The 57,671-nt window shown below is 40.1% G+C and carries 43 protein-coding genes, 6 tRNA genes, 3 rRNA genes and 1 other annotated feature (2 of these 53 only partly in view); of the genes, 41 read left to right on the forward strand and 11 right to left on the reverse strand.

The features are described from left to right. The 3 genes from BN1356_RS01520 to BN1356_RS01530 all read right to left on the reverse strand — a co-directional run. Positions 1 to 1,070: the 5' portion of a metallophosphoesterase gene (locus BN1356_RS01520; RefSeq protein ID WP_093649672.1), read on the reverse strand. 91 nt of this gene lie to the left of the window's left edge; the window shows 1,070 of its 1,161 coding nt (coding positions 1-1,070); its start codon is at positions 1,068 to 1,070; the stop codon falls past the left edge of the window. A gap of 182 nt (positions 1,071 to 1,252) precedes the next feature. Continuing rightward, positions 1,253 to 2,275 (reverse strand): tryptophan--tRNA ligase, encoded by a 1,023-nt coding sequence (gene trpS / locus BN1356_RS01525; protein WP_093649673.1) that lies wholly within the window; start codon positions 2,273 to 2,275, stop codon positions 1,253 to 1,255. Further along, positions 2,272 to 2,853, reverse strand: coding sequence for a GNAT family N-acetyltransferase (locus BN1356_RS01530; RefSeq protein ID WP_093649674.1), 582 nt, complete (start codon positions 2,851 to 2,853; stop codon positions 2,272 to 2,274). Before BN1356_RS01530 ends, trpS begins: the two co-directional genes overlap by 4 nt. A gap of 44 nt (positions 2,854 to 2,897) precedes the next feature. Then, positions 2,898 to 3,145: a binding site (T-box leader), on the reverse strand. A gap of 100 nt (positions 3,146 to 3,245) precedes the next feature. Here BN1356_RS01530 and BN1356_RS01535 point away from each other — a divergent pair. Together BN1356_RS01535 and BN1356_RS01540 are read left to right on the forward strand one after the other, a co-directional pair. Then, entirely contained in the window at positions 3,246 to 4,115 is an 870-nt protein-coding gene (locus BN1356_RS01535; protein ID WP_093649675.1) for a YitT family protein, read from the forward strand. 102 nt (positions 4,116 to 4,217) lie between these two features. Then, positions 4,218 to 5,837 (forward strand): ABC-F family ATP-binding cassette domain-containing protein, encoded by a 1,620-nt coding sequence (locus tag BN1356_RS01540; RefSeq protein ID WP_093649676.1) that lies wholly within the window; start codon positions 4,218 to 4,220, stop codon positions 5,835 to 5,837. Positions 5,838 to 6,603: 766 nt separating this feature from the next. On the opposite strand, the gene BN1356_RS01545 is transcribed toward BN1356_RS01540, so the two are convergent. After that, positions 6,604 to 6,676 (reverse strand) — tRNA-Asn (locus BN1356_RS01545). Positions 6,677 to 6,687: 11 nt separating this feature from the next. Further along, positions 6,688 to 6,759: transfer RNA gene (locus BN1356_RS01550), tRNA-Glu, on the reverse strand. A gap of 108 nt (positions 6,760 to 6,867) precedes the next feature. Between BN1356_RS01550 and BN1356_RS01555 the strand changes: the two genes are divergently transcribed. Beyond that, positions 6,868 to 6,941: transfer RNA gene (locus BN1356_RS01555), tRNA-Arg, on the forward strand. A gap of 23 nt (positions 6,942 to 6,964) precedes the next feature. Here the strand turns inward: BN1356_RS01555 and BN1356_RS01560 are convergent. Both BN1356_RS01560 and rlmH read right to left on the reverse strand, forming a co-directional pair. Next, the gene (locus tag BN1356_RS01560; protein WP_093649677.1) at positions 6,965 to 7,633 is read right to left on the reverse strand and encodes a YoaK family protein; all 669 of its coding nucleotides are present in this window, start codon (positions 7,631 to 7,633) and stop codon (positions 6,965 to 6,967) included. A 27-nt stretch (positions 7,634 to 7,660) separates the two neighbouring features. Beyond that, on the reverse strand, positions 7,661 to 8,140 hold the full coding sequence (rlmH, locus tag BN1356_RS01565) for a 23S rRNA (pseudouridine(1915)-N(3))-methyltransferase RlmH (protein WP_093649678.1): 480 nt from the start codon (positions 8,138 to 8,140) through the stop codon (positions 7,661 to 7,663). A 192-nt stretch (positions 8,141 to 8,332) separates the two neighbouring features. Between rlmH and BN1356_RS01570 the strand changes: the two genes are divergently transcribed. The 23 genes from BN1356_RS01570 to BN1356_RS01680 all read left to right on the forward strand — a co-directional run bounded on the left by BN1356_RS01570 (position 8,333) and on the right by BN1356_RS01680 (position 32,888). Beyond that, complete coding sequence (locus BN1356_RS01570; RefSeq protein WP_093649679.1) at positions 8,333 to 9,523, forward strand: S1C family serine protease; 1,191 nt, start codon at positions 8,333 to 8,335, stop codon at positions 9,521 to 9,523. 65 nt (positions 9,524 to 9,588) lie between these two features. After that, entirely contained in the window at positions 9,589 to 10,359 is a 771-nt protein-coding gene (locus BN1356_RS01575; protein WP_093649680.1) for a ParB/RepB/Spo0J family partition protein, read from the forward strand. Between the two features lie 188 nt (positions 10,360 to 10,547). Next, the gene (dnaA, locus tag BN1356_RS01580; protein ID WP_093649681.1) at positions 10,548 to 11,921 is read left to right on the forward strand and encodes a chromosomal replication initiator protein DnaA; all 1,374 of its coding nucleotides are present in this window, start codon (positions 10,548 to 10,550) and stop codon (positions 11,919 to 11,921) included. 150 nt (positions 11,922 to 12,071) lie between these two features. Then, positions 12,072 to 13,208, forward strand: a complete 1,137-nt coding sequence (gene dnaN, locus BN1356_RS01585) for a DNA polymerase III subunit beta (RefSeq protein ID WP_093649682.1) — start codon at positions 12,072 to 12,074, stop codon at positions 13,206 to 13,208. Positions 13,209 to 13,274: 66 nt separating this feature from the next. After that, a complete protein-coding gene (locus tag BN1356_RS01590; protein ID WP_093649683.1) occupies positions 13,275 to 13,466 on the forward strand; it encodes a DUF951 domain-containing protein in 192 nt (63 codons plus the stop codon). 237 nt (positions 13,467 to 13,703) lie between these two features. Continuing rightward, complete coding sequence (gene ychF / locus BN1356_RS01595; protein WP_093649684.1) at positions 13,704 to 14,819, forward strand: redox-regulated ATPase YchF; 1,116 nt, start codon at positions 13,704 to 13,706, stop codon at positions 14,817 to 14,819. A 245-nt stretch (positions 14,820 to 15,064) separates the two neighbouring features. After that, positions 15,065 to 15,637 carry an aminoacyl-tRNA hydrolase gene (gene pth / locus BN1356_RS01600; protein WP_093649685.1) on the forward strand — a complete coding sequence of 191 codons (573 nt, stop codon included), beginning with the start codon at positions 15,065 to 15,067 and terminating at the stop codon, positions 15,635 to 15,637. Beyond that, positions 15,634 to 19,134 carry a transcription-repair coupling factor gene (mfd, locus tag BN1356_RS01605; protein ID WP_093649686.1) on the forward strand — a complete coding sequence of 1,167 codons (3,501 nt, stop codon included), beginning with the start codon at positions 15,634 to 15,636 and terminating at the stop codon, positions 19,132 to 19,134. Before pth ends, mfd begins: the two co-directional genes overlap by 4 nt. An 87-nt stretch (positions 19,135 to 19,221) precedes the next feature. Next, a complete protein-coding gene (locus BN1356_RS01610) occupies positions 19,222 to 19,779 on the forward strand; it encodes a helix-turn-helix domain-containing protein (RefSeq protein ID WP_093649687.1) in 558 nt (185 codons plus the stop codon). Between the two features lie 123 nt (positions 19,780 to 19,902). After that, positions 19,903 to 20,175, forward strand: coding sequence for an RNA-binding S4 domain-containing protein (locus tag BN1356_RS01615; protein WP_093649688.1), 273 nt, complete (start codon positions 19,903 to 19,905; stop codon positions 20,173 to 20,175). Next, positions 20,162 to 20,533 carry an FtsB family cell division protein gene (locus BN1356_RS01620; RefSeq protein ID WP_093649689.1) on the forward strand — a complete coding sequence of 124 codons (372 nt, stop codon included), beginning with the start codon at positions 20,162 to 20,164 and terminating at the stop codon, positions 20,531 to 20,533. The genes BN1356_RS01615 and BN1356_RS01620 overlap by 14 nt, the downstream gene beginning before the upstream one ends. Then, positions 20,530 to 20,649: an SP_0009 family protein gene (locus BN1356_RS12950; protein ID WP_093649690.1), complete on the forward strand. Its 120-nt coding sequence runs from the start codon at positions 20,530 to 20,532 to the stop codon at positions 20,647 to 20,649. Before BN1356_RS01620 ends, BN1356_RS12950 begins: the two co-directional genes overlap by 4 nt. A 12-nt stretch (positions 20,650 to 20,661) precedes the next feature. Next, entirely contained in the window at positions 20,662 to 21,942 is a 1,281-nt protein-coding gene (locus BN1356_RS01630; protein WP_093649691.1) for a serine hydrolase, read from the forward strand. A gap of 5 nt (positions 21,943 to 21,947) precedes the next feature. After that, complete coding sequence (gene tilS, locus BN1356_RS01635; protein ID WP_093649692.1) at positions 21,948 to 23,219, forward strand: tRNA lysidine(34) synthetase TilS; 1,272 nt, start codon at positions 21,948 to 21,950, stop codon at positions 23,217 to 23,219. A gap of 6 nt (positions 23,220 to 23,225) precedes the next feature. After that, positions 23,226 to 23,768 carry a hypoxanthine phosphoribosyltransferase gene (gene hpt / locus BN1356_RS01640; RefSeq protein WP_093650035.1) on the forward strand — a complete coding sequence of 181 codons (543 nt, stop codon included), beginning with the start codon at positions 23,226 to 23,228 and terminating at the stop codon, positions 23,766 to 23,768. Between the two features lie 21 nt (positions 23,769 to 23,789). Further along, positions 23,790 to 25,751 carry an ATP-dependent zinc metalloprotease FtsH gene (gene ftsH, locus BN1356_RS01645; protein ID WP_093649693.1) on the forward strand — a complete coding sequence of 654 codons (1,962 nt, stop codon included), beginning with the start codon at positions 23,790 to 23,792 and terminating at the stop codon, positions 25,749 to 25,751. A gap of 386 nt (positions 25,752 to 26,137) precedes the next feature. After that, on the forward strand, positions 26,138 to 26,920 hold the full coding sequence (locus BN1356_RS01650; protein WP_245620276.1) for a transposase: 783 nt from the start codon (positions 26,138 to 26,140) through the stop codon (positions 26,918 to 26,920). A 454-nt stretch (positions 26,921 to 27,374) separates the two neighbouring features. After that, positions 27,375 to 28,933: ribosomal RNA gene (locus BN1356_RS01655) — 16S ribosomal RNA — on the forward strand. Between the two features lie 85 nt (positions 28,934 to 29,018). Continuing rightward, positions 29,019 to 29,091 (forward strand) — tRNA-Ala (locus BN1356_RS01660). A gap of 403 nt (positions 29,092 to 29,494) precedes the next feature. Further along, positions 29,495 to 32,401, forward strand: a 23S ribosomal RNA gene (locus BN1356_RS01665). A gap of 197 nt (positions 32,402 to 32,598) precedes the next feature. Further along, positions 32,599 to 32,714, forward strand: a 5S ribosomal RNA gene (rrf, locus tag BN1356_RS01670). The 16S, 23S and 5S rRNA genes sit together here with 3 tRNA genes alongside, the layout of an rRNA operon. 5 nt (positions 32,715 to 32,719) lie before the next feature. Beyond that, positions 32,720 to 32,792 (forward strand) — tRNA-Asn (locus BN1356_RS01675). Between the two features lie 24 nt (positions 32,793 to 32,816). Next, positions 32,817 to 32,888, forward strand: a tRNA-Glu gene (locus BN1356_RS01680). A gap of 161 nt (positions 32,889 to 33,049) precedes the next feature. On the opposite strand, the gene BN1356_RS01685 is transcribed toward BN1356_RS01680, so the two are convergent. Beyond that, positions 33,050 to 34,351: a hypothetical protein gene (locus tag BN1356_RS01685; RefSeq protein WP_093649694.1), complete on the reverse strand. Its 1,302-nt coding sequence runs from the start codon at positions 34,349 to 34,351 to the stop codon at positions 33,050 to 33,052. A 127-nt stretch (positions 34,352 to 34,478) separates the two neighbouring features. Between BN1356_RS01685 and BN1356_RS01690 the strand changes: the two genes are divergently transcribed. From BN1356_RS01690 to BN1356_RS01725, 8 genes are all read left to right on the forward strand, one after another. Beyond that, a complete protein-coding gene (locus BN1356_RS01690) occupies positions 34,479 to 35,114 on the forward strand; it encodes an SDR family oxidoreductase (RefSeq protein WP_093649695.1) in 636 nt (211 codons plus the stop codon). A 179-nt stretch (positions 35,115 to 35,293) separates the two neighbouring features. Beyond that, the gene (locus BN1356_RS01695) at positions 35,294 to 36,364 is read left to right on the forward strand and encodes a glycerate kinase family protein (RefSeq protein ID WP_093649696.1); all 1,071 of its coding nucleotides are present in this window, start codon (positions 35,294 to 35,296) and stop codon (positions 36,362 to 36,364) included. 304 nt (positions 36,365 to 36,668) lie between these two features. Continuing rightward, the gene (locus tag BN1356_RS01700) at positions 36,669 to 37,112 is read left to right on the forward strand and encodes a zinc-dependent MarR family transcriptional regulator (protein WP_093649697.1); all 444 of its coding nucleotides are present in this window, start codon (positions 36,669 to 36,671) and stop codon (positions 37,110 to 37,112) included. Between the two features lies 1 nt (position 37,113). Further along, complete coding sequence (locus BN1356_RS01705) at positions 37,114 to 37,827, forward strand: metal ABC transporter ATP-binding protein (RefSeq protein WP_093649698.1); 714 nt, start codon at positions 37,114 to 37,116, stop codon at positions 37,825 to 37,827. Further along, complete coding sequence (locus BN1356_RS01710; protein WP_093649699.1) at positions 37,814 to 38,632, forward strand: metal ABC transporter permease; 819 nt, start codon at positions 37,814 to 37,816, stop codon at positions 38,630 to 38,632. Before BN1356_RS01705 ends, BN1356_RS01710 begins: the two co-directional genes overlap by 14 nt. A 9-nt stretch (positions 38,633 to 38,641) precedes the next feature. Further along, positions 38,642 to 40,162 carry a zinc ABC transporter substrate-binding protein AdcA gene (locus tag BN1356_RS01715; protein WP_093649700.1) on the forward strand — a complete coding sequence of 507 codons (1,521 nt, stop codon included), beginning with the start codon at positions 38,642 to 38,644 and terminating at the stop codon, positions 40,160 to 40,162. A gap of 372 nt (positions 40,163 to 40,534) precedes the next feature. Further along, on the forward strand, positions 40,535 to 40,966 hold the full coding sequence (locus BN1356_RS01720; RefSeq protein ID WP_093650036.1) for a BlaI/MecI/CopY family transcriptional regulator: 432 nt from the start codon (positions 40,535 to 40,537) through the stop codon (positions 40,964 to 40,966). Between the two features lie 9 nt (positions 40,967 to 40,975). Beyond that, entirely contained in the window at positions 40,976 to 41,188 is a 213-nt protein-coding gene (locus BN1356_RS01725; protein ID WP_093649701.1) for a heavy-metal-associated domain-containing protein, read from the forward strand. Between the two features lie 22 nt (positions 41,189 to 41,210). On the opposite strand, the gene BN1356_RS01730 is transcribed toward BN1356_RS01725, so the two are convergent. Further along, entirely contained in the window at positions 41,211 to 41,543 is a 333-nt protein-coding gene (locus tag BN1356_RS01730; RefSeq protein ID WP_093649702.1) for an HIT family protein, read from the reverse strand. 106 nt (positions 41,544 to 41,649) lie between these two features. Here BN1356_RS01730 and BN1356_RS01735 point away from each other — a divergent pair, with 106 nt between their 5' ends. Further along, positions 41,650 to 42,099 carry a DUF6287 domain-containing protein gene (locus BN1356_RS01735; RefSeq protein ID WP_093649703.1) on the forward strand — a complete coding sequence of 150 codons (450 nt, stop codon included), beginning with the start codon at positions 41,650 to 41,652 and terminating at the stop codon, positions 42,097 to 42,099. A gap of 382 nt (positions 42,100 to 42,481) precedes the next feature. Here the strand turns inward: BN1356_RS01735 and tyrS are convergent, their stop codons facing one another. Further along, positions 42,482 to 43,738, reverse strand: a complete 1,257-nt coding sequence (gene tyrS, locus BN1356_RS01740) for a tyrosine--tRNA ligase (RefSeq protein WP_093649704.1) — start codon at positions 43,736 to 43,738, stop codon at positions 42,482 to 42,484. 102 nt (positions 43,739 to 43,840) lie between these two features. Here tyrS and pbp1b point away from each other — a divergent pair, with 102 nt between their 5' ends. The 4 genes from pbp1b to BN1356_RS01760 all read left to right on the forward strand — a co-directional run bounded on the left by pbp1b (position 43,841) and on the right by BN1356_RS01760 (position 54,726). Next, entirely contained in the window at positions 43,841 to 46,210 is a 2,370-nt protein-coding gene (gene pbp1b / locus BN1356_RS01745) for a penicillin-binding protein PBP1B (RefSeq protein WP_093649705.1), read from the forward strand. A 295-nt stretch (positions 46,211 to 46,505) separates the two neighbouring features. Continuing rightward, positions 46,506 to 50,066 carry a DNA-directed RNA polymerase subunit beta gene (gene rpoB / locus BN1356_RS01750; protein ID WP_093649706.1) on the forward strand — a complete coding sequence of 1,187 codons (3,561 nt, stop codon included), beginning with the start codon at positions 46,506 to 46,508 and terminating at the stop codon, positions 50,064 to 50,066. Between the two features lie 502 nt (positions 50,067 to 50,568). After that, positions 50,569 to 54,204 carry a DNA-directed RNA polymerase subunit beta' gene (rpoC, locus tag BN1356_RS01755; protein WP_093649707.1) on the forward strand — a complete coding sequence of 1,212 codons (3,636 nt, stop codon included), beginning with the start codon at positions 50,569 to 50,571 and terminating at the stop codon, positions 54,202 to 54,204. Between the two features lie 174 nt (positions 54,205 to 54,378). Further along, positions 54,379 to 54,726 carry a DUF1033 family protein gene (locus tag BN1356_RS01760; protein WP_093649708.1) on the forward strand — a complete coding sequence of 116 codons (348 nt, stop codon included), beginning with the start codon at positions 54,379 to 54,381 and terminating at the stop codon, positions 54,724 to 54,726. A 21-nt stretch (positions 54,727 to 54,747) separates the two neighbouring features. Here the strand turns inward: BN1356_RS01760 and BN1356_RS01765 are convergent, their stop codons facing one another. After that, positions 54,748 to 55,704: a S66 family peptidase gene (locus BN1356_RS01765; RefSeq protein WP_093649709.1), complete on the reverse strand. Its 957-nt coding sequence runs from the start codon at positions 55,702 to 55,704 to the stop codon at positions 54,748 to 54,750. 86 nt (positions 55,705 to 55,790) lie between these two features. Between BN1356_RS01765 and comGA the strand changes: the two genes are divergently transcribed. Further along, positions 55,791 to 56,741, forward strand: a complete 951-nt coding sequence (comGA, locus tag BN1356_RS01770; RefSeq protein WP_093649710.1) for a competence type IV pilus ATPase ComGA — start codon at positions 55,791 to 55,793, stop codon at positions 56,739 to 56,741. Next, positions 56,653 to 57,671: the 5' portion of a competence type IV pilus assembly protein ComGB gene (gene comGB, locus BN1356_RS01775; protein ID WP_093649711.1), read on the forward strand. The gene runs 19 nt beyond the window's last position; only the first 1,019 of its 1,038 coding nucleotides appear in the window; its start codon is at positions 56,653 to 56,655; the stop codon falls past the right edge of the window. Before comGA ends, comGB begins: the two co-directional genes overlap by 89 nt.

Here is a 57,671-nt window from a genome sequence, read left to right on the forward strand (position 1 = left end):
TTTTTTCGCCAAAGTTCTAATCCAGCTTCATAATCTGCCTCGTTAACAGATTTTCCAGCAAAATAATCGGCATTTAATTTAGTAAAAGTTTCTAGTAATAAGGTTTTTTCGCTATCTGTCAACTTCGTGTCAAGTAATTCTGACTCTGCTTTTCTCCAAGCTACAACCTCCATAAATTGTCGAGAAGATTTTTGAAACTGCAATAAGTTGGTATCCATAGACTGATGACGACGAGCCCAATCATCAATAGTCAAAATGCTAGCTTGATAGTTGAAGTTTTTTCCATCAAAATCAATCACTCCATAGTGATGAGGTGAAACAGCTAAGGATGAAGTCAGAATCTCCGGTAAAGTCTCCGTTACCATATGCTGAATATGAATATGGCCACTTACATTTGCCAGAACCCCATACTTTCTATACAGAACTTCAAGTTCACTAGCCTTGTCTATGACAAATCCCTCTCTAAAGTGAGGATTGTGAGATAGAATATTCTGATGACTAACCGCTAGAACTTGAACATTTTTTTCCCTAGCTTCTTGGAGAGTTCTTTCTACCCAAGCCAGCGTTTTGTCAGAAATCTGATTGGCCTTATCACTATTTGAGTCCAACATCAAGAGCCAAAAATCACTTCTAAACTTGTAAATATACGACAAGGATGTGTCATCTTTCTGTAAATTGTTTTGTAAACCATGTTTCTTGTAAATTTCAAGAAATTCTTCCTTTGTAATCGAATCAACTAGTTCATAGTGATCTCCATAAAATCCCGCTGCACTAGATCGATCTATGTCGTGGTTACCGGGGATAACTAAGACTTGAGTCCCATTATTCTGGATTCGATGTAACTTTCTTTCCAATTCTAGATGGCTATCTTTTTCACCATTAAATGTTAAATCACCACTAATCACCAAGATTTCTGGTTTTTCTGCTATAACATTTTCTACGAAAGCCTCTGTTATTTCTTCAATATACTGCATGTTTTTACCATCTGCATTATTAAACAGGTCTGTAAAGAAATTTCCTTTATCTGTCAATTTACTTGACAGATAGTGTAAATCAGTTGCCACTATCATTTTAACGGGTTTCTCTCTACTGGAATACCTGACAAAAGATGATTCTAAATTTCCCTTAGATGAGCTAACACTCCAATATTCCCAAGATAATAACAAGCATCCAAGTAATAAAAAGATAAATCCTAAACCTATTTTTTTCTTCACACCCTCACAAAAAGGATAGTTGCCTATCCTTCCCCTCTTTAAAAATAATTAATTCCCATAGCAGCCTTGACTTCTGATAAGGTTTGACTTGCTACTTGGCGGGCCGCATCGCTACCTTTTTTCAACATATCAAAGACTTGTCCCATATCCTTTGCATATTCCAGACGACGCTCACGAATCGGTGCTAATTCACGCTCCAAAATCTCCAATAAGTAGCGTTTGGTTTTGACATCTCCCAAGCCACCAGCCTGATAGTGTTCTTTCATAGCTTCAATCTCAGCACGATCTGCTTCTGTCCCGAAAATATCTAAATAATGGAAAACCATATTTCCTTCAATTTGTCCCGGATCTTCGACACGGATATGATTTGGATCAGTATACATGCTCATAACTTTCTTGCGAACAGTATCTGCATCATCTGACAGATAAATACCATTGCCAAGAGATTTGGACATCTTAGCATTTCCATCTAAACCAGGCAAACGACCAGCTTTTTCATTTTCTGGATACAAGCCTTCTGGTTCAACCAAAACATCACAATGGTACGTGTGATTAAAGCTGCGAACAATTTCTCGTGTCTGCTCAATCATTGGTTTTTGATCATTCCCAACTGGTACTAGATTAGCCTTAAAGGCTGTAATATCAGCTGCCTGAGATACTGGATAAACCAAGAATCCAGATGGAATTGACTCTCCAAATCCTTTTTGAGCAATCTCCGTTTTAACGGTCGGATTGCGTTCCAAACGAGCTAAAGAAACTAAGTTCATATAGTACATGGTTAATTCTGATAATTCTGGAATATGACTTTGAATAAAAATGGTTGACTTAGTAGGATCAAGTCCAACTGAAAGATAGTCTAGGGCTACATTTGCAATCGAATCCTTGACCAATTCTGACTCTTTAGCATGATCTGTTAAAGCCTGTTGGTCTGCTAAAAATACAAAGAGTTCATACTTGTCTGTATTTTGTAAAACAACTCGGTTTTTGAGACTACCAACATAGTGTCCCAAGTGCAATTTTCCTGTTGGACGGTCTCCCGTCAAGATGATTGGTTTTGTCATGTTTTCTCCTTTATTTTTTGGTGATATTCTTCTTTTGTTAATAGGTAATGGACAAATGTCACCACTCGACCTGGCTCTTTTTTATCTATTTTGGCGTATGGCTCCTCGTGGCTAAAATTCATTCCAATTTTTTCCATCACTCGACCAGATGCTGGATTTTCCTTATCGTGCTTAGCAACTAAACAATTCATTTGCAAGTCTTCAAAAAATAGTTTGATGAAAGCATAGCCAGCTTCCGTCATATAACCCTGATTCCAGTATTTTTTATCCAAAGTGTAACCAAATTCCGAGCGTCCTAAATCATCAAGGATATGGTGCATATCTAGGCTACCAATGAAACGACCTGATTCTTTAACTTCGATCCCCCAACGCCCCAAGGGACTAGCTAAATAGATAGAGGCAATGATATTCTTGGTTTCCTCTAAAGATTGGTTAGCAGCAAAGGTCCAACGAACAGTTTCTTCATCAGAAGCATAAGAGAACATTTGTTCGGCATCATCTAAGGTTACAGGTCGCAATAACAATCGGTCTGTTTCAATCATCCTGAACTCATCTAGTTTCTGATAAATATTCTTCATCTGATTTCCTTTCTATAACATAAAAAATACCCCACGCTAACATGCGTGAGGGCGTTATTACTAACACGGTACCACCTCAGTTGACAGTTTATTTACATAACTTTACAACACTGTCATCTTTTTTGTCTCGACACAATCGAGGCCTGCACGGTAAGGGGTGCTAGTCCTGAAACCTATTGTTTAGTTTCACGTGAAACATCAGCCCATTCATCTACCTATGCTACTTGTTTTCAGCACCCACAAGCTCTCTCAAAACAACAGATAAACTACTTTTCTGATAGTTTTATTATATACCGGTCAATTCTGAAAGTCAAGTTGTTCAAATACTTGACGACTAGCCTTCTTTGGGTCATAATAGACAATAGCATTTTAATTAATTTAAGAGGAAGCAAATGAAGAAAAAAATACAAGAATTGGCCCTGGTGACACTTGGGGCTTTAATTAGTGCTATCGGCTTTAACACTATGTTTATTGAAAACAACATCGCATCTGGTGGAGTTGGTGGTCTGGCCATCAGTTTAAATTCTCTTTTTGGATGGGATCCTGCAAGTTTTGTTCTCATTGCCAATATCCCCCTTATGGTACTCTGTTTTTTTTTATTGGGGAAGTCAATCTTTTTAAAAACAGTTTATGGCGCTTGGATTTACCCTCTGTTTATCAACTTGACAGCACCTTTACCCAATTTGACACATAATCCACTCTTAGCGGCCATCTTCGGAGGAATTATTTTAGGATTTGGTTTGGGGTTGGTATTTTTAGGGAATTCCTCAACTGGTGGAACAGGGATTCTGGTCCAAATTCTCAATAAGTACACTCCTATTCCATTGGGAATTTTGATGGCTCTTATTGATGGGTTTGTAGTTGGAATTGGTGTGCTAGCCTTTGACTTTGATACTGTCATGTATTCGATTATTGCTCTCATCTGCATTACCTATGTTATCAACCTCATGATGGCTGGATCCGATTCATCACGAAATCTGATGATTATTTCCCAGGAACATCAAGCCATTAAAGAGTATATCACCAAGGTTGCTGATCGCGGTGTGACAGAACTTCCTATACTTGGCGGATATACTGGGATTGAAAAACGGATGTTGATGACAACTGTCTCACGTCCTGAATACACACTTATTGAAACTGAAATTTTAAAAATTGATGAAACAGCCTTTATGGTCGTCATGCCAGCCAGTCAAGTCAAAGGTCGTGGATTTAGTTTAAATAAACACCATCAATTTGAAGATGATATCTTGATTCCAATGTAGTTTACATTGAAAATTTACAATTTTTCTAGTAGAATAGACTTATCGATTTGTAGATTACTATTTTACAAGATTTACACTAACAAAAGAAATTTAGGAGAAAATATGCTTACAGTATCTGACGTGTCGCTTCGTTTTAGCGATAGAAAGTTATTTGACGAGGTTAACATCAAGTTTACAGCAGGTAACACTTATGGTCTAATCGGTGCTAACGGTGCTGGTAAATCAACCTTCCTCAAGATTTTGGCTGGTGACATTGAGCCGTCAACTGGTCACATTTCACTAGGACCAGATGAACGTTTGTCTGTTCTTCGTCAAAATCACTTTGACTATGAAGATGAGCGCGTGATTGATGTTGTAATTATGGGGAATGAACACCTTTATAGTATCATGAAAGAAAAAGATGCCATCTATATGAAGGAAGACTTTTCTGATGAAGATGGCGTTCGTGCTGCTGAATTAGAAGGTGAATTTGCTGAATTAGGTGGTTGGGAAGCAGAATCTGAAGCGTCGCAATTGCTACAAAACCTTAATATTGCTGAAGATTTGCACTACCAAACTATGAGTGAATTGACCAATAGTGAAAAAGTCAAAGTTCTCTTGGCTAAAGCTCTCTTTGGTAAACCAGATGTTCTTCTTTTAGACGAACCGACTAACGGTCTGGACATTCAGTCTATTTCTTGGTTGGAAGACTTCCTCATTGATTTTGACAACACAGTCATCGTCGTATCCCATGACCGCCACTTCCTTAATAAGGTTTGTACCCACATGGCTGACTTAGACTTTGGTAAAATCAAACTCTATGTTGGTAACTATGACTTCTGGAAACAATCTTCTGAATTAGCTGCACGTTTGCAGTCTGATCGGAATTCCAAGGCTGAAGAAAAAATCAAAGAACTGCAAGAATTTATCGCTCGATTCTCTGCCAACGCTTCTAAATCCAAACAAGCAACTTCTCGTAAGAAAATGTTGGATAAGATTGAGTTAGAAGAAATCGTACCTTCTAGCCGCAAATACCCATTTATCAACTTTAAGGCTGAACGCGAGATGGGAAATGATCTTCTTCGTGTTGAAAATCTTAAAGTCACTATCGAAGGCGAAACAATTCTTGACAATATTAGTTTTATTCTTCGTCCAGGAGACAAAACAGCTCTGATTGGTCAAAATGATATTCAAACAACGACCCTTATTCGTGCCCTTATGGGAGAAATCGAATATGAAGGGGAAGTTAAATGGGGTGTAACCACTAGCCAATCTTACCTACCAAAAGATAATTCGAGTGACTTCGCTGGTAGTGAATCCATTCTTGACTGGCTTCGTCAATTCGCTTCTAAAGGGGAAGATGACAATACCTTTCTCCGAGGTTTCTTGGGTCGTATGCTCTTCTCAGGAGATGAAGTTAACAAACCTGTCAATGTCCTGTCAGGTGGTGAAAAAGTACGTGTCATGTTGTCTAAACTCATGCTTCTGAAGTCCAATGTCCTTATTTTAGATGATCCAACCAACCACTTGGACTTGGAATCTATCTCAAGTCTCAATGATGGACTAAAAACCTTCAAAGAATCCATTATCTTTGCCAGCCATGACCATGAATTTATTCAAACCCTAGCCAACCATATTGTCGTTATTTCTAAAAATGGGGTTATTGACCGTATTGACGAAACCTATGACGAATTCTTGGAAAACAGTGACGTTCAATCCAAAGTTCAAGAACTCTGGAAATAATATTAAAAGGCGAGTCCCGAACCTCGCCTTTTTTAATGGATTAGATAAAGAGAATACGATTACTTCATTCGTTTCTTTACAAGCCTTGACAATAATAGCATCTGACTAGAAATAAGAAAATTTGACAGACTACTTATCTAGCGCATTGAACAAATATAACTGTTATCTAGACTAATCTTTACACAATACTTTACACAGTGACAATTGGTTTTTCTATATAGTCTTATTAACTTATTTTACAATCTATTCTAGATATCCTATAAACCTAACTGTTATAAACCTATCTTTACTTAACTGTCAATAAACAGTCTATTGTTTAGCTATTCCCACATTTTCTCCTTTATTCTTTTTTAAAAAACAAAAGAACAATAGTTGACACATATGTAAAGTTTTAAAAAATAAGCTTGACAGATAACTTAGATTGATAAATTCATAGCAAATATGTTTGTAATATCTTATGAAATCTGATCATTTCTCTCATCTAGAGTCTTTTATTAAATCTCACACATAAGATTAAGTGTTAACTAAGCTTATTTTCTATCATACAAGAATGATAGGAGTAAATCCTCTTGAAATTAAAAATTGACAATCCTGTAAACTTCTCATTTCTTCCCAACTTTTCTTTATCATAGTCGTTCTACTGACAAATAAACTATAAAATCTTACACTTAGTTAATCTCAATCATCAGTTATGAAATGACCAGAAAATTTTGATTCTTCTTCTATCTTTTAAAAAGAAAAAACACCCTCTTGGGTGTTTAAAAGACTCCGCCAACAGGGCTCGAACCTGTGACATCATGATTAACAGTCATGCGCTCTACCAACTGAGCTATGGCGGAATACTATTATATAGTCCGTACGGGATTCGAACCCGTGTTACCGCCGTGAAAAGGCGGTGTCTTAACCCCTTGACCAACGGACCATGCTTATAAGACAGTATTTAGTATAATATAGTTCTTATCCTTTGTCAACCCTTTTTGTTTCTTGACATTCTATCAGCTTTAGGTTAGAATTAAATGGCTTAGTTTTTGGTTCCATAGCTCAGCTGGATAGAGCATTCGCCTTCTAAGCGAACGGTCGCAGGTTCGAATCCTGCTGGAATCATCATAAAATCCTAGAAAAATTTTCTAGGATTTTTTTTCATACCATAATTCAATATTGATATAAAGTAGAGGGAGTAAAAGAACTGCTAAGGCAAACTCACCCATATACAAAGATAAGCGAGTAGAAACGATGACTCCAAACATAAAGCTAAGAATAATGAAGAAAATATTCTTCCCTTTATTTTGTAAATCCTTATCTTTCTCAAGAAAACCCATGAACCAAAGATAGGCTGCATTTTTAACATTACCAGTCATCATCACATTAGCATAGGTAGCCCCATACAATTTTCGATAGGTTTCTACCTGAATCGACGCAACAAAAGCTAGAATAGCCATGGTAAAATTACTGGATAATAGTGGAGTGAAGACAACAGCCAGTAAAACCAAAAATGTCATGACTAGACTACTACTGAAATGCCAATAAAGATGATGACTCAAAAACCATCTGCGAGCTGAGTAGGTAAAAAATTGACCTAGAACAAAGAAAATAATTGGCAGGAGAAAATTGAAAACCTGCTTCCAATCTCCTAGTGCTAAAAAGTAGGCCGTTAAAATGACATTTCCAGATTGAACACCTGCAAAGCGCCCTCCTTGGGTAATAAAAGTAAAGGCATTTAAATAACCACTAATAAAAGTAAACATAGTGGCCACTCGTAAAGCTTCAAAAATACGGTAATGTTTGTGTTTTGACATAGAGTAAACCTCATGTTTCATGTGAAACTATTTGTGGTAGGGACTCCCCTGTTGAATCATAAAAGATCGGTAAATTTGTTCTACCAGAACCAAGCGCATAAGTTGATGAGGAAGGGTTAATTTTCCAAAACTTATCAGCAAGTTGGCCCTATCTTTAACAATCGGCGCTAAACCTAGACTACCACCTATAATAAAAGTGATATCTGAATAACCTTTCATCGTTGTCTCTTCTATCATCTCAGAAAATTTTTCTGACGGAAACTGTTGACCTTCAATGGCCAGAGCAATAACAAACTCTCTATCTGCAATTTTAGACAGAATACGCTGCGCTTCCTTTTCTAAAATTTTTTGGTTTTCAGCAGCAGAAGCCTTGTCCGGTGTTTTTTCGTCTAGTAATTCTATACTTTCAAACTTGGTGAAACGGGCCAATCGCTTGCTATATTCAGCAATTCCATCTTTTAAATATTTTTCTTTCAATTTTCCTACGCTAATGACTTTAATTTTCATAAAAGTATTGTATCATATCCACAAGTGATTCTAAATAAATTATTTTTAAAAAAACTCTACTGACTTGAAAATAGTAGATTTGTACACACCTTATAGAAAGTTATCCACAGATTGTGGATGATTTTTTGAAAAATTTAAGTTATAATTAAGAAAAGAATTCTAGGATAGGAGAAAATAGGAGGTCTATCTTTCATGAAAAAATATCTAAAATTCACCATATTATTTCTTGTAGGATTTTTAGGTGGAGTGACTGGAAGTTTGGTTATACCCTTCGTTCAACAGATGACCACCCCAGTTACTCAAACAAATACTAAATCGGAAAAAACAAGTGTCAGCAATGTAACTTATAAGAATGAAACTTCTGTAACAAATGCTGTAAAAACGGTTGAGGATGCTGTTGTTTCCGTTATAAACTATCAACCAGAAGCTGGAGGGCAGGGATCCATTTTTGGTAACGAAAATCCTTCTGATGGACTAGTAGTAGCTAGCGAAGGATCAGGAGTTATTTACAAAAAAGAAGAAAATGTTGCCTATATTGTTACGAATAATCATGTTATCACTGGTGCAAAACAAATTGACATTCAATTAGCATCTGGAGAAAAAGTAGAAGGGGAATTAGTTGGTTCGGATACTTATTCTGATATCGCGGTTATCAAGATTGCAGCAGACAAGGTAAAAACAGTTGCTGAATTTGCTGATTCGGATACCATCAATGTCGGAGAAGTTGCCATTGCTATTGGTAGTCCATTGGGTACAGTTTATGCCAATACGGTAACACAAGGCATTGTTTCCAGTTTGAGTCGAACTGTCACCTCTAAGAATGAAGAAGGACAGACCGTTTCTACAAATGCTATCCAAACAGATACAGCCATCAATCCAGGTAATTCAGGTGGTCCACTGATCAATATTCAAGGACAAGTTATTGGTATCACTTCTAGCAAGATTACTTCAACCAGCAACTTATCAAATGTATCTGTAGAAGGAATGGGCTTTGCAATTCCCTCAAATGATGCCATTGCCATCATCCAAAAATTAGAAAAAGATGGTCGGGTCAACCGTCCTGCTCTAGGGATTCAGATGATGGACCTTGCTCAATTATCTAGTAGCCAATTAAAAACAGCTGGTTTAGAACATTCTGAGATCACTGCTGGTGTCCTGGTTATCTCCACTCAGACTGGTCTTCCTGCCCATGATAAATTCCAAAAATATGATCTTATCACAGCTATTGATGGAGATAAAATTGAAAACAGTAGTGATTTACAAAGTGCTCTCTACAAACACGATATTGGAGATAGTATTGAGGTAACTTTCTATCGGAATGGCAAGAAAGAAACGGTTACCATCAACTTGACCCATTCAACTGAAGACCTTTCATCCAACTAATGTTTGGACTGTAAATATAACTTTACAAGATTGTAAAGTTATATTTTTTTTGCTAGAATAAGCCTATGGAAGAACTGAAATATATAGAAATAGGGAATATTACTCCTAATCCCTACCAACCTCGCATTCATTTTGAAGAAGAAAAGTTAGAAGAATTAGCTCAATCTATCCGTGTCAATGGCCTCATTCAGCCATTGATTGTACGTAAATCTGCGATTATTGGCTATGAATTACTGGCTGGAGAGAGACGATTACGGGCTAGTCAATTGGCTGGTCTAACAAAAGTCCCTGTAGTTATCAAAAATCTAACCGATCAGGATATGCTCTACCAATCTATCATTGAGAATCTACAACGAGCAGATTTGAATCCCATTGAAGAAGCTAGATCTTACAAGAAATTACTAGATAAAGGCTTGACTCATCAAGAAATGGCCAATATTATGGGGAAATCTCGTCCTTATATTTCCAACAGTCTCCGCCTCCTTAATTTATCAGATGCTGTCCGTCAGGCTCTTGAAAGCGGAAGTATCTCACAGGGGCATGCCCGTCTTCTAGTCCCCTTATCAAAAGAAAAGCAAGAATATTGGCTTGATAAAATCAGAAATCAGGATATGAGTGTCCGATCATTAGAAGCAGCCCTTACCATTAAGAAGACTGTAAAAATAGAAAAACAGAATAGTTTTGCGCGTGAAGAAGAAGAAAATCTTCACCGCCTTTTAGGGCTAGACGTTCAAATCAAACAAAAAAAAGACTCTTCCGGACAAATCAAAATTTCTTTTGCCAATACAGAAGAATACCAAAGACTTATCAACAGCTTAAAAAAATCTTGTGAATAGAAAAAATCTGTAGACAGTTTTTACACAGGAATATTCTCTAAAAAGTTTTGATTTAGTGATGCTTCTTTGAATTTTCCACATTCTGTGGAAAACTTTTATAAACAGTGTGGAAAATTCTTAAACTTGTGGAAAACTTTTTCTAAATATGATACACTATAAGGACAAAATTCCATGAAGGAGGTCCCTCTTTGAACCAAGAACAAGTCTTTTGGGAGCGGGTCTTACAATTAGCTAAAGATAATCTCAAACAATCTGCCTTTGATTTCTTTGTTTCAGATGCCCGTTTACTTGAGGTAAGTGGAGATACTGCAAGAATTTTTTTAGATAGTCCTTTTAAGAAACTTTTTTGGGAAGAAAACCTCAAAGGTGTGATTATTACGGCTGGATTTGAAATTTACAATGAACAAATTACAGTGATATACGAATTTTCACCTGCAAGCTCTAGCCCAAGTCAAAGTAGAGCTAATTCTGAAAGAAGGCATCACGCGCAAGAGCTTAACTCAAGTCCAGTAAGCCCTCCGATTACTCCCTTTATCCATCCAGATATCAAACCCCAATATACCTTTACTAATTTTGTCCAAGGTGATAACAATCAGTGGGCTAAAGCCGCTGCCTTAGCGGTATCAGATAATCTAGGTGGACTTTACAACCCCCTCTTTATCTTCGGTGGTCCTGGACTGGGTAAAACTCATTTGCTCAATGCGATTGGTAACAAAGTTCTGGAAGACAATCCAAATGCCCGAATCAAGTATCTATCATCTGAGACTTTCATCAATGACTTTCTGGAACACCTTCGCCTCAATGACATGGATAATTTCAAGAAAACGTATCGCAATCTGGATTTACTCCTTATTGATGATATCCAATCCTTACGAAATAAGGCTTCTACTCAAGAAGAATTCTTCCATACCTTTAATGCCCTGCATGAAAACAGCAAGCAGATTGTCCTAACCTCTGATCGCAATCCTGATTATTTGGATAATTTGGAGGAACGCTTGGTAACCCGATTCAAATGGGGACTGACCAGCGAAATCACACCGCCTGATTTTGAAACAAGGATTGCTATTTTACGCAATAAATGTCAAGAATATCCCTATGAATTTACCGATGATACCCTGACTTATTTGGCAGGTCAATTTAACTCTAATGTCCGTGATTTAGAAGGTGCCCTTAAAGATATTCATCTCTTGGCTACCATGCGGAAATTAACAGAGATTACCGTTGATGTAGCTGCAGAAGCTATTCGTTCCCGCAAGCAAACCAATCCACAAAACATGCTTGTTTCCATTGAAAAAATTCAGAATGAAGTTGGAAATTTCTATGGGGTCAGTCAAAAAGAAATCAAAGGGGCAAAGCGCGTACAAAATATTGTTCATGCTAGACAGGTTGCCATGTATTTAGCGCGTGAATTAACAGATAATTCCTTACCAAAAATTGGAAAAGAGTTTGGAGGTCGCGATCATACCACTGTCATGCACGCTTACAACAAGATAAAAAGTCTCTTGGCAGAGGATGATAGTCTAGAAATTGAATTAACCACCATTCGCAATAAAATTCGCTAATGTGGAAAACTTCTTAAAAAAGACATTTTTTTCCACAAGTTGTGAACAAGTCTTTTCTCTTGCTAAGACATGCCTTAAGCCACTTTTCCACAGAATTAACAGACACTACTATTACTATTAACCTTATAATCTATAAATAAAGGAGAATCCATGATTCATTTTTCTATCAACAAAGCTGTCTTTCTCCAAGCTTTGAATACTACAAAACGAGCTATTAGTCATAAAAATGCTATTCCTGTTTTATCCACTGTTAAAATCGAAGTCAGTAATGAAGGAATCACCTTGACAGGTTCGAATGGACAAATCTCTATTGAGAACTTTATCTCTATTCAGGATGAAAATGCCGGTCTCTTAATCTCTTCAACAGGCTCTATCCTTCTAGAAGCTGGATTCTTTATCAATGTTGTTTCCAGTCTTCCAGATATTGTCTTTGACCTAAAAGAAATTGAACAAAAACAAATCCTCCTCACTAGTGGTAAATCAGAAATTACCCTAAAAGGAAAAGAAACTGAACTTTATCCACGTCTACAAGAAGTTTCTACTAGCAATCCTTTGATTTTAGAAACAAAGATCCTCAAAGATATCATCAATGAAACCGCCTTTGCAGCCTCAACCCAAGAAAGTCGTCCTATTTTAACAGGTGTTCACCTTGTTTTGACAGAAAATCAAACCCTCAAAACAGTAGCGACAGATTCTCACCGTATGAGTCAACGCAAGATGCAATTGGAAAAAGCTGGAGACAATTTTGATGTGGTGATACCAAGTCGTTCTCTGCGTGAATTTACAGCTGTTTTTTCTGACGAAATAGAAACAGTCGAAGTATTTTTCTCTAACAATCAGTTGCTTTTTAGAAGTCAAAATATTAGCTTCTATACACGTTTGTTGGAAGGAACTTATCCTGACACTGATCGCTTAATTCCAAAAGAATTCAATACTAAAGTAACGTTTGATACTGCTCACCTGCGTCAAGCTATGGAACGGGCTCGTCTTCTCTCGAATGCAACGCAAAATGGAACCGTCAAACTAGAAATCCAAAACGGTCTTGTATCAGCTCATGTTAACTCACCAGAAGTTGGTCGTGTAAATGAAGAATTAGATACCTTATCCGTATCGGGTCAAGATTTAATGATTTCTTTTAATCCAAGTTATCTCATTGATGCCCTAAAGGCTGTTGGAAGCGAGCAAGTAGAAATTAGTTTCATCTCCCCAATTCGCCCATTTACTCTAGTGCCCAATACCAATCAAGAAGATTTCATCCAACTGATTACCCCAGTTCGTACAAACTAAGATCAACTCCCGCAAGGGAGTTTTTTCTATGGTATAATGAGAAAAAGAATATTTTTGGAGGTTCTTATGTACGAGCTTGGTTCCTTAGTAGAAATGAAAAAGCCTCATGCCTGTACCATCAAATCAACTGGAAAAAAAGCCAATGAATGGGAAGTTGTACGTCTGGGAGCTGATATTAAAATCCGCTGTACGAATTGTGATCATGTAGTCATGATGAGTCGTCATAATTTTGAAGGCAAGATGAAAAAAATTTTATAATGTTCAGACACACTCTACAAAAGAGAAATTAATCAGTATTTTGCAAAGAAAAAGTAAGCCTAGGTTGCGCAACTTGAACAGATTTTTGCTAGTTATTATTCCCTTAGATTGAATGTTATTGTATTTTTTAAGAGGTATGATAGAGATTTTTAAATGAGCTTGCTAATTGGCAAGCTTTTTCGAGTCTTTTCTGCTATAATGATAAGTACTGAAAAAATCTAATGGAGATTCTAAATTATGGCTTTAACAGCAGGTATTGTGGGTTTACCAAATGTTGGTAAATCAACCCTCTTCAATGCAATTACAAAAGCGGGAGCGGAAGCTGCCAACTATCCTTTCGCAACCATTGATCCAAATGTCGGAATGGTAGAGGTTCCAGATGAACGTTTACAGAAGTTGACAGAACTAATTACCCCTAAAAAAACGATTCCAACAACTTTCGAATTTACAGACATCGCTGGTATTGTCAAAGGTGCTTCCAAAGGAGAAGGTCTTGGAAATAAATTTTTATCCAATATTCGCCAAGTAGATGCCATTGTGCACGTAGTCCGTGCCTTTGATGATGAAAATGTCATGCGGGAACAAGGCCGTGAAGATGCCTTTGTAGATCCAATTGCGGATATTGATACGATAAATCTTGAATTGATTTTGGCGGACCTAGAGTCTATTAACAAGCGTTATGCGCGTGTTGAAAAGATGGCTCGTACCCAAAAAGATAAGGATTCACTGGCTGAATTTGCAGTCTTGGAAAAAATCAAGCCAGTTTTAGAAGACGGCTTATCTGCTCGTACCATCGATTTCTCAACTGAAGAAGAAAAAATCGTCAAGCAATTGTTCTTATTGACAACAAAACCAGTCCTTTATGTCGCCAATGTAGATGAAGATAAGGTTGCTGAGCCAGATGATATTGACTATGTCAAACAAATCCGAGACTTCGCAGCTACGGAAAATGCAGAAGTAGTTGTGATTTCAGCTCGTGCTGAAGAAGAAATTGCAGAGTTAGAAGACGAAGATAAACAAGAATTCTTGGAAGCCATTGGTTTAACAGAATCAGGTGTGGATAAATTAACCCGTGCTGCCTACCATTTGCTTGGACTTGGAACCTACTTCACAGCTGGTGAAAAAGAAGTCCGTGCTTGGACCTTTAAACGTGGTATCAAAGCACCACAAGCTGCTGGTATCATCCATACAGACTTCGAAAGAGGTTTTATCCGTGCTGTAACCATGTCCTATGATGATTTGATTCAATATGGTTCAGAAAAAGCAGTAAAAGAAGCAGGACGCCTTCGTGAAGAAGGAAAAGAGTATGTCGTTCAGGATGGGGACATCATGGAGTTCCGATTCAACGTCTAACGTTTTCCTTGCTTTTATTCTTCGTGAAGTCGGCTCGATAAACTCCAGTTTCATCTTGGCCTTCCTTGCCTTGACTAAAACCAAGCAAAATCGTTAGGATACTATTTGATAATTAAAATGTGCTTTAGTGCCTAGACTAAGAGCATTTTAAGCAATCAAAATCTAACAAGAAAATTAAAATAAAAGTTGCAAAACCAGAGGCTGAAATGTTTTTTCAGTCCTTTTGGTGTTTTGAAAGGATGAAAATGGTAAAAATGATTGTTGGCCTAGGAAATCCTGGCTCTAAGTATCACGAAACCCGTCACAATATTGGTTTTATGCTGATTGATCAGATAGCAAAAAGAGAAAATGTGACTTTTTCACAGGATAAAATATTTCAAGCGGATGTGGCCTCGACGTTTATCAATGGAGAAAAAGTTTATTTGGTTAAACCAACAACTTTCATGAACGAATCCGGTAAGGCTGTTCATGCTCTTTTGTCCTACTATGGCTTAGATGAGCGTGATTTACTGGTAGCTTACGATGATTTAGATATGGTAGCAGGTAAGATTCGTTTCCGTCAAAAGGGTTCAGCAGGTGGTCATAATGGCATTAAGTCCCTCATCGCTCATTTGAAGACGCAGGAATTTGATCGCATTAAAATTGGTATTGGTCGTCCCAAAGAAGGTCGGACTGTTATCAACCATGTCTTGTCACCATTTGATACAGCAGATCGTATCGAAATTGATCAAGCACTGGATAAACTTGACAGTGCTGTAAATTATTATTTACATGAAAGCGACTTGGAAAAAGTTATGAGAAAGTTTAACGGTATATGAATCTTTTAGAACTCATTCAGCAAAATCAGCAAGTTCAAAAATGGCAACAAGGTCTCAACAAATCAAGCCGTCAACTCATGTTAGGTCTTTCTGGGACTAGTAAAGCTCTTGCTATAGCTTCTGCCTTTGATAGTTTAAGCGAAAAGATAGTTATCTTTACAGCAAGTCAAAATGAAGCAGAAGTATTAGTTGCTGATTTGACGGATTTATTGGGTAGTGAGTATGTTTACAACTTCTTTACAGATGATAGCCCGATTGCCGAGTTTGTTTTTTCATCTAAGGATAGAAGACAGACGCGTGTTGACAGTTTAAATTTTTTGATCAATAAAAAACAACCGGGTATCTTGGTTGCTAATTTTGCTGCCTCAAAAATATTTTTACCCAATCCAAAAATCTATCAAGAAGCAAGTCTCAACCTCCAAGTCCAAGAAGAAGTTCAACTTGACAACCTTGTCAAGAAACTCCTTTCAACAGGCTATAAAAAAGTATCTCGTGTGTTATCTCAAGGTGAGTTTAGCCTACGCGGCGATATTCTAGACGTTTTTGAAATCAACAATGAATTACCCTTTCGATTAGAATTTTTTGGTGATGAGATTGATGGTATTAGAACCTTTGATATTGAAAAACAAACGTCATTAGAAAATTTAGAAAGTATTACGATTTGCCCTGCTTCTGAAATCATACTGACAAGTGAAGATTATTTGCGTTCTCAAGTTTCTTTGGAGAAGTGGATCGACAAGATAGAAATAGGTGAGCAAAAATCGTATCTGCAAGAAGTTTTAGCAGATGTTAAAACAGGTTATCGCCATCCTGATATTCAAAAATTTCTTTCTATTTTTTATGAAAATCAGTGTACTATCCTTGATTATCTTCCTAAAACTTCACCAATCTTTTTTGATAATTTTCATAAAATCATGGATACACATGCCTTATTTGAAAAAGAATCCGCTCTTCTCTTGACAGAGGATTTACAAAAGTGTAAATCACATTCTAGTCTTAAATACTTTGCTGATTCCTATCAAAATTTACGAAAATATCAACCTTCTACCTTCTTTTCTACATTCCAAAAGGGTCTAGGAAATCTTAAATTTGATGCTATTTTTTCTTTCAATCAGCATCCTATGCAGGAATTTTTTAACCAAATTCCGCTTTTACAAGAAGAATTGCAACGCTATAAAAAATCAAATTATACGGTCATTATTCAGTCGAATTCTTCATCAAGTTTACACGCTTTACAAAAAACATTACAAGAATATAATATTGACATTCCTTATCGTGATGCTAATGAATTAGTTCTAGGTCAACAGCAAATAACGATTGGTCAACTAGTAACTGGTTTTCATTTTCTAGATGAAAAAATTGCATTGATTACAGAGCGTGAAATTTTCCATAAGAAAGTCAAGCGGAAAATTCGTCGTCAACATACTTCAAATGCAGAGCGCCTGCGAGATTACAATGAGTTAGAAAAAGGGGATTATGTTGTTCACCATGTTCATGGAATCGGACAGTTTATGGGGATTGAAACCATCGAACGATCAGGCGTTCACAGAGATTATATCACCATTCAATATCAAAATTCAGACAGAATTTCCCTACCGGTTGAGCAGATTGATGGATTATCAAAATATATCGCATCGGATGGCAAACAACCTAAACTGAATAAACTCAACGATGGCCGCTTCCAAAAGACCAAACAAAAAGTTCAAAAACAGGTTGAAGATATTGCAGATGATCTTATCAAATTGTATGCAGAACGTAGCCAATTAAAAGGTTTCGCTTTCTCAAGTGATGATGAGAATCAATTGGAGTTTGACAATCACTTTGCCTATGTGGAAACGGATGATCAACTTCGATCGATTGATGAAGTCAAGAAAGATATGGAAAAACCATCCCCTATGGATCGTCTTTTAGTGGGAGATGTTGGGTTTGGTAAAACAGAGGTAGCTATGCGGGCAGCCTTTAAAGCTGTCAATGATGGCAAGCAAGTGGCTATTCTAGTACCTACAACTGTTCTTGCACAGCAACATTATGAAAATTTTATAGATCGTTTTTCAGAGTTTCCTATCAATATTGGCGTCCTTAGTCGTTTTCGAACAAAAACAGAACAAAATGCCACCCTTGAAAAATTGAAAAAAGGGCAGCTGGATATTATTATCGGCACGCATCGTCTCTTATCAAAAGATGTCATCTTTGCTGATTTAGGTCTTTTAGTGATTGATGAAGAACAGCGTTTTGGAGTGAAACACAAAGAAAGTCTAAAAGAACTCAAGAAAAAAATTGACGTTCTAACCTTAACTGCCACTCCTATTCCACGAACTCTTCACATGTCCATGCTAGGAATTCGTGATTTATCCGTTATTGAAACCCCACCGACCAATCGTTACCCAGTTCAAACCTATGTTTTAGAAAGAAATCCAACAGTGATTCGCGATGCTATTTTACGAGAAATCGATCGTGGAGGGCAAATTTACTATCTTTACAATAAAGTTGACACCATTGAAAAGAAGGTTTCTGAACTTAAGGAGCTAGTACCAGAAGCCTCTATTGGTTTTGTCCACGGACAAATGTCAGAAATACAATTAGAAAACACTCTCTATGCCTTTATCGAGGGGGAATATGATGTATTAGTAACGACCACCATTATCGAAACGGGAGTGGATATTCCAAACGCCAATACTCTTTTTATTGAAAATGCGGATCATATGGGGCTGTCAACCCTCTATCAACTTCGAGGGCGTGTTGGTCGTTCCAATCGGATTGCCTATGCTTATCTGATGTATCGACCGGATAAATCTCTAACGGAAGTATCAGAAAAACGGTTGGAGGCCATTAAAGGATTTACAGAGTTGGGATCTGGTTTTAAAATTGCCATGCAGGATTTGTCCATTCGTGGGGCTGGTAATCTTCTAGGAGCTGCCCAAAGTGGCTTTATTGATTCCATCGGTTATGAACTCTATTCTCAACTTTTAGAAAGTGCTATTTTAGAAAAACAAGGGAAGGTTCAAAAACGCCAAAAATCAAATACGGAAATTAATTTATCTATTGATGCTTACCTACCAAGTGATTATATTGATGATCAGCGGCAAAAAATTGAAATTTACAAGCGTATCAAGGAGATTGACAACCGTGTCAATTACGAAGAACTACAAACAGAACTGATAGACCGCTTTGGCGAATACCCAGATGCAGTAGCTTATCTTTTGGAGATTGGTCTACTGAAATCCTACCTCGATCAATCATTTGCAAAATTAGTTGAGTTAAAAAATAATCAGGTTATTATTACCTTTGAACCAATGGCTGGTCAGTACTTCTTGACACAAGATTACTTTAAGGCACTTTCTGCAACAAAGTTTAAAGCTCGTATTTCTGAATTAAATGGACAAATGCAAGTTATTTTTGATGTTCGAAATCAGAAAGACTTCACTATTTTAGAAGAATTGATGACCTTTAGCGAAAACTTACTTTCATTAAAACTTGAAAAAGTAGATGCAAAATAGTTTTGACAAGGGATATTGAAACAGTCAAAGAGTTTATATGGTAAAATTTTAGAAAAAGGATAGACTGAGATTACCAAGGAGGTCAAAATGGAACTTGAACGCAGATTAGTTGAATTAAGAAAAGAGAAGAACCTCTCTCAAGAGGAACTGGCAGAAAAACTTTACGTGTCACGCCAAACTATCTCCAACTGGGAAAGAGGAAAAACCTACCCAGACATTCACTCACTTTTGCTAATAGCCACCTATTTTGACGTCTCCTTAAATAATTTAATTAAAGGAGATGTTGATATTATGAAACATCAGGTTGATCAGTCGCAGTTAAAGAAATGGACTATTATTGCAGGGGTTTCTTTATTTGTTTTTTCAGTTGTTGTACCGACCCGCTATTTATTTGATGCTAAAAAAGTGTCTATAGTACTATCGATACTAGTAATACCACTAGTCTATTCACTTTTTCAAATCTTATATATCGTCAAAAATAGGAACTTGCAGACCTATGACGATATTCTCAATTTTCTCAATCCAGAGAAAAAGATTAAGGCAGGTTTCTTTAGCGAGTTAGGTTTTGTCTTTAAATTATTTGTCATTACCTGGTTAATTTTCTTCGCTGGAACGGTTACATCTGCCCTAATTTTTTGGAAATAATAGTAGGTTTCGTAATCAGAAGCCATTTTAAGGAGCTTTGGCTCCTTTTTTGCTAGAAACATTCTCTATCTCTGTTATTTTTTTGAAAAAATGATAAAATAAGAGAGATTGTGAGGTATTTAAATGAGACTTGATAAATATTTAAAAGTATCCCGTATTATTAAGCGACGTACTATTGCCAAGGAAGTAGCGGACAAGGGAAGAATTAAAGTAAATGGCATCTTAGCAAAATCATCAACAGATTTAAAAATCGATGATCAGGTAGAAATTCGTTTTGGTAACAAATTGTTAACCATCAAAGTTTTAGAAATGAAAGATTCCACTAAAAAAGAAGATGCATTAAAAATGTATGACATAATCAGTGAAATCAGGGTAGAAGCAGATGAAGCAATCTAAGGTTCTTCAAATCAATAATCAATACATTCAAACAGAACTGCAAAAACGCAGGAGAAATGCGGATGAAAATCGGCAAAAAACGCGATTCATGGGGATCATCCTAGTTCTGGCAATCTTTCTTTTTGTCCTACCAACCTATAATTTGGTAGAAAGTTATGATACATTAAAAGAAAGAGAAGAACAATTAGTTCAATTAGAGGATCGTTACAAAGAATTGTCTCGTCAAGAAAAAATAGAATCTTCCTTGGTGACAAAATTAAAAGACGAAGAGTATGCTGCCAAGTACATTCGAGCTAAGTTACAATATTCCAAAGAAGGTGAATTCATTTACAATATACCAGGACTCTTGCCGAAATGACAGAAGATATTTTAAAAACAGTTGAAAAATTTTTAAGTTATTCTGATGAAAAATTAGAAGAATTATCTCAAAAAAATCAGGGATTAAAATTTCAAAATAAAAAAGAAGAAAGATAGGAAGGAGGGAATATGAAGAAGTATCTATTGCTTGTATTGATACCAATTTTATTGGGATCAACCATAGTGGATAGTACAGAGATTGACTTTATCTTAACCAATCAAGAAAATTATCTATTGAATTTTAGAGTAACAGATAGTCGTTTTCAATCCATTCCCTCCAATCCTAACCTTTACTCTCAAATTGACACTTATCTTGACAGAGATTTGACACAAAAAATATCAACACTCAAAGTAAATCAACAATTTAAAATCAAATCGATTGAAATCAATAAAACCAATCAGCAAGTCTTTCTTTTGGAAAATGGTCAATATATTTTTGCAGATTCTAGTCTGATATATGATGATATTATTTTAGAGTCTATTTCCACTCAAAAAGATCTCTGGATAAAAAAAGATTTTAAAGTCTATTCTAGTCCAATCGGTAACCAACAAAAAGAACTTGCTACGTCTTTAAAAGCCTACCAATTAGTTCATATTTCTGAGTTTGTTACGACTCATACGACTGTTTACGCAAAAATTGAAGGACAGGGTTGGATTGATTCGAAAAATCTATCACAAGAAGATAACCGCATGGAGGCAGTTCAAGAACTACTCAATCAAAAGTATTCTTCAGATAATTTTGGTATCTATGTCAAACAAATATCAAATCAAAAAACAGCTGGTATTAATGAAGATAAAATCATGTATGCTGCTAGTATCACCAAACTACCCCTTCTTTATTATGTTCAGGAAAAAATTGACAACAATGAATATTCCTTGACACAAGGTTTACAGTACATTGACAAAACAAGTGGTTTTAAAGGAAGTTATTCTCCTGAAGGAAGCGGTTCATTAGAAAAAGAAGCAACTAATCGTCATTATCGAATTGATGAACTCATTGATAAAACCGCTAAAGAATCGGACAATGTAACCAGCAATATTTTAGCCTATTATATAACCAAAAAATTCGATAGCAATTTTTATGAAGATATCACAGCAATTGTTGGAGAAAAGTGGGATATGTCTTCTCGATTAGCCTCAGCACATATGGCAGGTCTAATGATGGAAGCTGTCTATGATCAAGGTGGTTATGTTTTAGAAAGTTTGAAATCAACCAATTTTGATGACCAACGAATCCCACGAGATATACCAGTTCCGGTAGCTCATAAGATTGGAGACGCTTATGAATTTAGACATGATGTTGGGATTGTTTATACAGATAGTCCTTTCGTCCTCTCTATTTTCACTGAGAACTCTGATTATGATAGCATTTCTACTATTGCAGATGATATCTATAGAATTTTAAGATAAAAACAATGAAGAAAACATTTTTAAAAGTGGCACAAGATGGTCACTTTTTTGATAAACATCAAAATATTTTAGTAGCAGTTTCTGGAGGCAATGATTCTATGGCTCTACTAGAATATTTACTGGCCACAAAGGATAGTTTAGGTCTCACCCTCGGTATCGCACACGTTAATCATAAACAACGATTAGAATCTGATGATGAGGAAAAATATCTAAAAGAATTTGCCAATCAACATGGTATCCCTATTTATATTGATTATTATCCAGATGCTGTTTTTTCCGAAAAAAAAGCCCGTGATTTCCGCTATCGTTTTTTTGAAAATATTATGCAAGAAGAGGCCTACACAGGTCTAGTAACTGCCCACCATGCTGATGATCAAGCAGAAACCATTTTAATGCGTTTCCTTCGAGGTAGTCGGATGCGCTATCTTTCTGGTATTAAAGCCGTTCAAGATTTTGGACCTGGACAACTAATTCGTCCTCTTTTATCCTTTAAAAAATCAGAACTGAAAGCCTCTTTTTATTTTGAAGATGCAAGTAATCAAGAGGATAGTTATTTCCGTAATCGAATTCGAAACAACTATCTTCCACAATTAAGAGAGGAAAATCCTCAATTTTCAGATTACCTACTGGATTTTGGTCAAGAAATGACTCAACTTTTTCAGGCTTTACAAGATTTAACCCAGAACTTGGATGTAAACGATTTATCTTTATTTAGACAGCAAAGTTCAGCAGTCCAGAATTTTTTATTACAAAATTATCTAGCGAACTTTCCTGATTTACAATTATCCAAATCTCAGTTTGCAGAAGTATTGACTGTTCTTCAAACCAAAGCGAATTATGAGCAAAAATTGAAAGATGATTATTTTTTAAGAAAGGACTACCAAAAGTTTACTATTTCTAAAATCCAACCCAAGACGGATGATATGAAAGAGGAATTTGTGATAGACTCAGAAGGTATTTTTGAATTTGGAAATTGTATATTTTCATTTGATAAAAAGCTAGCAGGGGCAAATCAGATTCTTCTTGTCCAAAAAAACAGCCCAATTTTGCTGAGATATCGCAAGAATGGAGATCGGTTGACGTTGAATGGTATTGATAAAAAACTTAGTCGCTATTTTATTGATAATAAAATACCAGCAGAGATACGGCGAAAAACGATTATTATTGAACAGAAGGAAAAGATTTTTGGATTGGCTAATCTTGCTACCAGTGATTTGAGTAAATCCCTAAAAGATGATATAATGAAAACCAAACTATATATAAAAATGAAAGAGTAAATGACTATGTTGGAAAATGATATCAAAAAAATTCTTATTTCTGAAGCTGAAATCATTGAAAAAAGCCGCGAACTAGGTAAAAAATTGACTGAGGATTATCAAGGAAAAAATCCTATTTTGGTTGGTATCTTGAAAGGTTCTATTCCATTTATGGCTGAGCTGATTAAACATATTGATACTCATCTAGAAACGGAATTTATGGTTGTTTCTAGTTATCACGGTGGAACAGAAAGTAGTGGTTCGGTAAAAATTATCAAAGATATTGATTCAGATGTTTCCGGTCGTGACATTATTTTTATCGAAGATATCATTGATACAGGACGTACTTTGAAAGAGCTGAAAGATTTATTTGCATTTAGAAAAGCTAATTCAATCAAAATTGTAACCATGTTAGACAAACCAGAAGGTCGCGTTGTAGAAATTGATGCAGATTATACTTGTTTTACTATTCCGAATGAATTTGTTGTCGGATTCGGCCTGGATTATAATGAAAATTATCGAAATCTGCCATATGTTGGCGTTTTAAAAGAAGAAGTTTATACCAACTAGAAAAAAGGTTATTAATAAAAGATGAACAATCAAAAAAATAAAGGATTTATTCGAAATCCTTTTCTCATTATTTTGCTGTTAGCGACCATCATCACTGGCTATCAATTTTTTAATGCGGGCGCACAGGTCGCAACTCAGGAAATCACTTATTCTGAATTGGTGACAGTTTTAAAGGATGGGAATGTTAAAAAAGTTACTTACCAGCCAAATAGTAGTATTATTGAGATCAAAGGTGAATATAAAAAACCTGTAGAAGCAAAAAATGAAATTGCATCATCTATTAAGCTTTTTCAAGTTTCAGATACAACAAAATATGAACAATTTTCTACTATTATACTAGCAGCAGATTCGACACTCTCAAAACTGCAAGATTTAGCAGAAGAAAAAAATGTTACTGTAAAAATTATTCCTGAAAGTTCAAATGGAATTTGGTTGAGTATCCTTCTCAATATTGTTCCGTTTGGAATTGTCATTATAATTTTCATGATGATGATGAACCAAGGTGGCGGTGGTGCCCGTGGTGCCATGAATTTTGGTAAAAACAAAGCCAAAGCATTGGAACAAAACCACATTAAAATTCGTTTTTCTGACGTAGCAGGAGCTGAAGAAGAGAAGCAAGAGTTGGTTGAAGTCGTTGAATTTCTAAAAGATCCAAAACGTTTTACGAAACTCGGAGCTCGTATTCCAGCCGGTGTTCTCCTCGAGGGCCCTCCAGGAACTGGTAAAACATTGCTTGCAAAAGCAGTAGCTGGTGAAGCAGCTGTGCCATTCTTCTCTATCTCAGGTTCTGACTTTGTTGAAATGTTTGTCGGTGTTGGTGCTAGCCGAGTGCGATCTCTTTTTGAAGATGCAAAAAAAGCAGCTCCAGCTATTATTTTTATCGATGAAATTGATGCCGTTGGTCGCCAGCGTGGTGTCGGAATGGGTGGCGGTAATGATGAACGTGAGCAGACACTCAACCAACTCCTAATCGAGATGGATGGATTTGAAGGAAATGAAGGGATCATCGTCATTGCAGCAACAAACCGCAGCGATGTATTAGATCCAGCTCTCCTGCGTCCAGGTCGCTTTGATAGAAAAGTTTTAGTTGGACGACCTGATGTTAAAGGTCGTGAAGCCATCCTTAAAGTACATGCTCGCAACAAGCCACTCGCAGAGGACGTTGACTTGAAGTTAGTTGCTCAACAGACACCAGGTTTCGTTGGTGCAGATTTAGAAAATGTCTTAAACGAAGCAGCCCTTGTAGCAGCTCGACGCAATAAGAAAAAAATCGATGCTTCTGATATTGATGAAGCAGAAGACCGTGTAATTGCTGGTCCATCTAAGAAAGACCGGACTATCTCTCAAAAAGAACGTGAAATGGTGGCCTATCATGAAGCAGGACATACTATTGTTGGCTTAGTCCTATCCAATGCTCGTGTTGTCCACAAGGTAACGATTGTCCCTCGTGGTCGTGCTGGCGGATATATGATTGCTTTACCAAAAGAAGATCAGATGTTGCTTTCTAAAGAGGACATGAAAGAACAATTGGCAGGACTCATGGGTGGGCGTGTCGCAGAAGAAATTATCTTTAATGCTCAGACAACAGGTGCCTCTAATGACTTTGAACAAGCAACTCAGATGGCTCGTGCAATGGTTGCCGAGTATGGTATGAGTGAAAAAATGGGACCAATGCAGTATGAAGGGAACCATTCTATGTTTGGTGGTTACACGACTCCAAAACATATTTCTGAACAAACAGCTTATGAATTAGATAATGAGGTACGCCAGTTATTGAACGATGCTCGTGACAAAGCTGGAGAAATCATTCAAGCCAATCGTGAAGCCCATAAACTTATAGCGGAAGCTCTTCTCAAATATGAAACTCTGGATAGTGTTCAGATTAAGTCTATCTATGAAACGGGTAAAATGCCTGAAATAAGTGATGATGAAGATGTCCATGCCTTAAGCTACGAAGAAGTCAAAGAAAAAATTCCGGATTAAATAAAATATACAGAATTTATATATCTAGATTGAAGAAAAATCCATTTTGGATAATTTTCTTCAATCTTTTTTCGTTGTCCCAAAAAGATATGTTGAAAATAGTGCCATAGCAGTATTTGTAAAGGCATGGTAATCTTTCATTATAAAAATAACTTTTCATTTTGAGTGGAATTAGAAGATTTGTATAGGAGTATTGGACCATTGGTTAAGTTTTTTATTTTTTAAGAATCATTCCCCTTTTTCTTGAACTTAGATTTATCAAGGTTTAAGGATCACCTAAAAAGAAAAATCGCCACGGTCTGTAGCGATTTTTCCCTTTATGAGCCATCATTCAACGTCAAAGCGTTATAATAGTAGTGCAACTATAGCTATTAGCGAGGTCTCACATGAAAATTATAACACAACTCAACCTCTTTGAGGACCATGAAATGGGCGATCTAGAAAAAATTTTGACTGTTCTGGATGGTTTGCCAGAAACCAACCTCTTCCAGTGTCTGGAAGAAAGACGTCGTCATGGACGTCGAGATTACAGTGTTCAATCTTACTTCATCGCCTACGTGTCTAAATTTATTTTACAGCTGGAAACCGACCAACAATTGATACGGCATCTGAATATGAATAGTCAGCTTCGACAAATATGTGGATTTGAAACGCACGGTGTCAAATTAAAGAACGGAACAAGGAAACTGGTTCACGCTCCCTCCAAATCGGCCTTTTCACGTTTTATTCAAGATTTGGTAGAACTCTGTCCCGATATTGAGTACTGGGTTCAGTCAGGAGTTTCAGGCCTCTATGAGCTCCTTCCTGATTTCGGTAAGGAACTGGCTTTAGATGGGAAACTAATTGAAAGTTATGCGACTCCTTATGGTCAGAAAAAGAAAAAAGATAAGCGATCTGATCTGGATGCCGATTTCACTTGTAAAGAAAGACATGGTAAAAATGGGTACGTGAAAAAAGAAAATTACTATGGATTTCGCTGTCATCTCATCGTGGATGCCCATTACGAACTCCCGATTACCTGGGAAGTGACACCTGCTTCAAAGGGGGAACAGACTGTCGCTAAGAAGATGATTAGTCACCTAAGTGAGAAAGTTTTAGACAGAGCTCAGTATCTGATGGCAAAGTTGAAGACTGGAAACCAAGCGCATCTGGCGAGTTGGGTTGTTTAAAAAATCCCTCCACTTACAAGGGCCAAGTGCGCCCTTTTTTCAAGATTAGCTTTGAAATGACTAGTCAAGGTTAGAAAAATACCATTCTGCGGACAAGTTCACTCTCCATTCTTTTTAAAAATATACGAAATTATGAGAAAAAGGCAACAAGGGGAATGGTTCTTTAATATATCCTCTTGACAATTATCCAATATATTTGGTATAGTTAATAAGTTATCAAGTAATACTTTCCTCTGAGGAAAACTTCACTTTTTTTAAAAAAAGGAGAAAAAGTTCTTGACAGGGAAGGAAAGAGCTGATATACTAATATAGTTGTCGCAAGAGAGTGGCAGACAAGACCTTTGAAAATTAAAGAAGACGAACCAAACGTGCAGGGTGATTCATAGAAATATGAATCGTCATGAACAAAAAAAGAATAAATCTGTCAGTGACAGAAATGAGTGAAGACTCAAACTTAAATGAGAGTTTGATCCTGGCTCAGGACGAACGCTGGCGGCGTGCCTAATACATGCAAGTGGAACGCAACTTTTCTCCCGTTTCTTCGGAAACACCTGAGAAGTTGAGTCGCGAACGGGTGAGTAACGCGTAGGTAACCTACCTCTTAGCGGGGGATAACTATTGGAAACGATAGCTAATACCGCATAACAGTGTTTAACACATGTTAAACATTTGAAAGAAGCAAATGCTTCACTAGGAGATGGACCTGCGTTGTATTAGCTAGTTGGTAGGGTAACGGCCTACCAAGGCTCCGATACATAGCCGACCTGAGAGGGTGATCGGCCACACTGGGACTGAGACACGGCCCAGACTCCTACGGGAGGCAGCAGTAGGGAATCTTCGGCAATGGGGGCAACCCTGACCGAGCAACGCCGCGTGAGTGAAGAAGGTTTTCGGATCGTAAAGCTCTGTTGTAAGAGAAGAACGGGTATGAGAGTGGAAAATTCATACTGTGACGGTATCTTACCAGAAAGGGACGGCTAACTACGTGCCAGCAGCCGCGGTAATACGTAGGTCCCGAGCGTTGTCCGGATTTATTGGGCGTAAAGCGAGCGCAGGTGGTTACATAAGTCTGAAGTAAAAGGCAGTGGCTCAACCATTGTATGCTTTGGAAACTGTGTAACTTGAGTGCAGAAGGGGAGAGTGGAATTCCATGTGTAGCGGTGAAATGCGTAGATATATGGAGGAACACCGGTGGCGAAAGCGGCTCTCTGGTCTGTAACTGACACTGAGGCTCGAAAGCGTGGGGAGCAAACAGGATTAGATACCCTGGTAGTCCACGCCGTAAACGATGAGTGCTAGGTGTTGGGTCCTTTCCGGGACTCAGTGCCGCAGCTAACGCATTAAGCACTCCGCCTGGGGAGTACGGCCGCAAGGCTGAAACTCAAAGGAATTGACGGGGGCCCGCACAAGCGGTGGAGCATGTGGTTTAATTCGAAGCAACGCGAAGAACCTTACCAGGTCTTGACATCCCTCTGACCGTCCTAGAGATAGGATTTCCCTTCGGGGCAGAGGAGACAGGTGGTGCATGGTTGTCGTCAGCTCGTGTCGTGAGATGTTGGGTTAAGTCCCGCAACGAGCGCAACCCCTATTGTTAGTTGCCATCATTTAGTTGGGCACTCTAGCGAGACTGCCGGTAATAAACCGGAGGAAGGTGGGGATGACGTCAAATCATCATGCCCCTTATGACCTGGGCTACACACGTGCTACAATGGTTGGTACAACGAGTCGCAAGCCGGTGACGGCAAGCTAATCTCTTAAAGCCAATCTCAGTTCGGATTGTAGGCTGCAACTCGCCTACATGAAGTCGGAATCGCTAGTAATCGCGGATCAGCACGCCGCGGTGAATACGTTCCCGGGCCTTGTACACACCGCCCGTCACACCACGAGAGTTTGTAACACCCGAAGTCGGTGAGGTAACCTTTTAGGAGCCAGCCGCCTAAGGTGGGATAGATGATTGGGGTGAAGTCGTAACAAGGTAGCCGTATCGGAAGGTGCGGCTGGATCACCTCCTTTCTAAGGATAAGGAACCTGTACGTTTAGTCTTCTTTAATTTTGAGGGGTCTTGTTTAGACAAAAGAGACCACAAACGTCAATTTGTGGGGCCTTAGCTCAGCTGGGAGAGCGCCTGCTTTGCACGCAGGAGGTCAGCGGTTCGATCCCGCTAGGCTCCATTATCTAGGATAGAAAGAGATGTTCGGCTTGCCGAAATTTCTGTAGAAAAACAGGAAACAGACGCTGTGTGCTTGCACACAAGGAAGTTTATCATTTTTCCTAAGAAATTAATCTCGTGTTCAACTAGATAAGATGATATTTGAATATGAACCTAAACTTTCTAGGAATAAGTCGTAACCACCTAGTGTCTGTCGACACGTTGCTGGTTTCAACCTTATTCTACGCAAGTTTTGCGACAGGTCGCACCGGTTCTTTATATCATGAACTTGTCCATTGAAAATTGAATATCTATCAAATTCCATATAACTTTGTAAAGAAGTTATATGAATAGTAACAAGAAAATAAACCGAAAACGCTGTAAATATTTTAATGAGTTTACTAGTTTAGAAAAACTAGAAATAAGGTTAAGTTAATAAGGGCGCACGGTGGATGCCTTGGCACTAGGAGCCGATGAAGGACGTGACTAACGACGAAATGCTTTGGGGAGCTGTAAGTAAGCAATGATCCAGAGATGTCCGAATGGGGGAACCCGGCATGTAATGCATGTCATCCATGACTGTTAAGGTCATAGGAAGGAAGACGCAGTGAACTGAAACATCTAAGTAGCTGCAGGAAGAGAAAGCAAAAGCGATAGCCTTAGTAGCGGCGAGCGAAACGGCTGGAGGGCAAACCGAGGAGTTTACTCCTCGGGGTTGTAGGACTGCAATGTGGACTTAAAGAGTATAGAAGAATGACATGGGAAGGTCAGCCGTAGAGAGTGAGAGCCTCGTATTCGAAATAGTCTTTATACCTAGCAGTATCCTGAGTACGGCGAGACACGCGAAATCTCGTCGGAATCTGGGAGGACCATCTCCCAACCCTAAATACTCCCTAGTGACCGATAGTGAACCAGTACCGTGAGGGAAAGGTGAAAAGCACCCCGGAAGGGGAGTGAAATAGAACCTGAAACCGTGTGCCTACAACAAGTTCGAGCCCGTTAATGGGTGAGAGCGTGCCTTTTGTAGAATGAACCGGCGAGTTACGTTATGATGCGAGGTTAAGTTGAAGAGACGGAGCCGTAGGGAAACCGAGTCTGAATAGGGCGACATAGTATCATGATGTAGACCCGAAACCATGTGACCTACCCATGAGCAGGTTGAAGGTGCGGTAAGACGCACTGGAGGACCGAACCAGGGCACGTTGAAAAGTGCTTGGATGACTTGTGGGTAGCGGAGAAATTCCAAACGAACTTGGAGATAGCTGGTTCTCTCCGAAATAGCTTTAGGGCTAGCGTCGACATAGAAGAATCTTGGAGGTAGAGCACTGTTTGGATGAGGGGGCCATCTCGGTTTACTGATTTCAGATAAACTCCGAATGCCAAAGATTTATGGTCGGCAGTCAGACTGCGAGTGCTAAGATCCGTAGTCGAAAGGGAAACAGCCCAGACCACCAGCTAAGGTCCCAAAATAATTGTTAAGTGGAAAAGGATGTGGGATTGCACAGACAACTAGGATGTTAGCTTAGAAGCAGCTATTCATTCAAAGAGTGCGTAATAGCTCACTAGTCGAGTGATCCTGCGCCGAAAATGTACCGGGGCTAAAACAATTTACCGAAGCTGTGGATAACACATTAAGTGTTATGGTAGGAGAGCGTTCTATGTGTGGAGAAGGTATACCGTGAGGAGTGCTGGAACGCATAGAAGTGAGAATGCCGGTATGAGTAGCGAAAGATGGGTGAGAATCCCATCCACCGTAAGACTAAGGTTTCCAGGGGAAGGCTCGTCCGCCCTGGGTTAGTCGGGACCTAAGGAGAGACCGAAAGGTGTATCCGATGGACAACAGGTTGATATTCCTGTACTAGTGTATATAGTGATGGAGGGACGCAGTAGGCTAACTAAACCCAGCGATTGGAAGAGCTGGGCTAAGCAGTGAGGTGTGGAATGAGTCAAATGCTTATTCCTCTAACATTGAGCTGTGATGGGGAGCGAAGTTTAGTAGCGAAGTTAGTGACGTCACACTGCCAAGAAAAGCTTCTAGCGTTTAAATATACACTACCCGTACCGCAAACCGACACAGGTAGTCGAGGCGAGTAGCCTCAGGTGATCGAGAGAACTCTCGTTAAGGAACTCGGCAAAATGACCCCGTAACTTCGGGAGAAGGGGTGCTGGCATTTATGTCAGCCGCAGTGAATAGGCCCAAGCAACTGTTTATCAAAAACACAGCTCTCTGCTAAATCGTAAGATGATGTATAGGGGGTGACGCCTGCCCGGTGCTGGAAGGTTAAGAGGAGTGCTTAGCGCAAGCGAAGGTATGAATTGAAGCCCCAGTAAACGGCGGCCGTAACTATAACGGTCCTAAGGTAGCGAAATTCCTTGTCGGGTAAGTTCCGACCCGCACGAAAGGCGTAATGATTTGGGCACTGTCTCAACGAGAGACTCGGTGAAATTTTAGTACCTGTGAAGATGCAGGTTACCCGCGACAGGACGGAAAGACCCCATGGAGCTTTACTGCAGTTTGATATTGAGTATCTGTACCACATGTACAGGATAGGTAGGAGCCATTGAAGTTGGGACGCTAGTTTCAACAGAGGCGCTGTTGGGATACTACCCTTGTGTTATGGCTACTCTAACCCAGATAGGTTTATCCCTATCGGAGACAGTGTCTGACGGGCAGTTTGACTGGGGCGGTCGCCTCCTAAAGAGTAACGGAGGCGCCCAAAGGTTCCCTCAGATTGGTTGGAAATCAATCGCAGAGTGTAAAGGTATAAGGGAGCTTGACTGCGAGAGCTACAACTCGAGCAGGGACGAAAGTCGGGCTTAGTGATCCGGTGGTACCGTATGGAAGGGCCATCGCTCAACGGATAAAAGCTACCCTGGGGATAACAGGCTTATCTCCCCCAAGAGTTCACATCGACGGGGAGGTTTGGCACCTCGATGTCGGCTCGTCGCATCCTGGGGCTGTAGTCGGTCCCAAGGGTTGGGCTGTTCGCCCATTAAAGCGGCACGCGAGCTGGGTTCAGAACGTCGTGAGACAGTTCGGTCCCTATCCGTCGCGGGCGTAGGAAATTTGAGAGGATCTGCTCCTAGTACGAGAGGACCAGAGTGGACTTACCGCTGGTGTACCAGTTGTCTCGCCAGAGGCATCGCTGGGTAGCTATGTAGGGAAGGGATAAGCGCTGAAAGCATCTAAGTGCGAAACCCCCCTCAAGATGAGATTTCCCATGATTTTATATCAGTAAGAGCCCTGAAAGAAGATCAGGTAGATAGGTTGGAAGTGGAAGTAGTGCGAGCTATGGAGCGGACCAATACTAATCGCTCGAGGACTTATCCTAAGAATAAGTAATAGAGGGCGTTAAGAATTCTGTATGAAAATAGGAATCTGACGACGAGTCACTAAGACTCTAGAAAGATTATCTTTTTCACTAAGAATTTAGCCCGAGTATAATTCATAAACCGAAGTCAATATTGACAGCGCGGTAAAAACTTGTTAGAATATAGATATTCAATTTTGAGTTGACAAGACTCAACGTTAAGTGACGATAGCCTAGGAGATACACCTGTACCCATGCCGAACACAGTAGTTAAGCCCTAGAACGCCTGAAGTAGTTGGGGGTTGCCCCCTGTGAGATACGGTAGTCGCTTAGCACTTATCCGCCATAGCTCAGTTGGTAGAGCGCATGACTGTTAATCATGATGTCACAGGTTCGAGCCCTGTTGGCGGAGTAAAGAGAATTCTTTATTGTGTATGGTCCGTTGGTCAAGGGGTTAAGACACCGCCTTTTCACGGCGGTAACACGGGTTCGAATCCCGTACGGACTATATCTTAGGAGCTTAGCTCCTTTTTTGTTTGAACGAAGAGACAGTTAGTGTGAGATTGTGTGATGCCATTGTTTTTTTGTATTTTTTTAGATGGAAATATGCTTAAAAAACAAAACAAAGGAGCTAATTATCTGTAAATAAGACTAGCTCCTTTGTTTGTTTTATTTTTCTAACCGTTCTCTTATGTCTTCAGGGAGAGTTGCTTCGAGGAGTATCTTGGCTTTTGAGTTTCCTTTTTGCCTTATTTGGCCATCTATTTGGAGACTTTCTATGTTGGATCCTTCTTTTATTTCTAAACTATGGACATCTTGGCCATTTGTTTCGATATTGCCTCCAATATGGAGTTTTTTGATTTTACCGCCAGTTTGTAGTGAGAAAGCAATGGCTTTGAGTGATTTAATTTCTCCTTTGACGAGTGATTCACCTATGTTTCCGTATGTCGTGATTGAGTCTTCGATTAGAATTTCCCCAACTGGTTTTGAAATTTGCATACCAATTGATCCATCTCCATGTGTGGTGATAGATTTGAAGGATGCATAGTCAATGGTTCCATCATATTGATTGAAACCACGAGCACCTGAACCATATGTTACAATTTCCTCTTTCGCGTGGAAATGCTCTACCTTACCAAAGTTTACAAATCCTATTCCTGAAGTTCCATAACTTTTGATAGGTTTCTCTGTAATCCAATGACCGACGTTTCCCCAGACATCTAAAACCATATCATTGACACCATAGGTTGTGACGCTACCTTTTGAGTGAATACTCTTAGCAGCTGCTCCTGTTAGGATAAAGATTCCTCCGGTAATCAGATTTGGTTGACCAAAAGGGATCATGCCGTTTGAGTAGATATCATCGGTGATTAGCTCTTCGAGTTGGACCGAGCCACCAGTTTCGTTGAATCCTGCAATGAAAACTCCGGATCCTAATACGGGTGCATGTTGACGACCGATGGAAACCTGTCTAATAGTAGCGTGTATGCTAGAAGTCGGATCTTGGTTATAATTATAGACTGTTAGGGCTCCTTGTTGAACAGCTGCTCCATATTTTAGTGGTTTTTCTGTTCGATTTCGCGAGTCGCTAAATGGGATATCTAGATGGTCAACAAGCAGATTCATTGTTTTGTTTGGAGTTCTCGTCAATAATTGTACTTGCCCAGTTACTGTTAGATTACTTAGGGTCATTGTTCCTAAATCTTCCTCAGTAGATGAGATATAGATTGCCCGGTCTTGGGCTGAGGTTTGGATAATTAAATCTGCAAGGGTGTTATTTTTGTTTAGGGCAATTCCATCACTGGTTGAAAAGGAGAGTATGCTGGTTTGATTTTCCTGGCCTCTTAGACGGACACCTTTGGCTAGGGTAATAGAATGAGGAATCAGGATGGAAGAAGTGATAAGGATATCATTGTTTTCTTCCGAGATAGCTGATAGTAATTCTGATAATTGTTTGACTTGATTTGCCATATTTTTTCTCCTCTTTAAAAGATGACTATAGTATACTCCTAAATTTTAATTTTGTTAAACAATCGGTTTTCTTTTACTACTGGGGATGCTATAATGAATATAGAGAAATAGATAAAGGAGGAATAGTATGAAACAGATCCTATTATTTGGTGGAAGTGGTTTTTTGGGACAGAGTCTTCTGGAGCAACTAGCTAGCCAAGACGTAAAGGTTTACGCAGTTACTCGAAAATTGACAGATGACTTGCTTCAAAAAAAGACAAAATCGATTGAGTGGATTGAAGCTGATCTATACCAGCCATCTGAATGGAGTTATCTTCTAGAAGATATTGATGTGGTGATTGATTTAGTTGGGATTGTTCGAGAAGATCTTGAAAAAGGCCTTACCTATCAGCATGTTATTTTTGACGCTGCCAAGACCATTGCGGATGCTATGGAGGATTCAAAGGGTAAGACTTTTATCTACGTTTCAACCAACCTTAACACAGATCATACACCTGAGAAATACCGTCAGACTAAAAAAGAGACTGAAGATTATCTCTTAAATAAAGCTTTTTCTACAGTCATTTTGAGACCTGGCTTTATGTATGGGTCCTCACGTCCAGAAAAAGTGGCATTAGCCGAAAAAATATTGGCCAATTTGGAGCAGGATAGTCCAGCCTGGGCAGGTCGTCCGATTCTAGTTGATGATGTTGCAAAAACAATAGGGACGATCATTTTAGATGGACCAGAACGTCAAATCTATGAATTAGAGCATATGCACTAAAATAGGCGGTAGGTTAAGTCTTTATCAGTTTTTTGCCTGCTGGCAAGTGATAAGACAAGGCAATCACATTCTTGTCTTATTTTTTCATTTATTTAGGCTCAAACTTTTCTTTAATATTTTTACAGTTAGAAGCCTATTTTGCTATACTAGCTCAATGAATGTTTTGTTTGGAGGTTTCTATGAAGATTGTTGTTGCCATCGATTCCTTTAAGGGGTCAGCCAGTTCAGTTGAAGTCAATAGGAGTGTCGAAAAGGCTATAAAGCTTGTTTTACCGGACGCCAATATAAAAATGTTTCCTATTGCTGATGGTGGTGAGGGAACTTTAGAGGCTTTGAAGCTTGTTCTTGGCGGTGAATACTGTTCGGTTTCTACTATTGATTTGATGGGGCAACCGATTCAAGCTAGTTTTTTGAAAGTTGGAAATACTGCTTTTATCGAATCCACTTCTGTAGTAGGTATGGATAAAATTATCCCTTCTCCTGAAACTTTTGAGCAAGCAAACTCCTTTGGTTTAGGAGTTCTTCTTAAGGAAGCAGTTCATCAAGGTTGCCAAGAAATCTACTTGACTTTGGGAGGAACAGGTTCATCTGACGGTGGTCTTAGTTTGTTAGAAAGCTTTGGCTTTGATGAAAAAACGTTCAAACTTCAGTTTCCGGCTAGTTGGGAGGATGTGAGGCTTACTGGTTTGACGGATGTGCAAAATATCTATGCGGGGAAATCTGGTTTTGCACACGTTTTTGGGAAACAAAAAGGTGGGAGCGATCTACAGGTGGAAGCTAGGGACCAGGTTGCCTCTGATTTCGCCTTATTAGTAAAGGAACAAACTGGCATCGATCTCCAAGCTGTTGCAGGGTCTGGAGCAGCTGGTGGTTTGGGAGCTGCTATCTTACTTTTGGGTGGTCGATTGGAATCAGGTTTTGATCGAATTGCCTCTGTCCTTTGTTTGGAAGAAGATATAAAAGATGCTGACTTAGTCATTACAGGAGAGGGGCGGTTGGATAGTCAGAGTAAGGAAGGAAAGGTTCCCTATGGCCTAGCTAGTTTGGCTAAAAAACATGGGGTTCCTATCATAGCAATTTGCGGTATGATCGCAGACGATACGGACTGGATTGGAGATGATTTTTTGGGAATCTTTTCTATTCAAAAACAGATTCTTTCACTGCAGCAAGCTATGGATAAGGAAGAGACTTTAAGAAATTTGGAGTTTGTCACACGTAATATTTTACAAGTATTCGTAAAGAATTATTAAGTCAGCTTTCTTAAGGAAATTGTTTTAGGTAGAACAAAGACAGAGAGAAATTTATCTTTTCTGATAGTCTATTTTCATGGAAAAGAAGGTTCCAATTATAAAATATGTCATATAATGAAGCTGAAATCAAGGATTTGATGGCATCAATATGTAAAGTCACTGGAAATATATATAAAAATGGATGTAGCGTGAGAATGTTTTCATACATTTTTTCCTATGTAGGAGATGTTTTTGGGTAAAAATACTTGCCCAGTTAATCTTTTTGTGTTACTATTAACTAGTTAACTAAAAAAGGGGTGAATCTATGAATCAGGTAGCTTATCAAATCGATCAAGCCTTGCATGAAATTGTTCTGTCTTCGGAAAATCAATTGGAAATCTTGGTGGGTTCTTGCCAAAGTAATGTAAGGCTGACCAATACTCAGGAGCACATTTTGATGCTGATTGAGAATAGTTCCTATACGAGCTCAGAAATCGCCAAGCAACTTAAGGTTAGCCAAGCCGCAATTACTAAGGCTATCAAGTCTCTGATTGCTCAAGATATGTTGGTTGCAGTACGTGATAGCAAGGATGCACGCGTGGTCCGTTATAGTCTAACGGAGATTGCGAAACCCATAGCAGCTGAGCATACTCATCATCATGTTCATACTATTGCGGCCTACGAGGAAGTCTTGTCAGCTTATTCGAAAGAGGAGCAGGCTATGATCGGACGTTTTATGAAGGATTTAGTAGGAAAAATTAAAGAATAAGATGAGATACATTACAGTAGAAGGATTGGAGTTTCATTATGACAATGAGCCAGTTCTAGAGAACATCCATTATCATTTGGATAGTGGTGAATTTGTGACTCTGACAGGGGAAAATGGAGCAGCTAAGACAACTTTAATTAAAGCTACTCTTGGTATTTTAAAACCTAAACAGGGAAAAATTGTCATTTCCGAAAAGAGTATTCGAGGTCAGAAATTGCGGATGGCCTATCTTCCTCAGCAAATTGCTTCTTTTAACGCTGGTTTTCCCAGTACAGTATATGAGTTTGTTAAATCGGGTCGCTATCCGCGTCAAGGATGGTTTCGTCGATTGAATAAACATGACGAGGAACATGTAAAGGCTAGTTTAGAGTCCGTTGGTATGTGGGAGCACAGAGGTAAGCGCCTAGGGTCATTAAGTGGCGGTCAAAAGCAACGAGCTGTTATCGCTCGGATGTTTGCTTCTGACCCGGATATCTTCATTTTGGATGAGCCGACGACTGGCATGGATAGTGGGACCAAGGACGATTTTTATCGTCTTATGCATCATTCAGCCAAGAAGCATGGCAAGTCCGTTTTGATGATTACTCATGATCCAGATGAACTCAAAGATTATGCAGATCGTAATATTTATCTGGTCCGCAATCAACATTCTCCTTGGAGATGCTTTAATGTCCATGGACAAAATCAGGAGGTGACTGAATATGAATCTCTTTGATTTGAGTATTTTGAACTATGAATTTATGCAACGGGCCTTTCTGGCGGTCATTGCGATGAGTATCTTTGCACCGATTTTGGGGATTTTCTTGATTCTACGTCGCCAAAGTCTCATGTCGGATACTCTTAGTCATGTTTCCTTGGCGGGCGTCGCTTTTGGTGTGGTGCTTGGAATCTCACCAACTATTTCAACAGTGGTAGTAGTTCTTGTAGCAGCTATTTTCTTGGAATATTTGCGAACGATTTACAAAAATTTCATGGAAATTGGGACAGCTATCCTCATGTCAACTGGTTTGGCCCTTTCTTTGATTATCATGAGTCGGGCTGGTGGTCGTAGTAGTATCAGCTTAGACCAATATTTATTTGGCTCTATTGTGACCATCAGTCAAAAACAGGTTATCGGTCTCTTTGTCATTGCAGCGGTAGTCGTTTTTTTGACCTTACTTTTCTTGCGACCTATGTATATTTTGACTTTTGATGAGGACACAGCTTTTGTTGACGGTTTGCCTGTACGGGTCATGTCTATCGCTTTTAATATGTTGACGGGTGTTGCTATTGCTCTCATGATTCCAGCAGCTGGGGCGCTTTTGGTATCAACAATCATGGTATTACCAGCCTCTATCGCTCTTCGAATTGGGAAGAGTTTTCGAACGGTAATCTTTGTCGGGATGGTAATTGGTTTTGTCGGGATGGTAGCGGGTCTTTTTTCTTCTTACTATGCAGAAACGCCAGCCAGTGCTAGCATTACCTTAATTTTTATCAGTATTTTCTTACTGGTCAATGCAGTTTATAAATTTAAAAAATAGGAGGAACTTATGAAGAAGTTATTAAAGTTAGGTTTAGGCCTTTCTGTTTTTGCCTTGGCGGCTTGTGCTAATGGTGGAGGAGCTAAGAAGGATGGAGAGATTGATATTGTTACAACCTTCTACCCTGTTTATGAATTTACCAAACAAGTTGTTGGCGATGATGCCAATGTGGAACTTTTAATTCCAGCAGGAACTGAGGTTCACGACTTTGAACCATCGGCTAAAAATATTGCCACAATTCAAGAGGCAGATGCCTTTGTCTACGAGAATGAAAATATGGAAACTTGGGTTCCACATCTCTTAGAATCAGTGGATGCTGAGAAAGTGAATGTAAATAAGGCAACTGAAGGGATGTTGCTCTTGCCAGGTGGCCATGAGGATCATGATCATGAAGAAGACCATGACCATGAAGAAGAAGGGCATCATCATGCCTTTGATCCGCACGTTTGGCTATCTCCTTCTCGTTCTATCCAGTTAGTGGAGACTATTCGTGATGGATTGTCAGAAAAATATCCTGAGAAAAAAGAAGACTTCGGGAAAAATGCTGCGGCTTACATTGAGAAGTTACAGGATTTGGATAAGGAATACACAGATACCTTGTCAGCTGCTAAACAAAAATATTTTGTTACCCAACATACAGCCTTTGCTTACTTGGCTTTGGATTATGGATTGAAACAAGTCTCTATTACAGGACTTTCTGCTGATGAAGATCCAACACCAGCTCGTTTGGCTCAATTGACCAACTACATCAAAGAAAACGATATCAAGTACATTTACTTTGAAGAAAATGCTTCTAAATCGATTGCTGAAACTTTAGCTAAAGAAGCAGGGGTCAGCTTAGATGTGCTCAATCCCTTGGAGAGTTTAACAGATGAGGCCATGAAAGATGGTGCAGATTACATTTCTGTTATGCAGGATAATTTGAAAGCATTGGAGAAAACAACTAGCCAACCTGGTAAAGATATCGTTCCAGAAGAAGGTGAAGCAGCTAAGACAGTTTACCAAGGGTACTTTGAAGATAGTGCTGTTAAAGACAGAAGCTTATCAGACTATGCTGGTGATTGGCAATCTGTCTACCCTTACTTATTGGATGGTACCTTGGATCAAGTCTGGGATTACAAAGCCAAACTATCTGGTACGATGACAGCTGCAGAGTATAAAGAATACTATGATACCGGCTATAAAACAGATATCAATCAAATCAAAATTGATGATAAGACTATGGAATTTATCATCAATGGTGAGTCTCATAAATATAACTACAAGTACGTGGGCTATAAAATTTTGACTTACAAAAAGGGAAATCGCGGTGTTCGTTTCTTATTTGAAGCGACAGATACAGATGCTGGTGACTATAAGTTTGTTCAGTTCAGTGACCACAAAATCGCTCCGGGAGAAACAGATCACTTCCATATCTTCTACGGTGGTGAAAGCCAAGAAAAACTCTTCGAGGAAATGGAAAAATGGCCGACTTACTATCCAAGTGATATGAATGCAATGGAAATTGCTCAAGAAATGCTGGCTCATTAAGAAATAGAAGGTGCTGATTTATCGGCATCTTTTTCTTGACAACTTTCGATTACAAATGTAAACTTATACTCAAAGAAAATCAAACATATAGTCGAATGAATGAACGAACGTTAAGACTGGAAAGGCAAGATGCGGATAGCTCAAATAGTCTGGGGATAGTTTGTTTGAGCTTGGAAACTTGAAAATAAAAGGACCCAAGTTTCTCTTAACTGGAGTAGGGCCAGCCGATAGTGACAAGTTATCAACGTTCCTTCAAATGACTGTAAATGAGACAAAGTGATACAAATATAGTCAATGGTGGGCAAAGAGCTTTATCAATATATCATGTTGGTTTTCAAAGATTATTCGATAAGAAAGAAGGTGAAAAAAGACATGGAACAGGCAATTTCAGCGGCTGAATGGCAGGTTATGCGGGTCTTGTGGGCCCATCCTGGTTCTACCTCTCTCTTTATTATTCAAGCCTTGGAAGATGGGTTTGACTGGCAACCTGCAACCATCAAGACTCTCTTGGGACGGTTACGCAAAAAAAATTATCTGAGCATGGAGAAAGTTGATACTAGGTACCATTACTGGCCCTTGGTTGGAGAGGGAGAGCATCTTAATCTGCAAGTTCAAACGATTCTAGAGAACTCCTGCTCTACTAAAAATGTAGATTTGGTGCGTCATCTTTTACAGGTGGGTTCTTATTCGAAAGCAGATTTAGAGGATATTCAAAAAGAAATTCGAGTTCAGATAGCGACAGCAGCCGATCGTTTAGTTTGTCATTGTCTACCGGGTCAGTGCACTTGTGGTCACCATCATTAGGAGGTTATTATGAAACAAATTGTAGTAGTTGAGAATATGTCTTGTCAAAATTGTATCAAGCATGTCACCAGTCACTTTCTAACATTAGAAGGCGTCTCAACTGTAGAAGTCCATTTGGATACTAAAGAAGTAATTCTTAGCACGGAAAAAGAACATGAGTTATCGGAGTTTCAAACGAGTTTGCAAGACACGGTTTATGAAGTTCTTGCGATTAAAGAATAAGAAAAGGATGGGCTCATCGTGCTCATCCTTTTAATTTTTCTAAAAGACTCTGTATCGGCAATTGAATTTGCTCAATATCGACCATGTTCCAGAAGCCATCATTTTTGGTACGGGGAATCAGATGGACATGAAAATGGGTGCCCTCATCCATCAGTTCGACTAAATAAGCCTCGGTTTCAATCAATTCATGTAAAACTGGAAGGGGAAGTTGCGTCAAACTCTCGTAATGATTTTCACTAATGAGGAGCAGATGGCCGGTTTGAATCGGGTCGATATCAAAGACTAGTTTAAAATGCTGGGTACGATAGAGTACGGCTGAATCACTGATATGGTGGCAAAAAATACATTCTTTCATAAGGACTCCTTTCTTTTATTATAAACTAAAAAATTATTTTTACAAATTTCTCTTTGTTTAGAATAAAATGCGAACAAAAGAGATGAGAAGGAAAAAGGAGAATAAAATGAGAAAACGGAGACGATCAGTTGAATTAGTATTCGGTCTAGGGCTAACACTCCTAATCGCGCTTACTATGATAGTTTGGACAATGGAGAGAGCTGACGAAAATAGTCCTCGGCAGGCTCCTAGCCCTGAATCTAAAAGTCAAACTGTAGCCAATGAGACACATGAGGTAGAGTCAACAGAGGTAGTGAATCAAGTTCAGATTTCATCTTCAGTTACGACTCCTCCTATTTCTGAGGAAGCACCTGTGCTAGCTAGTTCGAATCTTGCTGGTATGCAGTTAGATCAAGTGATGGCTGGAGATTTTTCAAGTATGGAAGGCCTATGGGTGAATGGTGATGGGAATACTCTGAGATTTGATTCAAGAGGTCTCATTGATGGAGCTGGGCAGATTCAAGGCCTGAAAGCTAGTAGTAATGGAACGGCTAGAGGCTATTTAGCAGCTGCGTAATTCGGAGGTGTCAGCTTAGAGCTGTTGCCGGCTGGCTCAATTTTTTCTGACTATACATACTATATAGAAGACCAGGAAACGGTTGCTTTCGATACTTCAGATAAGGAACAAGACCGGATCTGGTTAGGACAGGACTTCTCTCAAATAGCAGAAGCATCTACATATTACTATCGTAGTAATTAATGAAAAATAGTCTGGGATAAATAGTTTAATATTAAACATAAAAAGCGAACAAAATCCGTATTCTGAGAGCCAGAAAACGGATTTTGTTCGCTTTTAAATTAAATAGAGCAGTTCATAGAACTTGATAATAAAACTTTTCTTAAGATAGAATTTTTTTATTTTAAATACCTATATTACAGTATTGATTTTATAAGCTTATTTAATAAGTCAATACAAAGTATTTTTTCTTGCCACGACGGATAACCGTTAATTCATCACCAATTTTGTCTGTATCTGACAGGTTGTAATTCAAATCTTGGATACGATCTCCATTGATGTAGATGGCGCCGTTTTGGACATCTTCACGCGCTTGGCGTTTTGAGTTTACAACGCCTGAAGCTACCAGAATTTCAACGATGTTGAGATCATCATCTGCCTGGACTGCATAGTTAGGAACATTGCTGAGACCTTGTTTGAGCTCTTTTGCAGAGAGATTCTTGATGTTTCCAGCAAAGAGTTGCTCGGTGATATTGAGGGCTTGGTTATAGGCTTCTTGACCATGGACTAAGGTCACAACTTCCTTAGCCAAAACTTTTTGAGCCAAGCGTTGGTGACGAGCTTCATCGAATTCTTTTTCGATGCTAGCAATTTCATCTAGGGTCAAGAAAGTGAAAATCTTGAGGAAGCGGATGGCATCATCATCCATCACATTGAGCCAGAATTGGTACATTTCATAGGGAGAAGTTTTATCAGCATCCAACCATACGGCATTTCCTTCTGATTTACCGAATTTTTTACCGGTTGAATCTGAAATGAGGGGAACGGTCATCACATGACCGGTTTTATCAGCCTTCCGACGAAGTAATTCAGTGCCAGCTGTCATATTGCCCCATTGGTCAGAACCGCCTACTTGCAGAGTAACATTGTGTTTTCTATTCAACTCGTAGAAGTCGTAGCCTTGCATGATTTGGTAAGCAAATTCGGTATAGGAGATGCCTGTTTCAATCCGTTTTTTGACAGACTCCTTACTCATCATGTAGTTGATGGTGAAGTATTTACCTACATCACGGAGAAAATCAATGAAACTGACATCACTAAACCAATCATAGTTATTGACCATGGTAGCCTTGTTCTCACCTGTCTCAAAATCAAGGAAACGGGATAATTGCCCTTGAATCTTGCCAACCCAGCTATCAACGGTTTCTTTTGTTTGGAGGCTTCGCTCTGCATCTTTAAAGGAAGGATCACCAATGAGGCCAGTTGCTCCTCCAACCAAGGCATAAGGCTGATGGCCAGCCAACTGGAGATGGCGGTTGACAATGATGGGGACTAGGTGTCCGAGATGGAGGCTGTCCGCTGTAGGATCGTAGCCGGTATAATAAGAAACTTGGCCCTCTGTTAGAGCTTTAGATAGGGCCTCTTCGTCAGTGGTCTGAAAAACCAGACCTCTGGCTTTTAGTTCTTCAAAAATGTTCATAATTACTACCTTCTTACTTTCTTATCTTCTTATTATATCAGATAGGAAAATTTCGTCAAATACTTAAAAGTATGGTAAAATAGGAAAGATAAGGAGTTATTTATGACGACTAAAACGGATATAAAAAAGAAATTTAAAAAATGGTCTAACAATTTCGACCTGACTCTTGGGGATGTGTTTGGTATCATTTTGCGCACCTTAAAATTATTAACAAACTTTTTTGCGATCCTTGTTTTCCTCGGTGGTCTTTTTGGGGCAGGAGTTGGTTTTGGCTACATAGCCAGTCTTTTTGATAGTGTCAAAGTTCCAGAATCTGCTGCCCTGGTCAGTCAAGTTTCAGAGTTGACTCGCATTTCTAAGGTGGTTTATTCAGATAATAGCTTGATTTCAGAAGTTAATTCTGACCTTTTGCGGATTCCCGTTGGCGGTGATGCTATTTCTGATAATCTCAAACACGCAGTGATTGCGACCGAGGATGAAACTTTTGAAACGCACAACGGGGTCGTACCCAAGGCGGTTATCCGTGCAGCTCTAGGATCGGCCGGTATTGGTTCTTCTAGTGGTGGTTCGACTCTGACTCAACAGTTAATCAAACAGCAGGTTGTTGGAGATGCCCCTACTTTCACTCGTAAGGCTAATGAGATTGTTTCTGCCTTGGCCTTAGAACGTAGCATGAATAAGGAAGAAATCCTGACAGCCTATCTCAATGTTTCTCCCTTTGGCCGTAACTTCCAAGGGAAAAATATTGCTGGTGCAGAAGAAGCTGCTCGCGGTCTTTTTGGCAAAGCGGCGGCTGAATTAAGCGTACCACAAGCGGCCTTTATTGCTGGTTTGCCGCAGAGTCCGATTGTCTACTCGCCCTATTCTTCAAATGGGACCTTTAAATCTGACGAAAACATGGCTTTTGGTATTGAACGTCAAAAAGCTGTTCTTTATAACATGTATCGTTCGGGTTACCTCAAGAAAGAAGAATATGATGCTTACCTAACCTATGATATTAAGCAAGATTTCTTGCAACCACAACCAGTTACTGCTGATACAAAAGACTATCTTTATTACGCGGTTATGGAAGAAGCCGAAGCAGCCATGTACAACTATTTGGTGAAACGTGATCAGGTTTCTGCGAATGACTTGAAAAATGATAAGACCATTAGTGCCTATAAGGATCTGGCCAAACAAGAATTAAGTCAGGGTGGCTATACTATTACCAGTACTGTTGATAAGGGACTATACTCGGCAATGCAGTCGGTCGTGGCAGATTATGGAAACGTTCTGGATTATGGTGGTGGCCTAGTTGAAACGGGTTCTGTTGTGTTGGACAACCAAACTGGAGCTATTCTTGGTTTCATTGGTGGTCGTAATTACAGGGAGAATCAAAATAATCACGCTCTAGATACTGTACGTTCGCCCGGTTCGACTGTCAAGCCTTTCTTGGTGTATGGTGTGGCCATTGACCAAGGACTCATGGGATCTGCCTCCATTCTTTCCAATTATCCAACTACTTTCTACGATGGCACACCAATCATGCACGGTGCTAGTCGTGGTACAGGTATGATGGACCTTCAAAAAGCTCTTAATACTTCTGCTAATATCCCTGCTTTTTGGACCTATAAACTCTTGCAGGAAAAGGGTGTCAATGTTAAGTCTTATATGGATAAGATGAACTATAAAATCCCTTTGTATGATATTGAGAGCTTGCCACTAGGTGGTGGAGCGGAAACCACTGTCGCAGGAAATACAAATGCTTACCAAACCTTAGCCAATAATGGTATCTATAATGAAAAATACATTGTTGAAAAAATTACAGCTCACGATGGTACGGTTGTTTACCAACATGAGGCCAAACCAATCCAAGTTTATTCTGTAGAGGCAGCTAGCATTATGACTCATCTCATGCGAGGAGTTCTTGCTTCGGGAGAGACCTCTACATTTGCAAGTCGTTTGGCAGGTATCAATCCGGCAGCAGCTAGCAAGGATTTAGTGGGTAAGACTGGTACAAGTAATGATACAGCAGATGTTTGGCTCATGGTCTCTAGTCCCCGTATTACAATCGGTACTTGGGCTGGTCATGACGACAATACGGGTATGGATTTCTATACAGGATACAATAACAATGCAGCCTATGTTTCTTACCTAATTAGTACCTTGTACAATACGAATCCAAGTCTATTTGATGGTCAGTTCACTCTGTCTGATGGGGTGATTGCATCGAGCGTTATGTCCTCGACTGGTATGACGCCAGGTACAACGACTTATAACGGTCGCTCCTTTACCGTTTCTGGAGGGATGACAACCAGTTATTGGGCTAAGAATGGAGCTCCAGTGACCAACTATAACTTTATGATTGGAGGAACGCCTAGTGACCGGACGAGAGCTTGGAATACTCTCTTCCCACCTAAGGATCCACCAAAAGAACCATCTAAACCGAAACCAAATTCTAGTTCAACAACAGAAGAAAAAAACAACAACTAGAATTTGACTTGTGACATTCAAATCTCTTGCAGATAAGCACTGTTTATGGTATAATTATTAAAATTATTTGTCGTGTGCCTTATTTGAAATATTGTCCAAATAAGGCTTGCAGCAGTTAAATCAAACTTGATCAAGGAAGATTTAGCTGCTCTTTTTGTGCTTATTTTTAGGGAAACTCCTTTTTGTTACATAAACTTAAAGATTCTAAAAATTCAAAAAGGACAAAACTTGCAAGGCAAGTTTAGAATAATATCCTCGGGCTAGACCCGCCTATCTTATATAAAGGAGCTATAACTTGGCAGGACATGACGTTCAATACGGGAAACATCGTACCCGTCGTAGTTTTTCAAGAATCAAAGAAGTTCTTGATTTACCAAATTTGATTGAAATCCAAACGGACTCATTCCAAGAATTCTTGGATCACGGACTCAAAGAAGTTTTTGAAGATGTGCTTCCGGTTTCTAACTTTACAGAAACCATGGAATTGGAATTTGTTGGTTATGAATTGAAAGAACCTAAGTACACGTTGGAAGAAGCGCGTGCGCATGATGCAAACTACTCAGCACCCATCTTTGTCACTTTCCGTCTTATCAATAAAGAAACGGGTGAAATCAAGACTCAGGAAGTTTTCTTTGGTGAATTCCCTATCATGACTGAAATGGGAACCTTCATTATCAACGGTGCGGAGCGGATTATCGTATCTCAGTTGGTGCGTTCACCAGGTGTTTATTTCAATGACAAAGTAGATAAAAACGGAAAAATTGGGTACGGCTCAACAGTCATTCCTAACCGTGGTGCTTGGTTAGAGCTGGAAACAGATGCTAAAGACATCGCCTATACTCGGATTGACCGGACACGTAAAATTCCATTTACAACCCTTGTGCGTGCTCTAGGTTTCTCAGGAGATGATGAAATCTTCGACATCTTTGGTGATAGCGATTTGGTTCGCAACACTATTGAAAAAGACATCCACAAGAACCCGTCCGATTCACGTATTGACGAAGCCCTCAAAGAAATTTATGAGCGCCTGCGTCCAGGTGAACCGAAGACAGCTGAAAGTTCACGGACACTCTTGACAGCTCGTTTCTTCGATCCGCGTCGTTATGATTTGGCTCCAGTTGGTCGTTATAAAATCAATAAGAAACTCAACTTGCGGATTCGTCTCCTTAACCAAACCTTGGCAGAGCATGTCATCAATGGGGAAACTGGCGAAATCGTATGGGAAGCTGGTACTCTTCTTACACGTGATGTATTGGAAGCTGCAGAGAGTCAATTTGATGAACTTAACCTGGTTGAATACATTCCAAATGATGCGGCAGTTTTGACGGAGCCAGTTCTCCTGCAAAAATTCAAAATTGTTGCACCAACTGACCCAGATCGTATCGTCACAGTGATTGGAAATGCTAATCCAGCTGAAAATATTCGTACAGTTACCCCAGCAGATATCTTGGCTGAAATGTCTTACTTCCTCAACTTGGCGGAAGGCCTTGGCCGTGTCGATGATATTGACCACTTGGGGAATCGTCGTATCCGTGCTGTTGGTGAATTGCTCGCCAACCAAGTGCGTATTGGCTTGACACGTATGGAACGTAATCTTCGTGAACGGATGTCTGTTCAAGATAATGAAGTCTTGACACCACAACAAATTATCAACATCCGTCCGGTAACAGCGTCTATCAAAGAATTCTTTGGCTCTTCTCAGTTGTCACAGTTCATGGACCAACACAATCCGCTTTCTGAGCTTTCTCACAAACGTCGTTTGTCAGCCCTCGGACCTGGTGGTTTGACTCGTGACCGTGCGGGTTATGAAGTTCGTGACGTGCATTATACTCACTATGGTCGTATGTGTCCAATCGAAACCCCTGAGGGACCCAATATCGGTTTGATTAATAACTTATCATCCTTCGGACATCTCAACAAATATGGCTTCATTCAGACACCATACCGCAAGATTGACCGTGCAACTGGTACAGTTACAAAAGAAATTGTTTGGTTGACAGCTGATGAAGAAGATGCATACATTGTAGCCCAATCAACCTCTCCATTGGACGAAAACAATCGCTTTGTCGATGATATCGTTATGGGTCGTCATCAAGGTAATAACCAAGAATTCCCAGCTGCGTCTGCTGACTTTATGGATGTTTCTCCAAAGCAGGTAGTAGCCGTTGCGACAGCATGTATTCCTTTCTTGGAAAATGATGACTCCAACCGTGCCCTCATGGGTGCCAACATGCAGCGTCAGGCTGTTCCATTGATTGATCCAAAAGCTCCTTACGTTGGTACTGGTATGGAATACCAAGCTGCCCACGATTCAGGTGCGGCGATTATTGCCCAACATGATGGTAAAGTAACGTATTCAGATGCGGACAAGGTTGAAGTTCGCCGTGAAGATGGGTCTTTGGATGTTTACCATGTCTCTAAATTCCGCCGTTCCAACTCAGGTACGGCATACAATCAGCGTACTTTGGTAAAAGTTGGCGATATCATTGAAAAAGGAGACTTCATCGCAGATGGACCTTCTATGGAAAATGGAGAAATGGCCCTCGGACAAAACCCAATCGTTGCCTACATGACATGGGAAGGTTACAACTTTGAGGATGCTGTTATCATGTCTGAACGCCTGGTGAAAGATGATGTTTACACATCTGTTCACTTGGAGGAATATGAATCAGAAACGCGTGATACTAAGTTAGGCCCTGAAGAAATTACTCGTGAAATTCCAAACGTTGGTGAAGACGCCCTTCGTCAATTGGATGAAATGGGTATTATCCGCATCGGTGCCGAGGTTAAAGAAGGCGATATCTTAGTTGGGAAAGTCACACCTAAGGGTGAAAAAGACCTGTCAGCTGAGGAGCGTCTCCTCCACGCAATCTTTGGAGATAAATCTCGTGAAGTTCGTGATACTTCTCTTCGTGTGCCACACGGTGCCGATGGTGTTGTCCGTGATGTGAAAATCTTTACGCGTGCAAATGGAGATGACCTTCAATCAGGTGTCAACATGTTGGTTCGTGTCTACATCGCTCAAAAACGGAAAATCAAGGTCGGAGACAAGATGGCCGGTCGTCATGGAAACAAGGGTGTCGTATCCCGTATTGTTCCAGTTGAAGATATGCCATACCTTCCTGACGGAACACCAGTTGATATCATGTTGAACCCACTTGGGGTACCATCTCGTATGAATATTGGTCAGGTAATGGAGCTTCACTTGGGTATGGCAGCTCGTAACTTGGGTATCCATATCGCCACTCCAGTTTTCGATGGAGCAAGTGCCGATGACCTCTGGGAAACTGTTAAAGAAGCTGGTATGGACTCAGATGCTAAGACTATCCTTTATGATGGTCGTACTGGTGAGCCATTTGATAACCGCGTGTCAGTAGGTGTCATGTACATGATCAAACTTCACCACATGGTTGATGACAAACTGCACGCTCGTTCAGTAGGTCCTTACTCACTCGTTACACAACAGCCGCTCGGAGGTAAAGCTCAGTTTGGTGGACAGCGTTTCGGTGAGATGGAGGTTTGGGCCCTTGAAGCTTATGGTGCCTCAAACGTTCTTCAAGAAATCTTGACTTACAAGTCAGATGATGTAACCGGACGTCTCAAAGCCTATGAAGCCATTACCAAAGGAAAACCAATTCCAAAACCAGGTGTTCCAGAATCCTTCCGCGTTCTTGTAAAAGAATTGCAATCACTCGGTTTGGATATGCGTGTCCTTGATGAAGATGACAATGAAGTGGAACTTCGAGATCTTGATGAAGGGGAAGATGATGACATCATCCACGTAGATGACCTAGAAAAAGCACGTGCCAAAGCCGCAGCTGATGCAGCCGCAGCATTCGCAGAATCTGAGGAATAAAACAGTCTGGGAGACTGTTTTATCCCAACTCCTTAAAATTCGAGAGAGTTGGTTAGTCTGGGAGACTGTTTTATCCCAACTCCTTAAAATTTGAGAGAGTTGGTTAGTCTGGGAGAGTGAAACAGTCTTGGAATAGACTGTTTCAGCTGGTCGCCTAGAAATAGGAATGCGACCAATAGCCCGAGTTTGAAAAAAAAGCGAGGCTATCCCAACTCTTAAAAACTAAATAGAGTTGGTTAGTCTGGGAGAGTGAAACAGTCTTGGAATAGACTGTTTCAGCTGGTCGCCTAGAAATAGGAATGCGACCAATAGCCCGAGTTTGAAAAAAAGCGAGGCTATCCCAACTCCTAAAAACTAGATAGAGTTGGTCAGTTTTCCAATAAATCAGATATCAGAGAAGTTGTTAGGCAAGTTGGGTCAAATTCGGCCCAGTCATCTGTCTGTCTAATTTCCGGCCTAATCACATAAGATTAGCTGAATCACTATAAGAAAGGGATAATAAGTGGTTGACGTAAATCGTTTTAAAAGTATGCAAATCACTTTAGCTTCGCCAAATAAGGTCCGTTCATGGTCTTACGGTGAGGTTAAAAAACCTGAAACAATCAACTACCGCACACTAAAACCAGAACGTGATGGACTCTTTGACGAAGTCATCTTTGGTCCAACAAAGGATTGGGAGTGTGCCTGTGGTAAATACAAACGTATCCGTTATAAAGGGATTGTCTGTGACCGTTGTGGAGTAGAAGTTACTCGTGCAAAAGTTCGTCGTGAGCGTATGGGTCATATTGAGCTCAAAGCTCCGATCTCTCATATCTGGTACTTCAAAGGAATTCCATCTCGTATGGGCTTGACTTTGGACATGAGCCCACGTGCCTTGGAAGAAGTTATCTACTTCGCGGCTTACGTAGTCATTGATCCGAAAGATACGCCGCTTGAGCACAAGTCCATTATGACTGAGCGTGAGTACCGTGAGCGCCTTCGCGAATACGGATCAGGTTCTTTCCTTGCTAAAATGGGGGCAGAAGCTATCCAAGACCTTCTGAAGCAGGTAGATCTTCCAACTGAAATTGCAGCTCTTAAGGAAGAATTGAAGACCGCAAGTGGTCAAAAACGTATCAAAGCAGTTCGTCGTTTGGATGTTTTGGATGCCTTCCAAAAATCAGGCAACAAACCTGAGTGGATGATTCTTAATATCTTGCCGGTTATTCCACCAGATCTTCGTCCAATGGTACAGTTGGATGGCGGCCGTTTTGCGGCTTCAGACTTGAATGAATTGTACCGCCGTGTTATCAACCGGAACAACCGTTTGGCACGTCTTTTGGAACTGAATGCTCCGGGGATCATCGTACAAAATGAAAAACGGATGCTCCAAGAAGCTGTTGATGCCCTTATCGATAATGGTCGTCGTGGTCGTCCAATTACGGGTCCGGGTAGTCGTCCGCTCAAATCTCTCAGCCACATGCTCAAAGGGAAACAAGGACGCTTCCGTCAAAACTTGCTTGGTAAGCGTGTGGACTTCTCTGGTCGTTCCGTTATCGCGGTTGGTCCAACGCTTAAGATGTACCAATGTGGCGTGCCGCGTGAAATGGCGATTGAACTCTTCAAACCTTTTGTTATGCGTGAAATTGTTGCCCGTGAGATTGCTGGTAACGTTAAGGCAGCAAAACGTTTGATTGAACGTGGTGACGATCGCATCTGGGATATCCTTGAAGAAGTGATTAAAGAGCATCCAGTTCTCTTGAACCGCGCACCTACCCTCCACCGTTTGGGTATCCAGGCTTTTGAACCTGTCTTGATTGATGGGAAAGCACTTCGTTTGCACCCGCTTGTTTGTGAAGCCTACAATGCCGACTTCGATGGTGACCAAATGGCCATCCACGTTCCATTGTCAGAAGAAGCACAAGCTGAAGCTCGTATCCTTATGTTGGCTGCTGAGCACATCTTGAACCCGAAAGATGGAAAACCAGTCGTAACACCATCTCAGGATATGGTCCTTGGTAACTATTACTTGACCATGGAAGATGCTGGACGTGAAGGCGAGGGGATGGTCTTCAAGGATGCCAATGAAGCGGTTATGGCTTATCGCAATGGTATCGTTCACTTGCATACCCGTGTTGGTATTGCGACTGACAGCTTAGATAAACCTTGGAAAGATAATCAAAAGCACAAGGTTATGATGACAACGGTTGGTAAAATCCTCTTCAATGCCATCCTGCCAGAAGGGCTACCTTACCTGCAAGAGCCAAACAATGCTAACTTGACAGATGGAACTCCAGATGTTTACTTCTTGGAACCAGGTGCAGATATCAAGGCTGCGATTGCAGAACTACCAATCAATCCACCTTTCAAGAAGAAAAATCTTGGAAATATCATCGCTGAAATCTTCAAGCGTTTCCGTACCACAGAAACATCGGCCCTTCTTGACCGTCTCAAAGACTTGGGTTACTATCATTCAACACTTGCTGGTTTGACAGTAGGTATTGCGGATATCCCAGTTATTGAGAATAAGGCAGAAATCATCGATGCTGCCCATGAACGGGTAGAGCAAATCAAAAAACAATTCCGCCGTGGTATGATTACGGAAGATGAGCGTTATACAGCTGTTACAGATGAATGGCGTTCCGCTAAGGAACAACTTGAAAAACGTTTGACGGCTTCACAAGATCCGAAGAACCCAATCGTTATGATGATGGATTCTGGTGCCCGTGGTAATATTTCAAACTTCTCACAGTTGGCCGGTATGCGTGGACTCATGTCAGCTCCTAACGGACGTATCATGGAATTGCCGATTTTGTCTAACTTCCGTGAAGGTCTTTCAGTACTCGAGATGTTCTTCTCAACTCACGGTGCCCGTAAAGGGATGACGGATACGGCCCTTAAGACAGCCGACTCAGGTTATTTGACCCGTCGTTTGGTTGACGTTGCGCAGGACGTTATCATCCGTGAAGACGACTGTGGAACAGACCGTGGTTTGGACATCACGTCTATTGCTGATGGCAAAGAAATGATTGAACCATTGGAAGAACGTTTGCAAGGTCGCTATACGAAGAAATCTGTTAAGCACCCTGAGACAGGTGAAGTGATCATTGCTGCTGATCAATTGATCACAGAAGATATCGCTCGCCAAATTGTTGCAGCTGGTGTTGAACAAGTGACGATCCGTTCTGTCTTCACATGTAACACACGTCATGGTGTTTGTCGTCATTGTTATGGTATCAACTTGGCAACAGGTGATGCCGTTGAGGTGGGTGAAGCAGTTGGTACCATCGCTGCCCAGTCTATCGGTGAACCTGGTACACAGCTTACAATGCGTACTTTCCATACGGGTGGTGTAGCCTCAAATAGCGATATCACTCAGGGTCTTCCTCGTGTCCAAGAAATCTTTGAAGCGCGTAACCCTAAAGGGGAAGCGGTTATCACAGAAGTCAAGGGTGAAGTGACAGCTATTGAAGAAGATGCAGCAACTCGTACCAAGAAAGTATTTGTCAAGGGTCAAACCGGCGAAGGCGAATACGTGGTACCATTTACAGCCCGTATGAAGGTTGAAGTGGGTGACCAAGTAGCACGTGGTGAAGCTCTTACAGAAGGTTCAATCCAACCAAAACGCTTGCTTGAAGTCCGTGATGTCTTGTCTGTGGAAACCTATCTTCTTTCTGAAGTTCAAAAAGTTTACCGTAGCCAAGGGGTAGAAATCGGAGACAAGCACATCGAGGTAATGGTTCGTCAAATGCTTCGTAAAGTTCGCGTTATGGATCCAGGGGATACCGAACTTCTCATGGGTACTCTTATGGATATCTCAGACTTCACGGATGCCAATGCGCAAACCGTCATCGCTGGTGGTGTTCCTGCAACAGCTCGACCTGTTCTTATGGGAATTACCAAAGCTTCCCTTGAAACCAACTCCTTCTTGTCAGCTGCATCCTTCCAGGAAACAACTCGTGTCCTTACAGATGCTGCGATCCGTGGTAAGAAAGATCATCTTCTCGGTCTCAAAGAGAATGTTATCATCGGTAAGATCATCCCAGCTGGTACTGGTATGGCCCGCTACCGCAACCTCGAACCACAAGCTGTCAATGAAGTGGAAATTATCGAAGAAGTGCCAGTTGAAGAAACAAGTGAAGAACTTGTAACGGAATAAGATGAAATAATTTCTTTTCCACTATTAAATAAAAGCAAAACACGGCTCTAAAAAGTCGTGTTTTTGCATATTTTCTGCCATTTTTTCAGAAATATTGTGAATATATTCATAAGCCAAATGTTTTCCAATTCTTTGAAAATCACATATAATGATATTTACAAAGGAAGTATGTATATGTATCGAGTGATAAAGATGTATGGCGACTGTGAGCCGTGGTGGTTCCTAGATGGTTGGGAAGAAGATATTGTAAAGGATAGAGAGTATGCATCTTATAGAGATGCTTTGGTGGCCTACCAAAAAGAATGGGTTTCTCTATCTGAAATCTTTCCGGAGAAAAAGAGTAAAACGGGAATGATGACTGCTTTCTGGAATCCAGAGGAGCAAGAATGGTGTGAGGAATGTGATGAGTATTTGCAGCAATATCATGCACTTCTTTTATTGGAAGTCAATGAGAATATGCCCAAAGGTCTTCAGGTAAAACGGGAGAAATCGAGAACTCGTCCTTGCAGAATTAAAAACTAAAAAAACGCTAACTGCGTTTTTTTAATTTGTTTCAATATGGATTTTCATCTCACCAGTATTGAAAGTTGCTTGAGCTCCGATAGTGATGGTGAAGAGTGGTTGGGTGTGAGCAAAATCGACATCATAGAGGACAGGAATGGTCTGAAGAATAGGGTGTTTGTCCAAGATAGCAAGTAACAACTCCTCTGTCATCTTGAATTCTTTAGGGAAACGCCCGATAATGAGTCCCTTAGGATTTTTGTAAACTTGGAGGAGAGATGCAAGGTGTCTTGTGAACTCGATATAGTCATCTACTTCGGTTTCTTCAACAAAGAGGAGATACTCGTCCACCTGTGGGGCGAACTCTGTACCATGTAGTAGGGAAAAGGTCGAGAGATTGCCTCCGATAACTGTTCCAGTAGCTTGTCCTTTATTATAGATTTTCCATTCTGTTGGCATGAAATGACGGGGCTGACTAGGGTCATACCAGGGATCGCTAGACCATTCTTCACTCGGAGTCAGATCATAAGAATCTTGGGTCAGGGCATGTAACCACATGCGGGTCTGGTATTCTTGCCCTTCTTTCATTTTAAAGCTAGAGTAGGATGGCCCCATATAGGTCTCTATGCCGGTTTTAGCATAGATGGCTGTCAGAAAAGCTGTTGAGTCTGAGTAACCGCAGATAATCTTTGGGTGCTTGGCAATCAAATCATAGTCTAGATAAGGCAAGAGTTCATTGGAATTGTATCCTCCGATAGTAGCTAGGATAGCATCTACTGAATCATCTAAGAAGGCCTCGTGTAGGTCTGCCACACGACTTTCGATAGAAGCGGAATCAAACAGGTCATGTTCCAGATAGTTACTAGAAAAGGATACCGTGAAGCCAAGATGTTCCAAGGCTTCTTTAGCGGATAGATTTGCTTCAAAACCACCGATATGTTCGATAGAAGCAGAGGGACTGACCACACGGATGTGGTCGCCTTTTTTTAATTTTTTCATGGACAACCTCCAAAAACTTTTTCTTATTCTAACAAAATTCTTCTTTTTGGGCAACTAACTTCGAATAGACTAGATAAGGAGGCTTTATGATTCAAGATTTAGCAAAGAAAATTATTGCCGAAAGTGTAGATAAGATGGTAACAGACCTTTATTTGGTGCCTCGTGCAGATTCCTATCACTTATATGAACGGTATGAGGATGAGCGGGTTTTTATCGGTGAATATGACGAAGCGGAATTTACAGCCCTCATCAGTCACTTCAAATTTATGGCGGGCATGAATGTGGGGGAGAAACGCCGCAGTCAACAAGGTTCTTGCGATTATGATTACGGCAAGGGAAACATTTCCCTTCGACTGTCAACCGTGGGAGACTACCGCAATAAGGAAAGTTTGGTCATTCGTTTCCTCTATGAAGGGGTCCATGATCTGCGCTACTGGTTTAACGCCATGGAAGAAGTTTCCAAAGAAATCAAGGGACGAGGGCTCTACCTTTTTTCGGGTCCAGTCGGCTCTGGCAAAACCACCCTTATGTACCACCTTGCCAGGCTGAAATTTCCAAAACAACAAGTATTGACCATCGAAGATCCGGTGGAAATCAAGCAGGACGATATGTTGCAGCTACAACTCAATGAAGCGATTGGTGCTACCTATGATAATCTGATTAAACTCTCCCTGCGGCATCGACCGGACCTCCTCATTATCGGAGAAATCCGGGATTCAGAGACGGCTCGTGCAGTCATTCGAGCTAGTCTAACAGGAGCAACTGTCTTCTCAACTGTTCATGCCAAGTCCATTTCAGGTGTTTACGCTCGCTTGCTGGAGCTGGGTATCAGTGAGGAAGAACTGAAAAATGCCCTTCAAGGCATTACTTATCAGAGACTGATTAAGGGAAGGGGGATTGTAGATTATGCCAAGGGGAACTACCAAAACCACTCCAACCGCAAGTGGAATGACCAGATTGATCAACTTCTTGCAGACGGACATATCGACATTGGTCAGGCGCAAACCGAAAAAATTGTCGATTTTAGGTCAGCGTAAGGTTATCCAGCTTTTTAACAACCTCTTTTCTAGCGGTTTTCACCTGTCGGAAATCGTGGACTTTCTGGGACGTAGCCATCTCTTGGCGAAGAGTTATATCGAAGTTTTGAAAAATGGCCTAACGGCCGGAAAGTCTTTTTCAGCCCTGTTATCCGATTTAAACTTTTCAGATGCGGTGGTGACCCAGATTTCCCTTGCCGAAATTCACGGCAACACGGCTCTGAGTTTACAAAACATCGAGGATTATTTGGCCAAGATGGCCCAGGTCCGAAAGAAATTGATTGAAGTAGCCACCTATCCAGTCATCTTGATGCTCTTTCTTATGGCTATCATGCTAGGATTGAAAAACTATCTCTTACCCCAGTTGGAAGATGGGAATTTGGCGACTGTCTTAGTCAATCGTTTTCCGCAGATTTTCTTGGGAGCCTTGTTAGGCCTAGTTTTGATTAGTCTACTAGGTCTAGCTTGGATACGTAAAACCAGTAAGATCAAGGTGGCACGCAGTTTATCCCAAGTCCCCTTTATTGGAAACTTTGTCACCATCTATCTGACCGCCTACTATGCGCGTGAGTGGGGCAACCTGATTGGTCAAGGGTTGGAATTAGGGCAAATCGTTACCATCATGCAGGACCAAGAATCGCCCCTTTTTCAAGAGGTTGGGGGAGACTTGGCTGATGGCTTAGCCAATGGCCAAGAATTTTGCCAACAGATTCTCAACTACCCTTTCTTTCGCAGGGAACTCAGTCTCATTATCGAATACGGTCAAGTCAAGTCTAAGTTAGGAGCAGAATTGTCCCTCTATGCGGATGAGTGCTGGGAGGAATTTTTCAGCAAAATCAATCGTGCCATGCAGCTGATTCAGCCCCTGATATTCCTCTTTGTGGCTCTCATGATTGTCTTAATTTATGCAGCCATGTTGCTGCCAATTTA

Source organism: Streptococcus varani (assembly GCF_001375655.1).
Classification (GTDB): domain Bacteria; phylum Bacillota; class Bacilli; order Lactobacillales; family Streptococcaceae; genus Streptococcus; species Streptococcus varani.

Excerpts from the sequence above, each read along its gene's own strand:
- BN1356_RS01730 (WP_093649702.1), bottom strand. The coding sequence starts at position 41,543 with ATGAAAGAATGTATTTTTTGCCACCATATCAGTGATTCAGCCGTACTC.
- tyrS (WP_093649704.1), bottom strand. The coding sequence starts at position 43,738 with ATGAACATTTTTGAAGAACTAAAAGCCAGAGGTCTGGTTTTTCAGACC.
- mfd (WP_093649686.1), top strand. The coding sequence starts at position 15,634 with ATGAATCTTTTAGAACTCATTCAGCAAAATCAGCAAGTTCAAAAATGG.
- BN1356_RS01575 (WP_093649680.1), top strand. The coding sequence starts at position 9,589 with ATGGAAGAACTGAAATATATAGAAATAGGGAATATTACTCCTAATCCC.
- BN1356_RS01560 (WP_093649677.1), bottom strand. The coding sequence starts at position 7,633 with ATGTCAAAACACAAACATTACCGTATTTTTGAAGCTTTACGAGTGGCC.
- BN1356_RS01710 (WP_093649699.1), top strand. The coding sequence starts at position 37,814 with ATGAATCTCTTTGATTTGAGTATTTTGAACTATGAATTTATGCAACGG.
- BN1356_RS01570 (WP_093649679.1), top strand. The coding sequence starts at position 8,333 with ATGAAAAAATATCTAAAATTCACCATATTATTTCTTGTAGGATTTTTA.
- pbp1b (WP_093649705.1), top strand. The coding sequence starts at position 43,841 with ATGACGACTAAAACGGATATAAAAAAGAAATTTAAAAAATGGTCTAAC.
- BN1356_RS01615 (WP_093649688.1), top strand. The coding sequence starts at position 19,903 with ATGAGACTTGATAAATATTTAAAAGTATCCCGTATTATTAAGCGACGT.
- BN1356_RS01720 (WP_093650036.1), top strand. The coding sequence starts at position 40,535 with ATGGAACAGGCAATTTCAGCGGCTGAATGGCAGGTTATGCGGGTCTTG.
- BN1356_RS01540 (WP_093649676.1), top strand. The coding sequence starts at position 4,218 with ATGCTTACAGTATCTGACGTGTCGCTTCGTTTTAGCGATAGAAAGTTA.
- BN1356_RS01535 (WP_093649675.1), top strand. The coding sequence starts at position 3,246 with ATGAAGAAAAAAATACAAGAATTGGCCCTGGTGACACTTGGGGCTTTA.
- rlmH (WP_093649678.1), bottom strand. The coding sequence starts at position 8,140 with ATGAAAATTAAAGTCATTAGCGTAGGAAAATTGAAAGAAAAATATTTA.
- BN1356_RS01685 (WP_093649694.1), bottom strand. The coding sequence starts at position 34,351 with ATGGCAAATCAAGTCAAACAATTATCAGAATTACTATCAGCTATCTCG.
- BN1356_RS01705 (WP_093649698.1), top strand. The coding sequence starts at position 37,114 with ATGAGATACATTACAGTAGAAGGATTGGAGTTTCATTATGACAATGAG.
- trpS (WP_093649673.1), bottom strand. The coding sequence starts at position 2,275 with ATGACAAAACCAATCATCTTGACGGGAGACCGTCCAACAGGAAAATTG.
- dnaN (WP_093649682.1), top strand. The coding sequence starts at position 12,072 with ATGATTCATTTTTCTATCAACAAAGCTGTCTTTCTCCAAGCTTTGAAT.
- BN1356_RS01765 (WP_093649709.1), bottom strand. The coding sequence starts at position 55,704 with ATGAAAAAATTAAAAAAAGGCGACCACATCCGTGTGGTCAGTCCCTCT.
- BN1356_RS01630 (WP_093649691.1), top strand. The coding sequence starts at position 20,662 with ATGAAGAAGTATCTATTGCTTGTATTGATACCAATTTTATTGGGATCA.
- pth (WP_093649685.1), top strand. The coding sequence starts at position 15,065 with ATGGTAAAAATGATTGTTGGCCTAGGAAATCCTGGCTCTAAGTATCAC.
- ftsH (WP_093649693.1), top strand. The coding sequence starts at position 23,790 with ATGAACAATCAAAAAAATAAAGGATTTATTCGAAATCCTTTTCTCATT.
- BN1356_RS01725 (WP_093649701.1), top strand. The coding sequence starts at position 40,976 with ATGAAACAAATTGTAGTAGTTGAGAATATGTCTTGTCAAAATTGTATC.
- BN1356_RS01530 (WP_093649674.1), bottom strand. The coding sequence starts at position 2,853 with ATGAAGAATATTTATCAGAAACTAGATGAGTTCAGGATGATTGAAACA.
- BN1356_RS01620 (WP_093649689.1), top strand. The coding sequence starts at position 20,162 with ATGAAGCAATCTAAGGTTCTTCAAATCAATAATCAATACATTCAAACA.
- comGA (WP_093649710.1), top strand. The coding sequence starts at position 55,791 with ATGATTCAAGATTTAGCAAAGAAAATTATTGCCGAAAGTGTAGATAAG.
- BN1356_RS01735 (WP_093649703.1), top strand. The coding sequence starts at position 41,650 with ATGAGAAAACGGAGACGATCAGTTGAATTAGTATTCGGTCTAGGGCTA.
- BN1356_RS12950 (WP_093649690.1), top strand. The coding sequence starts at position 20,530 with ATGACAGAAGATATTTTAAAAACAGTTGAAAAATTTTTAAGTTATTCT.
- ychF (WP_093649684.1), top strand. The coding sequence starts at position 13,704 with ATGGCTTTAACAGCAGGTATTGTGGGTTTACCAAATGTTGGTAAATCA.
- hpt (WP_093650035.1), top strand. The coding sequence starts at position 23,226 with ATGTTGGAAAATGATATCAAAAAAATTCTTATTTCTGAAGCTGAAATC.
- BN1356_RS01760 (WP_093649708.1), top strand. The coding sequence starts at position 54,379 with ATGTATCGAGTGATAAAGATGTATGGCGACTGTGAGCCGTGGTGGTTC.
- BN1356_RS01690 (WP_093649695.1), top strand. The coding sequence starts at position 34,479 with ATGAAACAGATCCTATTATTTGGTGGAAGTGGTTTTTTGGGACAGAGT.
- BN1356_RS01590 (WP_093649683.1), top strand. The coding sequence starts at position 13,275 with ATGTACGAGCTTGGTTCCTTAGTAGAAATGAAAAAGCCTCATGCCTGT.
- BN1356_RS01610 (WP_093649687.1), top strand. The coding sequence starts at position 19,222 with ATGGAACTTGAACGCAGATTAGTTGAATTAAGAAAAGAGAAGAACCTC.
- BN1356_RS01700 (WP_093649697.1), top strand. The coding sequence starts at position 36,669 with ATGAATCAGGTAGCTTATCAAATCGATCAAGCCTTGCATGAAATTGTT.
- BN1356_RS01715 (WP_093649700.1), top strand. The coding sequence starts at position 38,642 with ATGAAGAAGTTATTAAAGTTAGGTTTAGGCCTTTCTGTTTTTGCCTTG.
- BN1356_RS01695 (WP_093649696.1), top strand. The coding sequence starts at position 35,294 with ATGAAGATTGTTGTTGCCATCGATTCCTTTAAGGGGTCAGCCAGTTCA.
- BN1356_RS01650 (WP_245620276.1), top strand. The coding sequence starts at position 26,138 with ATGAAAATTATAACACAACTCAACCTCTTTGAGGACCATGAAATGGGC.
- tilS (WP_093649692.1), top strand. The coding sequence starts at position 21,948 with ATGAAGAAAACATTTTTAAAAGTGGCACAAGATGGTCACTTTTTTGAT.